Here is a 57,671-nt window from a genome sequence, read left to right as displayed (position 1 = left end):
TGCAACCCCATCCTTCGTGCGTGGCTGGCTGTGTGGCCGGGACCCTGCCTCCTGCCCGACCGGCTGGCAAGCGCCTCCCTGGCCCGGGGCGCGCCGCTCCGGCGGCCCGATCGTGGGGCGCCGCCGCCGGCAGGTGCCCCGGGCCGGATGGGTCCCTGCGGCGGAACCGGTCCGACGCTGCCGCCCGGCGGCGAGGCCCGCCGGTCTGGCGGCGGCGCCGGGGGCGCCGCGCCCGCCGGCCCCTCGCTGGCGGGATCGCGGCCGGCGCGGTATCTGCCGGAAGAACACGCCGCCGCGCCGTGCGGCCCGGCCACGGAGCGAAACGCCATGGGCAAGCCGACCCTGCTCGTCACCCGCCACCTGCCGGCCGCTGTCGAGGCGCGCGCGGCGCGCGACTACGAGGCGCGTCTCAACCCGGACGACATGATCTGGTCCGGCGAGGAGATCGTGCGCCACGCCGCGGGCTGCGACGGGCTGCTGGTCGCCGCCGGCTGCCGGATGGACGCGGCGACGCTCGGCGCGCTGCCGGCGAGCGTGCGCTGCATCGCCACCTTCAGCGTCGGCACCGACCACATCGACCTCGCGGCGGCGAAGGCGCGCGGCATCGTCGTCGCCAACACGCCGGACGTGCTGAGCGTCGCGACCGCCGAGATCGGCATGCTGCTGATCCTGATGGCGGCGCGCCGCGGCGGCGAGGCGGAACGGCTGGTGCGCGCCGGGCAGTGGCACGGCTGGACGCCGACCCAGCTCATGGGCGTGACGCTGGAGGGCAAGCGACTCGGCATCCTCGGCATGGGGCGGATCGGCCGGGCGCTGGCACGGATGGCGCGCGGCTTCGGCATGGAGATCCACTACCGCAACCGCTCCCGCCTCGACCCGGCGCTGGAGGAGGGCGCGATCTATCACGACAGCGACGAGAGCCTGCTGCGCGCCGCCCAGGTGCTCTCGCTGCACATCCCCGGTGGTGCTGCGACGCGGCACTGGCTGAACGCGGAACGCATCGCGCTGCTGCCGAAGGGGGCGATCGTGGTGAACACCGGGCGCGGCACCACGGTGGACGACGCGGCGCTGATCGCGGCGCTGCGCTCGGGGCACCTCTTCGCCGCCGGGCTCGACGTGTACGATGGCGAGCCCAAAGTGAACCCGGGCTACCTCGCGCTGGAGAACGTGGCGCTGCTGCCGCATCTCGGCAGCGCGACGGTGGAGACGCGGGACGCGATGGGCTTCCGGGCGCTCGACAACCTCGACGCGGTGCTGCTGCGCGGCGCGGCGGCGCCGGACCGGGTGGCGTAGCGGCGCCGGCGCCCGCCCCTCGCGCGGTCCCGCGCGGGGCCACCCCCGGGGCGCGTCGGCCCAGGCCCCCGCTCCCCGGCGCTGCCCCGCCCGCCTACGCCGCCACCACCGCCGGCGGCGCGTGCACCCGCACCGGCGGCAGCGCCCCCCGCCACCGCTCGATCTCCACGAGGCAGGACTGCGCCGAGCATCCCTGCCCCAGCCGCGACGTGCCCACATCCTGGGTCAGCACGTTCGGGTTGCCGTGCACGCAGGCGCTGTCCGTGCTCCCCGGCACCTCGGGGTCGAACCACGCCCCCGTCGCCATCGCCACCACGCCTGGCCGGATCGCCTCGCTCACCCGCAGCCCCCCGAGGCAGGCGCCGCGGTCGTTGAAGATGCGTACCACCTCGCCCTCGGCCAGCCCGCGCGCCGCCGCGTCGTCCGGGTGCATCAGGATCGGCTCCCGCCCCGCGATCTTGCTCGCCGCCGCCACGGGCCCGGGGTCGAGCTGCCCGTGCAGGCGTGTCGCCGGCTGGTAGGAGAGCAGGTGCAGCGGGAATTTCGCCGCCAGCGGGCTGCCGAGATACTCGCGCGGCTCGTGCCACACCGGATGGCCGGGCGTCTCGGCATAGCCGAAGCCCGCCACCGTTTCGCTGAAGATCTCCACCTTGCCGGAGGGCGTGTTCAGCGGGTTCGCCTCGGGGTCGCGCGCGAAATCCTCGAACAGCACGAAGTCCTTCCCCTCCGGCGCCGGGAACTCGATGTGGCCGCGCGCCCAGAATTCGTCGAAGTCCGGCACCTCGACGCCCAGCCCGGCGCAGGCATGCCGCCACTTCCCGTACAGGTGCCGCAGCCACGCCCCCTCGTCGCGCTGCTCGGTGAAGCGGTCGCGGAAGCCCAGCGCGTCGGCGATGTCGGCCAGCATGGCATGGTCGTCGCGCGCCTGCCCCTGCGCCGGGATCGCCTTGTGCATGGCCCGCACGAAGCGGTCGCGCGAGGAGGAGGCGATGTCGTTGCGCTCCAGCGTCGTCGTCGCCGGCAGCACGATGTCGGCGTGCCGCGCCACGGCGGTCCACCAAGGCTCCTGCACCACCACCGTGTCGGCCCGGTTCCAGCCGCGCAGCAGCCGGTTCAGGTCCTGGTGGTGGTGGAACGGGTTGCCGCCCGCCCACCAGATCATGCGGATGTCGGGCAGCACGATGTCGCGGCCGTTGTACTGCAGCACCTCGCCCGGCCGCTCCAGCAGCTCCGTCACCCGCGCCACGGGGATGAACAGGTTGGCCGGGTTGCGCGTGCCGGGCAGCGAGACCGAGGGCAGCTCCTGCCGCGGCGTGCCCATGCCGTTGATGCTGCCGTAGCCGAAGCCGAAGCCCTGCCCCGGCCTGCCGATGCCGCCCAGCATGGCCGCCAGCGCCACCAGCATCCACCAGGGCTGCTCGCCATGCTCGGCCCGCTGCACGGACCAGGTGGCGGTCAGCATGGTCGGCACGCTCGCCGCCTCCAGCGCCAGGCGCCTTATCGTCTCGGCCGGCACCCCGGTGATCGCCGCCGCCCATTCCGGCGTCTTGGCGATCCCGTCGCCCTCGCCCAGCAGGTAGGCGCGCAGCCGCTCCCAGCCCACGGCGCGGGTGGCGAGGAAGCTCCTGTCCTCCCACCCCGCCTGCACGATGGCGTGCGCCATGCCCAGCAGCAGCGCGCAGTCCGTGTTGGGGCGGATCGGGATCCACTCCGCCTCCAGCATCGCGTCGCAGTCGCCGCGGAAGGGCGAGACGTTGACGAACCGCACCCCCGCCGCCACGGCGCGCCGCATCAGCGGGACGTACTCGTGCGCGCCGGAGCCGCCCGCCGTCACCAGCCCGTTCTTCAGCGGCAGCCCGCCGAGGCAGAGCATCAGCCGCGTATGCTTCGCGATGCTGGTCCAGTCCGTCACCGGCCCCTGCACCGGGTCGTTGGTGCCGACGAGGTGCGGCAGCAGCGTCATGCCGGCGCCGTAGGAGTAGTTCGTCACCTGTCCGGTGAACCCGCCGCCCAGCCCCAGGAAGCGGTGCAGCTGCGAGCGCGCATGATGGAACCGCCCCGCCGAGGACCAGCCGTAGGAGCCGCCGAGGATCGCCCGGTCGCCGTGCTCGGCCCGTACCCGCGCCGTCTCCTCGGCCACCAGCCGCACGGCGCTATCCCAGGAGACCGGCACGAACGCGTCGCCGCCCCGCGCGCTGCCGCGCCGCCCGCCCTCCAGCCAGCCCTTGCGCACGTATGGTCGGTCGATGCGCGAGGGGGCGTGCACCACCGCCGGCATGGCGCCGATCAGGTCGCCCGGCACCGGGTCGCGCGAGAACGGTCGCACCCCGATCAGGCGGCCATCCTCCACCACCGCGTCGAAGGCACCCCAATGGGCCGAATGCGGCCTGGTCTCGATCATCGGTGGCGTTCCTCCTGTCGTGCCAATCCCGTCATCCCCGCCCATGGCGGCCACGATCCGGTCGGGCCTGCGGCTCGCCATGATCGGCTTCCGGAACGGATTCACATCTCCGGGCGTGCCACCCCCGAGTTCCGCCCTGGCCGCCTCATTGCCCGGCGAGAGCTTGCCGGCAGGCGCCCGACTCCACAACCGCCGCGTCGGCGGGACATGGCGGCGACGGATCGTCTCCAGCCCGGGCGCGGCCACGCGGATGAACGTCCCGAAGGCCGGCCGGGACCATCCCGATCGCCGCCATCGGCCCGGAGCGGCGGGCGGCCGCAAGGCGGATGCCGTTCCCGCCACCCCTCCGTGCCGGGTCTCCGGGGCGCGGCGCCGCCCCGTTCCACGGGCAGTCCACAGCCGCGACGCCCGACGGCGCGGGAGAAGTGTTCGGATCCCCGACCGGACGCCATCGCCGCGGCGGCAGCAGAACGTGCCGACCACGGACCCGGACAACACGCTGTTCCAGGTGCAGACCGGCGAGGTGCGGGTGCGCGGCGTCGAGGTGAGGCCGTGGCCGCGCTGACCGACGGGCCGAACCTGATCGCCTCCTACGCCTACACCGATTCCGAGACAGTGCTACGACAGCGCCCGGCGCCTCGTGCCTGGCACGCTGGGCCACCGGTGGTAGGACCCGGCTGACGCTCCTCCGCCATCCGGGGTGCCGCAAGGCCGGGTCCGGGGCACGGGGGGGGCATCGCACCTCGGCCCCCGCCCGCCGGCGGCCCCCGCCGGGCCGGACGCGGCGGCGCCCGGTGCGGCATGGCGACCGCGGCGCCCGGCGCGATGCCGGGCGGGCCGCTCAGCGCCCATGCCCGAGCAGGCCGGGCTTCAGCTCCGGCGAGGTCGGATAGGGCCCGAGGAAGGTCGAGAGGATCACCCGTGCGAAGTCGGCGTCGTCGGTGTGGCCCAGGCTGCGCCCGTTCAGCCCGAAGGTCACGCCCTGCCCGGTGAACAGCAGGTCCCCGACATCGCCGTTCTGCACGGTGGGGACCGCGGCGAGGAAGCGCGCCACCAGCTCCGGCGGCAGCCGGCAGGGCGCGGGGCAGTTCCGGTCGATTCCCTGCCGCCAGGACTGCCGCGCCCGGTCGGCCTCCACCTCGTGCGCGAAGAAGAAGCGGAACAGCTTGACCTGGTTCGATCCCATGATCGCGTCCGCGTCGCCGGAGCGGCGCTCCAGGTAGAGGCCGACCGTGTAGATACGTATGCGCAGGATCGAGTAGGTCCGCGTCGCCATGCCGTTCAGCAGCAGCCGGCGACCGGCGACCGGCAGCTCGTCGGGCAGGGTCATGCCGTCGAACATGGTTGCCCGGGCAACCAGCGGCACCGTGCCGAGGAAGGCGGAGGCGAGGCCGAGTAGAAGGGGACGCCGCAAGGAATTGCTCCGGTCCGAGTTGCCGGCGCGCATGATCCATGCGGAGCGCCCCGCGGTCCATGCCGCCGGTGACCCGCCGGCCGGTCCGGCACACCGGAGTCGCCATGCGGCCACGCGCCCGAGACAGCACACAACCCATTGTTTTTCCGATACATTCGAAATGGCGGCCGTTCCGCCGATCACTTTTCTGCTCTAGGATCGCCGGCCTCGGGCTTCCAGGAGACCCTCATGAACCCGCCGCGCAACTCGACCGCCGCCCGCGACGTCGCCAGCGTGCTGCATCCCTACACCGAGCTGAAGTCGCACCTGACCAAGGGCCCGGTGGTGATCGCGCGCGGCGAGGGCGTCCGCGTCTGGGACGACCAGGGAAAGGACTACATCGAGAGCGTCGCCGGCCTCTGGTGCGCGGCCCTCGGCTTCAGCAACGAGCGGCTGGTCGAGGCGGCGACGGCGCAGATGCGCAGGCTGCCCTTCTACCACGCCTTCACCGCCAAGTCGTACGAGCCGCTGATCGACCTGTCCGAGATGCTGCTCGAACGCGCGCCCCCCTCCGTGGACGGCGCGCCGATGAGCAAGGTGTTCTTCGCCAATTCCGGCTCGGAGGCGAACGACAGCGCGGTCAAGATGGTCTGGTACTACAACAACGCCGTCGGCCGGCCGCGCAAGAAGAAGATCATCGCGCGGCTGAAGGGCTATCACGGCGTCACCGTCGCCGCCGCCTCGCTCACCGGCCTGCCCAACAACCACCGCCTGTTCGACCTGCCCATCGCCGGCGTGCTGCACACCATGACGCCGCACCACTACCACGGCGCCGAGCCCGGCGAGTCCGAGGAGGATTTCGCCACACGCTGCGCCGAGGAGCTGGAGGCGCTGATCCTGCGCGAGGACCCGGAGACGGTCGCCGCCATGTTCGCGGAACCCATCATGGGCGCCGGCGGCGTCATCCTGCCGCCCGCCACCTACTTCGAGAAGATCCAGGCGGTGCTGCGGAAGTACGACGTGCTGCTGGTCGCCGACGAGGTGATCTGCGGCTTCGGCCGCACCGGCAACTACTGGGGCAGCCAGACCTACGGCATCCAGCCCGACATCCTCACCTGCGCCAAGGCCCTCTCCGCCTCCTTCCTGCCGATCTCGGCGGTGATGGTGAACGACCGGGTGTTCCAGGGCCTCGCCGAGGGCAGCAGCCAGGTCGGCACCTTCGGCCACGGCTTCACCTATTCCGGCCACCCTGTCTCCGCCGCCGTCGCCATCGAGACGCTGCGGATCTACGACGAGATGAACCTCGTCGAGCACGCGGCCACGGTCGGCGCCCACATGCAGGCCGGCCTGCGCGAGCGCTTCGCCGAACACCCGCTGGTCGGCGAGGTGCGCGGCACCGGCCTGATCGCCGGCGTCGAGCTGGTCGAGGACAAGGCGGCAAGGCGCAATTTCGATCCCGCCCGCAAGCTCGGCGCCCGCCTGATGGCGCTCGGCGAGCAGAACGGCGTGATCCTGCGCGCCATGCCGGGCGACTCCATCGGCTTCTCGCCGCCGCTGGTCATCACCGAGGCCGAGGTGGACGAGATGCTGGACCGCTTCGGCCGCGCGCTCGACGCCCTCGCCGTCGAGATCCGGCGCGAGGGCATCGCGGCGGTCTGACACCCGGGGCTGCGCCCGCCGACCCGTCCGGGGCTGCGCCCCGGATCCCCCGCCGGGGGAAGGCGAAGTCCCCCGGAAACCCCGTTTCAGGCGCGCCCCGCCGCCGGCGCCTGGCGGAAACACGGCCCGCCAGCCCCGAAACACGCGCTGGCGCCGGTCCTGCTACGCTGCCTCATCCTTCCGAGCGGCGAGGCGGCCCCCATGAGCCCGATGGTCAGCGTGCCCATGAAGAACATGAAGCCGCTGCCGCAGGACACGGCCACCACCTGCTGGCTCACCTGCTTCCGCATGATGTTCGCCTGGAAGGACCGCGACCCCGCCGGCATCCGGCCCGCGCTGGAGGGGGCCGGCATCCTCTGGGACGATGCCTGCAAGACGGGCCTCAAGACCCGCGACTACATGAAGGCCGCCAGGGCGCTCGGCATGAAGGCCTGGGGCTCCGGCGGCTCCTGGAGCGCCGCGAGCTTCGCCTCCTTCTGCACCGCCAGCCCGGTCTGGGTGGCCGGCAAGTGGGAGGACTACCCGCACAACATCGTGGTGACCGGCGCCAGCCGCGAGCAGGTCCGCTACATCGATCCCTGGTGGGAAGGGGTGAAGGAGGCGACCGTCGCCACCCGCTTCGCCGACGACTTCATCCACGGCAACCGCAAGGACAGGCCCGGCACCGACTACTACATCGGCAAGATCGGCGCCGTGATGGTCTGGGACAACGCCCGGCCCGACGGGATCGTGCCGGAATAGGCCCGGCGCTCAGCGCGCGCGGGCGATGCAGAACTCCACGATGTCGGCCATGGCCCGGCGCATCGGCGCGTCCGGGAAGGCGCGCAGCGCCTCCAGCGCCTCGTCGCCGTAGTGGCGCGCGCGCCGCACCGTGTCGGCCAGCGCGCCGTGGCGCTGCATCAGCGCGATCGCCTGCCCCAGGTCGCCCTCGCGCTGCTCCTGCGCCTCCAGCGTGCGCCGCCAGAAGCCGCGCTCCGACTCGTCGCCGCGCTCGAAGGCGAGCAGCACCGGCAGGGTGATCTTGCCCTCGCGGAAGTCGTCGCCCACCGTCTTGCCCAATTCGGCCTCGACCGCCGAGTAGTCCAGCGCGTCGTCCACGAGCTGGAACGCCACGCCCAGGCTGCGCCCGTAGCGGTCCAGCGCCTCCGCCTCCGCCGCCGGCCGCTCCGCCAGCACCGCGCCGACCCGCGTCGCGGCGGCGAACAGCGCCGCCGTCTTGCCGTCGATCACCTCCAGGTACTGCGCCTCGGTGGTGGCGGTGTCGTTGGCGGTGACGAGCTGCAGCACCTCGCCCTCGGCGATGGTGGCCGAGGCGCGCGCCAGGATCGACAGCACTTCCAGCGAGCCGTCGTCGGTCATCAGCTGGAAGGCGCGGGCGAACAGGAAGTCGCCCACCAGGACGCTCGGCTTGTTGCCGAACAGCGCGTTGGCGCTGGCCCGGCCGCGCCGCAGCGCGCTCTCGTCCACCACGTCGTCGTGCAGCAGCGTCGCGGTGTGGATGAACTCGACGCAGGCGGCCAGCGCCACGTGCCGCGTGCCGCCCGCCTCCGTGCCCGGATAGCCGCACAGGCGCGAGGCGGCGAGCGTCAGCAGCGGCCGCAGCCGCTTGCCGCCGGCCGCGACGATGTGCGCCGCCACCTGCGGGATCAGCGCGACGGGACTCTGCATCCGCTCCACGATCAGGCGGTTGCAGGCTTCGAGATCGGGGCGCAGCAGGGCCGTCAGCGCGGCGAGGGCATCCTCGCCGCCGGACGGGGCGCCGGCCACGCGTGGCGCTGGGGCGGTGACGCTCACTCGGCTTGACCTAGGGGCATGGACAGGCACCATACTGAGCCGGCCATGTGCCGGCAAGCAGAGGCAAATCAAGGCTTTGCGGGCATGTCCGACGGGATCGAGGTCGTCGCCGCCACGCCGGACCCGATCCGGCTGAGCTTCCTGCGCGCCCTGCTGCGCGATGCCGGCATCGACTGCGTCGTCCTCGACCACCATATCAGCGCCGTGGAGGGCGGCATCGGCGCCTTCCCGCGTCGCCTCGCCGTGACAGGCGCCGACGCCCCCCGCGCGCGCGCCGTGCTGCGCGAGGCCGGCCTGTCCGCATGACCGGCGCGCCGGCCGATCCCGGCGAATCCGGCCCCGTCTCCGGGCACATGCTCGCCGGACACACGCTCACCGGACATACGCTCGCCGGGCACATGCTCACCGAGGACACGCTGCTCGGCGGCCGCGTCCGGCTGCGCCAGCCGCGCGACGGGCTGCGCGCCGGGCTCGACGCGGTGATGCTCGCCGCCGCCGTGCCGGCGCGGCCGGGCGAGCGGGTGCTGGAAGCCGGCTGCGGCAGCGGTGCCGCCTTCCTCTGCCTCGCCGCCCGCGTGCCCGGCCTGCGCGTCACCGCCGTGGAGCGCGACCCGGTCCTCGCCGCCCTCGCCCGCGCCAACGCCGAGGCCAATGGCCTCGCCGACCGTGTCGAGGTGCTGGCGGGCGACATCGGCGACCCCGCCCTCGCCCACGCCCTGGCCGCCTCGGCGCGCTTCGATCACGCTTTCGCCAACCCGCCCTACTGGCCCGGCGGCACCCCGCCCCCGGCCGACCGCCGGCGCGCGGCGGTGCAGGAGGGCGAGGCCCGCCTCGCCGACTGGGCGCGCTTCCTCGCCGCCCCCCTCGCCTGGCGCGGCACGCTCGCCCTGGTGTTGCCGGCGGCACGCCTCGATGCCGGGCTGCGGGCGCTGGGCGATTCGGGCTGCGGCGGGCCACTCGTGGTGCCGCTCTGGCCGCGCGACGCGCTGCCGGCGAAGCGGGTCCTGCTCCGCGCCGTGCGCGGTGGCCGCGGCCCGTCGCGCCTCGCCCCGGGAATCGCCCTGCACCGGCCCGGAGGCGGCTGGACCAAGGCCGCCGCCGCGATCCTCGACGCCGGTGCCGCCATCCCGGAACCCGCCTGAGCGCCGGGCGCCGCCGGAGCCTCGTCGAACCGGCCGCCTCCGCCGGCGGCCTCGAACCCGGGCGGGCACGATCGCCCGGCCGGTCCCGCGGAAAGGGGTATCGGAAGGGGCACCACCCGCGACGACCCTTCGGTACGGTTCCCATCGTGTCGGCGAACGTCGCCATCGGGCGGCACGGTCGGGCAGCAGACGCTCCGGAGCGGTTCCGGGCGGCCGCCGGGCGCCCTGCCCAGGCCGGAGGCAGCCGAGCCGCCCCGCCGGGACCGGCCGCCGTCCGAGACGTCGCCGGCATGCCGATTGCATTCAGGCTGCATTCAGGACACCAATCCTGAATGCAATCCTCGCCGGACGCCCCGTCGCGTCGGGCGGCGGATTGCGGGACCATGCGCCGGCCGGCAGCCGCGCCGGCGCGAACCATCGGGACCCGACGCGCATGTACCAGCCCCTGCCCGACTTCTGGAACGAGGCCGACCAGGCCACGCGCGACGACGCCTACAACAACAACAAGGCGGTCCCCGACTGCCAGGCACTGATGGCGAAGCGCAACGAGGCGTCCGCCGCCCTGCGCGCGGCCCGCCCCGACCACCTCGACCTTCCCTACGGCGAGGGCGAGAGCAACCGCTGGGACCTGTTCCCCGCTTCCGAGCCCGGTGCTCCCTGCCTCGTCTTCATCCATGGCGGCTACTGGCAGCGCAACCGCCGGCACGACTTCGGCGCGCTGACCGAGGGCGCGCTCGCCATGGGCTGGTCCACCGCCCTGCCCGGCTACACGCTGGCGCCCGAGGCGACGCTCACCGGGATCGTGAACGAGATCCACCGCGCCCTGGACTGGCTGGCGGCGGAAGGCCCGCGGCACGGCATCGCCGGCAAGGTGGTGCTCTCCGGCTGGTCGGCGGGCGGCCACCTCACCGCGATGGGGATGAGCCACCCGCTGGTCACGGCCGGCCTCGCCATCTCCGGCATCTACGAGCTGGCGCCGATCCGCGACACCTACCTCGACGAGAAGCTGCGGCTCTCCGAGGACGAGCTGGCCGCGCTCTCGCCGCTGCGCCTCGCCCCCGTCACCAAGCCCGTCGCCGTCGCCTACGGCAGCGCCGAGCTGCCCGAGCTGCGCCGCCAGTCCCGCCACTGGCACGGCCAGCGCGCCGAGGCGCACCTGCGCGGCCCGCTGATTCCCGTCGCCGGCGCCAACCACTTCACCGTGGTCGACGCGCTCAGCCAGCCGGGCGGCGAACTGGCCCGCGCCGCCGCCGACCTGCTCCTCTGACCCCCCGCACGCGCCCGACCGCCCGGACATGACGAATCCGCCGGCCCCGCCCGCCATCCCCACCCTGCCCGCGATCGCCGCCTACCTCGCCGCCGGCGGCAGCCCCGTCGCGCTGGCCGAGGCGGCGCTCGACCGCATCGCCGCCTGGGACGACCCGGCGCTGTTCATCGCCCCCCTGCCGCGCGAGGCCGTGCTGGCGCGCGCGCGGCAACTCGCGGCGGAAGGCCCGCGCGGCCGCCCCCTCTACGGCGTGCCCTTCGTGGTGAAGGACAACATCGACCTCGCCGGCCTGCCCACCACCGCCGCCTGCCCGGAATACGCCTACACCCCGGCCGAGGACGCCCCCGCCGTCGCCCGGTTGCTCGCCGCCGGCGCCATCCCGCTCGGCAAGGCGAATCTCGACCAGTTCGCCACCGGCCTGAACGGCACCCGCTCCCCCTACGGCACGCCGCGCAACGCGCTCGACCCGGCGCTGATCCCCGGCGGCTCCTCCTCGGGCAGCGCCACCGCCGTCGGCGCCGGCATCGCCGCCTTCTCCCTCGGCACGGACACGGCCGGCTCCGGCCGGGTGCCGGCCATGCTGAACAACATCGTCGGCCTCAAGCCCAGCCTCGGCTTGGTGCCGACGCGCGGCGTCGTCCCCGCCTGCCGCTCGCTCGACTGCGTCTCCGTCTTCGCCCTCACCGTGGCCGACGCCGCCGCCGTGCTCGCCGTGATCGCCGGCCCGGACCCGGCCGACCGCTACGCCCGCCCCGCCCCCGCCGGCTGGAGCCCGCTCCCCGGCGCGCGGCCCCCCGTCACCCGCCTCGCCATCCCCGAGACCGACCAGCTCGCCTTCGACACGCCGGCCGACGCCGCCCTCTTCGCCGCAGCCCTCGCCCGGGCCGAGGCGCTCGGCGCCCGCATCGCCCGCGTGGACCTCGCCCCCTTCCTCGCCCTCGCCCGCCGGCTCTACGAGGGCGCCTGGGTCGCCGAGCGCACGGCGGCGCTGCGCGGCTTCCTCGAGACGCGTCCCGACGCCGTCCACCCCGTCACGCGCGGCATCCTGGAGGCCGGCTTCCGCGGCCGCACCGTCGACGCCTTCGACGACTTCCATGCCGCCGCCGAGGCCCGCCGCCTGGCCCGCGACCTGTTCGCGGCCCACGACCTGCTGCTCGTCCCCACCGCCCCCGGCGCGCCCACCCTGGCCGACCTCGCCGCCGAGCCGATCGCCGCCAACAGCCGCCTCGGCACCTACACCAACTTCGTCAACATCGCCGATCTCTCGGGCCTCGCCATCCCGGCCGGCTTCCGGCCGGATGGCCGCCCCTTCGGCGTCACCCTGCTCGCCCCCGCCTTCGCCGAGGCCCGCCTCGGCGCCCTCGGCGCCGCGCTGCATGCGGCGCTGGACGCGGCCGCGCCCGCCGGCACCCCGCCCCCCGGCCTCGGCGCCATGGCCGGCGCGGTACCGGCCCCGCCCGCCCCGCCGCCGCTCCGCGCCGACGAGACGGCGCTGTTCTGCATCGGCGCCCACATGGCCGGCCTGCCGCTGAACCCGCAGGTCACCGCGCTCGGCGGCCGCTTCCTCGCCGAGGCCCGCACCGCCCCCTGCTACCGCCTGTACGACCTCGGCGCCCGCCCCGGCCTGCTGCGGGTCGCGCCCCGGGATCGGCCGGGCGACGACGCCGTCGCCGGCCGCCGGCAGGCCGGTGCCGCCATCGCCGGCGAGCTCTGGGCCCTCCCCACCGCCGCGATCGGCGCCCTGCTCGCCCAGGTGCCGGCCCCGCTCGGCTTCGGCCGCGTCGCCCTGGCCGAGGGCGAGGCGCTCGGCTTCCTCTGCGAGGCCGCCGGCATCGAGGGCGCACCCGACATCACCGCCACCGGCGGCTGGCGCGCCTACCTCACCGAGAAGGAACCCGCCTGATGGAGATCGACCGCCCCGAGGTGGTGCAGGAGGTGCGCGACGCCTTCGCCGGCTACGAGCGCGCGCTGATGGCCAACGACGTCGAGACGCTCGGCCTGCTGTTCCGCCGCGACCCGCGCACGCTGCGCTACGGCGCCGGCGAGAACCTCTACGGCTGGGACGCCATCGCCGGCTTCCGCGCCGGGCGCGCCACCACCGACCTCCAGCGCCGCCTGGAGAACACCGTCATCACCACCTACGGCACCGATTTCGCCACCGCCAACACCGAGTTCGTGCGCGTCGAGAGCGGGAAGCGCGGCCGGCAGAGCCAGAGCTGGGTCCGCTTCCCGGACGAGGGCTGGCGCATCGTCGCCGCGCATGTGAGCTTCCTCGGCCAGTAGCGCATTCTCAGGCCGGGCGCGCGCGCCCGGCGGCTCGGAAGATGCGCCGGGTCGAAAGGTTGGAACGGCCCGGCCGCCCGCGTGACCGGCCCGGCGTCGCGACCCGGCGCGCGCCGCCTCGCACCCGCGGCGCCACCCGTCGACGGCGCCCGCCATCGGCGCCGCCCGGACCGGGACGCGCCGGCAGGACCCTCGGCCGCGCGGCCGGTGCCGCCACCAGCGGCGATGGTGCGGCGCGCAAATTTCTTGAGACGGCCCCGCCGCCGCGCTATGCCATCCCGGCAACGTATCGTCGCCCCGTCGGAGCGGCCTACCCCTGCCACGGCGTGTTCCATGGGACGTCCCACCGGGCTGGGCAGGCTTGCGCAGCCTGCCTAGGCCGGGCTGGAGACGACCACACCTTCGGCATGCGCCCGCCGACGCACGGGCCACGCCACGCAGCGCGATCCGGCCGCCTCCCCGCCCCGAGCGGGAAGCACCGCCGGGCCGACCGGGAAGGACCGACTGCCGCATGCGAGACATCGACGAGATCGATTTCGAGGCCATTCTCGATCCGCCGCCCAGGACCGGTTCCCCGGCTGCTCCTGCCGTCCCGAAGCCCACCGCCCCGGCCCGCGCCGCCACCGCCGAGGCCCCTGCGGCCACGGAGGCATTGCCGACCGGATCCCCGACCGCCGAGGCCCACTCTCCCGAGGCGCCCGCCCCGCTCGACCCCGAGGACGATCCGGAGCAGATCACCTACGAGGGCGCCCCGCGCGCCATGCGGGTGCTCAGCGTCTCCAAGAGCGGCGGCTTCCACCACATCGCCTACACCGAATGGGGCGACCCGGACTCCCCCAAGGTGGCACTCTGCGTGCACGGCCTTTCGCGCCAGGGCCGCGACTTCGACCGCGTCGCGGCGGCGCTGGCCAGGAAGGGCTACCGCGTCCTCTGCCCCGACCTCGTCGGGCGCGGCCGCAGCGACCGGCTGTCCGATCCCACCGAGTACGCGCTGCCGCAGTACGTCATGGACATGACGGCGGTGATCGCCCGCACCGGCGCCACCCAGATCGACTACGTCGGCACCTCGCTCGGCGGGCTGACCGGCATCCTGCTGGCGGGGCAGGAGAAGTCGCCGATCCGCCAGCTCGTCGTCAACGACATCGGCCCCTTCCTGCCCTGGTCGGCGCTGCACCGCCTCGGCTCCTACATCCGCGTCATGCCGCATGGCTTCCCGGACTACGCCACCGCCGAGGCCTATTTCCGCACCACCCTCTCGCCCTTCGGCGACCTTTCCGACGAGGAGTGGCGCCACCTGACCCGCTGGAGCGTCGAGCGCACCGAGGACGGCAGCTACCGCATGCTGTGCGACCCGCGCATCGCCACCGCCTTCGCGCCGAACCTGCTCTACAACCTCAGCCTCTGGCACTACTGGGACGCGATACGCTGCCCCACCCTGGTGCTGCGCGGCGAGTACTCCGACCTGCTGCTCTCCGAGACCGCCGAGGACATGACGCGGCGCGGCCCGCGCGCCACCCTCGCCGACATCCCCGGCTGCGGCCACGCGCCGGCGCTGCTCGACGACGACCAGGTGAACCTGATCGTGGAGTGGATGACCCGGCCGGGCTGAACCCGGCCCGGGCAGAACCGGGCCCAGGGCCGGCCCCGCCCGTGCCTTCCGCCGGCGGGCGCGGCGGATCGCCGCCGCACCCGCGATCCGGCCCGACGCCCCGCGCTACGCCTCCTCGCGCGCGCCCGTGAAGGCGTGCGCCTCGGGTGCGGTCTCGAAGATGTGCGGCGCCAGCGTCCGCTCCGCCAGCCCGGCGCCGAGCTTGAGGCGCATGAAGGCGCTGGTCGTGTAGCGCGAGGCCTTGGTGTAGTAGCGGTTCTCCAGGTAGGTGATCAGCGAGAACCAGGCGTCGCTCACCATCGGGTCGATGTAGAAGGAATCGTAATTGGCGATGAAGGCCACGCGCCGGCCGATCATGCGGCAGCGCCCCTCGACCTCGCGCCGCACCAGCTCGACATCCTCGGCCGTGCGTACCTTGAAGCCTTCCCAGTTGATGAACATGATGTTGCGCAGCGGGTCGTAGCTGATGCGGTCCTGCAGGCTGAGCCCGAGCAGGATCTGCTCCAGCGCCATCGGCTCCTCGCGGAAGATGCGCGCATCCATGGGCTTAGGCGACTTCACGATGGGCTTGAATTCCATCTGCGCCAGGATGTCGCGGTCGACGTCGATGCCCGGCGCCACCTCGGTCAGTTCCAGCCCCTCGGCGGTGCGCTTGAGCACGCACCGCTCGGTGACGAAGAAGACGGGCTGGCCGATCTCGGCGGCGTAGTCGCCGCTGAACGTCACCTGCTCGACCTTCCTGTTGAACTTCTTCGCCCGCCCCTCCTTCTCGATCCGCACCTTGCCGTCGGCGATCGCGATCTTGAGTCCGCCCGCGGTAAAGGTGCCGGCGAAGATCAACTTGCGCGCGTTCTGGCTGATGTTGATGAAGCCGCCGGCCCCGGCGAGGCGCGGGCCGAACTTCGAGACGTTGACGTTGCCCGCCTCGTCCGCCTGCGCGAGCCCGAGGCAGGCGAGGTCGAGCCCGCCGCCGTCGTAGAAGTCGAATTGCTGGTTCTGCTGGATGATCGCCTGCGGGTTGAGCGCCGCGCCGAAGTCGAGCCCGCTCTGCGGCACGCCGCCGACGATGCCGGGCTCGGCGGTCAGCGTCAGGTAGCGCAGCACCCGCTCCTCGGAGGCGACGGCGGCCACGCCCTCGGGCATACCGATGCCGAGGTTGACCACGCCGCCCAATGGCAGCTCCAGCGCCGCGCGCCGCGCGATCACCTTGCGCTCGTCGAGCGGCAGCGGCTCGATGCGGTCCAGCGGCACGCGCATCTTGCCGGCCAGCGCCGCGCTGTAGGGCGTGGCGTAGGTCTGCATGTGGTTCTCGGGCTTCGCCACCACCACGCAGTCCACCAGCACGCCGGGGATGTGCACCTGGCGCGGGTCGAGCGATTCCTCGGCCGCGAGGCGCTCGACCTGCGCGATGACGAAGCCGCGCGAGTTCTTCGCCGCCATCGCCGCCGGCAGCGTGTCGAGCGTCAGCGCCTCGCGCTCCATGGTGATGTTGCCGGCGGGATCGGCGGTGGTGCCGCGGATCAGCGTCACGTTGATCGGGAAGGCCTTGTAGAACAGCCACTCCTTGCCCTCGACCTCGATCACCTTCACGAGGTCCTCGGTGGTGCGGTCGTTGAGCTTGCCGCCCTCCAGGCGCGGGTCGACGAAGGTGCGCAGCCCGACGCGCGAGAGCGCCCCGGCACGTCGCGCCGCGATGTCGCGGTAGAGCTGCGAGATCACGCCGAGCGGCAGGTTGTAGGCCTCGATCTTGCCTTGCAGCGCCAGCGCGCCGAGCTTGGGCAGCAGCGACCAGTGCCCGCCCACCGCGCGCTTGACGAGCTTCGGGTCGGCCAGCCGGTTCAGCCCCTTCTCCCCGCCGTCGCCCGGCGCCGCGGCGAAGACCAGGGTCAGCCCCCTCGGCGTGCCCGACTGCTCGAAGCGCTTCTGGATGGCGATGATCAGCTCGTCCGGCGTGCCCGAGCCGACGAAGCCCGAGACGCAGACGGTGTCGCCGTCGCGGATGATCGCGGCGGCCTCCTCGGGCGATACGATCTTGTCCTTCATGGCCGTCCCCTCGCTTCGGCTCACGCGTCGCGCTTCCCCAGCCACTCGGCGATGCCGGAGCCGAGCAGCCCCTGGCTGCGCCCGCCCACGAACACGCCGACATGCCCCCCCGGCAACGCCAGTTCCGAGTAGTCCTGCGTGCCCACCCTGGCGCCCAGCGCGCGGGAGGTGGAGGGCGGAATGATGTGGTCGTCCTTGGCGTAGACGTTGAGCACCGGCATGGTCACGTTGCCGAGGTCCACCCGGCGCCCGCCCAGCTCCAGCTCGTTCTTCACCAGCTTGTTCTGCTGGTAGAGGTCGATCAGCCACTGCTTCGCCGCCTCGCCCGGATGGTCCGGCCGGTCCGCGATCCACTTCTCCATGCGCAGGAAGTTCAGCAGCTTCTTCTCGTCGTCCATGACGTCCAGCATGTCGACGTTGTACTTCAGCATGGAGCGCATCGGAGTCATCATGTTGAACACCGAGCCCATGAAGGCGCCGGGAAGGCTGCCATGGGTGTCGATCATCCGGTCGATGTCGGCCGGGTCGAGCGAGCGGGTCCAGAGGTTGATGAAGCCGAAGCCCAGCCGCTCCTCCGCCTGGTCGGCGTGGAAGTCGATCGGGGTGATGGTGAGGACGAGGTTCTTCACCTTCCCCGGCTCCAGCGCCGCGTAGGCGGTGGTGAACACGCCGCCCTCGCAGATGCCGAGCAGGTTGACCTGCGCCGAGCCGGTGATCCGCCGGATCTCGTCCACGCAGTCGCCGAGATAGCCCTCCACGTAGTCGTCGAGCGTCAGGAACCGGTCCGCCCGCGTCGGGTTGCCCCAGTCCACCACGAACAGGTCGATGCCGAGCTTGAGCAGGTTGCGGACCAGCGAGCGGTCCTCCTGCAGGTCGGCCATGGTGTAGCGGCCGATCAGCCCGTAGGCGATCAGCAGCGGCGTCCGCACGCGCCGCTCGGTCAGCGGCCGGTAGCGGTACAGCGTCACCTTGTCGGAGCGCCACACCTCGTCCTTGGGCGTCGTGGCGATCTGCACGTCCTCGTCGCGCAGGTCGCTCATCATGCGGGTGCCGCGCATGAAGCGCGCCGCCATCCGCGCCGCGCCGGACATGGCGGCCGCGCTCCCGCCTCCCTTGTCCCCGCCCTGCTTGCCCCCGCCTTCCTTGCCGGCGCCTTCCTTGCCGGCACGCTTCGCGCCGGTCGTCGCGGCCTCGGCCGGCTTCGCCGCCGCGGACCCGCCCTCGCCGCTCTCGGCCGGCTGCGCGCCGGTTCCCTGCTGCGCCACGGTTCAGCCCTCCTTCCTGGCCCGCCTGCCGACGCCGGCGCGCCCGCCGCGCCGCGCCGTCCCTCCCGCCGCCGTGTCGGCCGCCGCCGGCGCCGGCTCGGCCGGCTCCGACAGCGCCGGCACGGACACCGCCGCCGGCGCCTCGATCGCCTTCGGCCCGCGCGACGGTGCCGCCCTGCGCGAGGCCGAGGGCGGGGCCGGGCGTTCGGCCGGGGATTCGGCCGGCGCCGCGGCCACCGCCGACCCGCCATCCCGCAATTGCCGCCGGAGCTGCCGCACCTCGCGACGCAGCTCCGTGACGGTGCGGTGCACGTCGTCGATCTCGGTACGCGTCGGGAAGCCGTAGAGGTCGCCGTAGTATTCCGCGAGCTCGCGCTGCACCACGCGCAGCTCGGTGCTCGACTTGAGGAGCTGCGCCTGGGACTTCAGGTAGGCTTCCGAATGCTGCATCTGCAGCAGCGACCGGTTCGCCACCTCCACCCAGAGGTCGAGCATGGCGCGCTGGCCATCGGGCGCCTCGCCCTTGGCCGAAAGCGCGGCCAGCCGCTCGTTGAAGGCGCGGCCCGCGCGCATCCAGCCTTCCAGCACCAGGATGTTGTGCTCCATCCCGTGCCGGCGCAGCGTCAGCCAGCTCTTGAACAGCCGGAGGAATTTCCGCTCCACGTCCCACAGGTCGGCGAGGCGCGGCCCCTCGGCCAGCCGGCGCAGCGCCTGGTCCATCTCGTCGCCGCCGCCGAGCCAGATTCGCGGGTCGATCATGCGCCGGAAGGCGCCGGAGGCGACGCTGCTGCCGGCCTCGCCCTCCGGCAGGCGCTGCGCCAGCATGGCGGAGAGGCTGGTGGCCGAGGCCATCAGCTCCGCCAGCGCCCGGCTGGTCCGTGCCAGCTCGCCGCTCTCGGCGGCGAGGTCCGGCAGAGCGGCGGCGCCCTCCGCCATCGCACCGGCACTCGAGAAGGCCGCCATGCTCTCGCGCATCGCGCGCATGGCGGTCTCCTGCGCGGTCATGAAGGCCTTGCCGCCCAACGCCCACATGTCGGTGAACGCCTTTCCGTAATCGAAATTTTCCATGGTCAGGCCCGGCTCGTGCACGGCGCCGGCATCGGCCGGCCGCGACGGATGCGCTGCATGCTTTCTTCCTCCCGGTCGGCCGCGCCGCCCGCCCGGTGGGGGCGGCGGCGCGCCACGCGTCGTCCCGGCGCCACGGCCTCCCCCGGCGGAGGCGCCCCCGCGCCGGTCCGGACCGTCGTCACGCCGGGGCCGGCGGCCGGCGGCGCCCCGGCCCCGCCTCCCTCCCCGACCGCGCCGGCGCGATCCCGGGCGGACCCTGCGCTCAGACCGGCTCGACCTCGGCGGCGGCGGGCACCTTGGCGCGCAGCTCGTCCACCAGCACGCGGACGTTCTCGGAGTAGTCCACCGGCACGGCCACGATGTGCACGCCGCCCGCCTTGAACGCCGCCTCCAGCACCGGCACGAAGTCCTCGGTGCGGGTGACGCGCGTGCCCTTGGCGCCATAGGCCTCGGCGTACTTCACGAAGTCCGGGTTGCCGAAGGTCAGGCCGAAATCGGGGAACTCGTCCACCGCCTGCTTCCAGCGGATCATGCCGTAGGCGCTGTCGTCGAGGATCAGCACCACCAGGTTGAGCCGGAGGCGGACCGCGGTCTCCATCTCCTGGCTGTTCATCATGAAGCCGCCGTCGCCGCACACCGCCATCACGCGCCGCTCGGGATAGAGCATCGAGGCCATCATCGCGGAGGGCAGCCCCGCGCCCATGGTGGCCAGCGCGTTGTCGAGCAGCAGCGTGTTGGCGACGTAGGTGCGGTAGTTGCGCGCGAACCAGATCTTGTACATGCCGTTGTCGAGCGCGACGATCCCGTCCGACGGCATCACCTGCCGCACGTCGTGCACGATGCGCTGCGGCGTCGGCGGGAAGCGGTCCTCGGTGGCGCGGTCGGCGATGCGCCCCAGGATGTTCTCGCGCAGCGGCAGCAGCGCCCCCGCGTTGGGCAGCCGCCCCTCCAGCCGGTTGGCCAGGGCCACCAGGCTCGGGCCCACGTCGCCGATCACCTCGGCATGCGGGAAGTACACCGTCTCCACGTTGGCCGGCGTGTAGGAGACGTGGATCACCTGCGGCCCCTTCGGGCCCATGATGAAGGGCGGCTTCTCGATCGTGTCGTGCCCGATCGCGATGATGAGGTCCGCCCGGTCGATCGCCTCGTGCACGTAGTCGCGCTCGGAGAGCGCCGCCGTGCCCATGTAGAGGCTCGACCCGCCCGGCACCGTGCCCTTGCCCATCTGGGTGGTGAAGTAGGGGATGCGCGTGCGCAGCACGAACTCGGCGAGGCCCGAGGTCGAGCGCGGCCGGCTCGCCGCGGCGCCGAGCATGATCAGCGGCCGCCTGGCCTCCAGGATCATCGCGGCGGCGCGGTCGAGCGAGGCCGGGTGCGCCACCGGGATCTCCACCGGGTGCGGCGGCACCATCGGCTTCGCCTCCGCCTCCTCGCCGGCGATGTCCTCGGGCAGCTCCAGCAGCACCGGGCCGGGCCGCTCCTCCATGGCGATGCGGAAGGCGTCGCGCACCAGCGTCGGGATCATCGCGCCGGAGACGATCTGCCGGCTCATCTTGGTCAGCGGCTTGAAGGCCGAGATGACGTCGACGATCTGGAACCGCGCCTGCCGGCTGCTCAGGATGCCCTTCTGCCCGGTCAGCATCACCATCGGCATGGCGCCGAGGTTGGCGTAGGCCGCGCCGGTGGTCAGGTTCAGAGCCCCCGGGCCGAGCGTGGTGATGCACACGCCCGGCCGGCCCGTCAGCCGTCCGTGCGTCGCCGCCATGAACGCCGCCGACTGCTCGTGCCGCGTCAGCACCAGCTCGATGCTGGAACGCCGGATCGACTCGACGACGTCCAGGTTCTCCTCGCCGGGAACCCCGAAGATGCGGTCGACGCCCTCGTTCTCGAGCGCCGCCACCAGCAGGTCAGAACCTTTGGTCATGCCGTTAGCCTCTCCTATCGTGCATCAATCTACAGAACGCGCCGCCGGATCGGCCATCGCGGATGTTGCATCCGCCCACGGAAATCCCGGCGTGGTCGGCCGAGGGGGATGCGGAAGTGGTTGCCATGCCAACACGCGCCGCCCGGTCGGGCGGGCCCGGCCGACGCACCATCCGGCCGTCCAGGCCAGCGGATAAGGTCTCGCGGGACCATAACGGGAAGGGTTCGTGGCTCCGACATGGGTAAGGCCGCGCGGGCAGGGTCGGGCGCCGCTTTCCGGAGCGGGCCGGTCACACCATGGTGATCGTGGCGGCGGGGCGGTGATAGCATCGGGGAACCGGGAGGGAAACGATCCCCCGGGACCGTCGCGAGGCCAGGGTGTCATGCGTGCCGCGCGGGACCGGCCGCCGCAGCCTGCGCCGACGTCGCGCCTCGCCGGGGCGCGCCGCTTCCCCTCACCGTCCCGGCGCGCGCCGTGCCGCAGCGGGCAGCCGCCCGATCCTCGTTCCCGCGACCATGGACACCATCCTTTCGTGGCAACCGGCAAGTCCTGACCGGATCACGAGCAATGTTCCATATGTCCAACGGGCCGGAAACAGAAATATAGTTGCGAACGTGGCCGATCGGCCTCCGCGTCGCGCCGGCCCCCAGGCACGACGCCGGTTCCGCTAAGGACGCATCCTCAATTCGGGGTATGAAAAGGCGGCCCGAATGGATGGATCCTCGATCCCCGTCCGCCTATCGGGCCGCGTCCGGCAGGCGACCCTTCTCCGCTGTTCCGTTCCGGTTGCGCGGCGGGATGCGGTCGGCCCCCGGCGGTGGAAAAGCCCATGCCCTTTCCGATGAAGAGCGATACCCCTCTGCCCGTCGACACCCGGCCCGCCGCTAACGACGAGCCGGGCCGGGCGGGCGGCGCCCAGCGCGTCGCCGTCGACCTGACCCGCATCCCCATGCTCGCGGATCTCGGCACGGCGGCACTGGAGGCGCTCGCGCAGCACGGCCACTCGCGCCCCTACGAGGCCGGCGCGGTGCTGGTGGACTTCGGCGACCCCACCGACGACGTCTTCTTCATCATCGAGGGCAGCGTCCGCGTCATCGTCCGCACCGCCTCGGGGCAGGAGGTGATCCTCAACGACCTCGGTGCCGGCGACTTCTTCGGCGAGCTGGCGGCGATCGACGGCGCGCCGCGATCGGCCAACGTCACCGCCCTGCACCGCTCCCGCGTCTGCCTGGTGCGCGGCGCGGCCTTCCTCGACTTCACGCTGCGCACCCCGGCCTTCGCCCACCGGCTGCTGCGCTTCTTCTCCGAACGGCTGCGCGGCAAGGACGAGCGCCTGCTGGAGCTCGCGGTCCTGCCCGTCCGCTACCGCCTCTATGCGGAGCTGCTGCGCCTGTCGCGCGAGCGGGAGGGCGGCGGCCGCATCATCTCCCCGCCGCCCGCGCACCACATCCTGGCCGCGCGGATCGGCACCCGCCGCGAGGCCGTGTCGCGCGAGCTGTCGCAGATGTCCCGCGCCGGCCTGATCGTCGCCAGCCGGCGCTCGATCGTGCTGCTGCAGCCGTCGGTGCTGCGCGCCGCCGTGGATGCGCACCTGCGGGGCGACACCGGCAACTGAACGGCCGGAGATCCCCGGGAAGCCGCCCGTCCGGGCCAGCGGGCCGGCCACCGGCCGGCCGCCAGGCCGAACACCGGCCGCCGACCGTCCCCAGGGAACCGGCCGGCCCGGTCACCGCCCCGAGGGCGTCCCCCCGCGCCGTTCCTCAGCGCCCGACGCCGCGGATCAGCCCGAGCGTGACGGCGATCAGCCGCGCCGCCGTCAGTCCCGCGAGCCCGCCCGGGTCCTTCTCCGGCACGAATTCCACGAAGCAGGCGCCGACGATGCGCGACCGCGCGGCCACGGCGTGGAACAGGTCGAGCATGTCGTCGTAGCCCGGCCCGCCCGGCGTCGGCATCGCCACCGCGGGCATCACCACCGGGTCCATCCCGTCGAAGTCCACGGCGATCAGGCAGTCGCCGCCTTCCGGCAGCAGCGCCGCGACCGCCTCCATCCCCATCCGCCGCGCCTCGCGCGCCGTGACGATGCGCGAGCCCCAGCCCCGGGCATCCTCGGTCTGGTCGGCGGTGCCGCTGCCGAGGCCGCGTATGCCCACCTGCACCATCCCGGTCACCCAGGGATTCTCCGCCGCGCGGCGCATGGTGCTGCCGTAGCCGTAGGGGTTGCCCTTGATGGCGTCGCCCCAGTCCACATGCGCGTCCACCTGGAGGATGGTGAGCGGCCCGCGCCCCTCGTAGGCGCGGAACACCGGGATCGGCACGGAGTCGTCGCCGCCGATCACCACCGGCACCGCGCCCGCCGCCAGCACCTGCCGCACCGCCGCCTCGATGCGCGCCCGGTTCCCCTCGGCGTCCGACGGGTCGGTCTCCACGTCGCCGCAGTCGACGATGCCGCGCGTGCCGGCCTCCTTCCCCACCAGCGTCGCGCCGAGGTCGAAGTCGAGTTGCTGGAGCTGGTAGGCCCAGCTCTCCGTGGCCCGGCGCAGCGCGCCCGGCGCCCCGGCGGAATGGCTGGACTGCCCGGCCGCGTAGGGAGAGGCGTGCGACGCGCCGAGCACGGCGACCGCGACGCCGTCGAGCTCGTCGAGGCGCCGCGTCGGCATGCGCGCGAAGGAGGGTCGAGGCGTCGGCTCGGTCATGTCCGCAAGGCTCCTGCTGGTTCGCTCCGCCGGCCGGGGCACCCGGCCCCTTCGACCCGCCCACCGCGGACGGCGCCGGTCGGGAACGGCCCGCCCCGGTCGGTCCCCCCCCCCGCGGGAGGGGGCCGGAACCCGGACGGTCCATCCCGGCCGGCAACGATGGCTGCTTCGACGTGCCGGCCCGTTCCGGGTTCCCTGCCCCACCCGCGCCGTCACCGCATGGGCCCTCCGCGCCCGGAATCGCTTGGAGCGGGCCGGCGATGGCCCTAGAAGTGAATGGCCGGGCGGCGTCCACGTCCCGCCCACCGGGCGGCCATGCCGCCTCTCTCCGACCCAGGAACAACACGTTGGAACTCAGCCCCGAGCAGCGCGGTGCCGCAGAGGCGTGCGGCTGCGTCATGCTTCCCGCGACCGACGACCAGATCGCGCGCCTGACCATGCAGCGCCGCATCTTCTCCGTCGACGGCCGCCCCTGCCTCATCACCCGCCACGGCAGCGGCTTCTACGAGACCCACGGCACGCTGTCGGCGATCCTCGCCGCCGCGCCGCACCGGACCACCGCCCGCAACGCGGCCGAGGCCCCGCCGGCCTTCGCGCCGGAACCCTCGCCGCGCGCCGAGGCGGCCGAGGCCGAGGCCGAGGCCGCCGCCGACCTGCTCGCCGAGGTCGAGGCGAGCGGCGGCAACGAAGGCAGCAAGGTGCGCATGATCAAGCGCCGCACCAGCCAGCCCCGCACGCCGCGCTGGAGCAATGCCGGGGCGGAGCGGCGCGGCCGCATGAAGTGATGCGCCGGGCCGTAACCGCCGCCACCCCGGGCCGCCCGGGCGTGGCAGCGGCATGCCCCGCCCGGCGGCGCCATCGCGCCCGCCCGTCGGGCCGCCTCCCCGGCACGGCCGGCCGCGCCGCGCCGCGCCTGCCGGCGCCGCGCCGCACCCAGCCCTCCCGCTTCGCCGCCCGCCCCGGCCCAGGCGCCGCCCGCCCCGCCTGAACCCACGCCCCGCCGGTGCCGCCCCCACCCGCCCATCCTCCATTGGCCCAGGCCCCATCGGCCCAGGCCCCACCCGCCGAGGCCCTCGCCGGCCTCGTCGAGCGCGTCACCTTCCACAGCCCGGAAACCGGCTTCTGCGTGCTGCGGCTCAAGGCGCGCGGCCACCGGGACGTCGTCACCCTGGTCGGCCACGCCGCCGCCATCGCCGCCGGCGAGTTCGTGCAGGCCAGCGGCGCCTGGGTGAACGACCGCAGCCACGGCCTGCAATTCCGCGCCGCCTTCCTCAAGGCGATGCCCCCCACCACGATCGAGGGCATCGAGCGCTACCTCGGCTCCGGCATGATCCGTGGCATCGGCCCGGTCTACGCCAGGCGCCTCGTCGCCGGCTTCGGCGAGAACGTGTTCGACCTGATCGAGCAGCAGCCCGAGCGCCTGCGCGAGGTCGCCGGCATCGGCCCCAAGCGCGCGGCGCGCATCATCGCCGGCTGGGCCGAGCAGAAGGCGGTGCGCGAGATCATGCTGTTCCTGCACGCGCACGGCGTCGGCACCTCGCGCGCCGTGCGCATCCACCGCACCTACGGCGCCGCCGCCATCGCGACGATCACCGAGAACCCCTACCGCCTCGCGCGAGACATACGCGGCATCGGCTTCCGCACCGCCGACCAGATCGCCCGCCGCCTCGGCATCCCGCCCGACGCGGAGATCCGCCTGCGCGCCGGCCTCTCCTTCGCGCTGGCCGAGGCCATGGACCAGGGCCATTGCGGCCTGCCCCGCGACGAGCTGCTCGAACAGACCGCCACCCTCATCGAGATCCCGCCCCCCGCCATCGAGCCCGCGCTGCGCCTCGAACTCGATTCCGGCGAGCTGATCGCCGACACGCTCGCCGACCGCCCCTGCGTCTTCCTCGCCGGCCTCTACCGCGCCGAGCAGGAGATCGCCGAGCGCCTGCGCCGCCTCGCCGTCACCGCGCCGCCCTGGCCCATGATCGATGCCGACAAGGCCCTCCCCTGGGTCGAATCCCGCACCGGCCTCGCCCTCGCCGGGAGCCAGCGCGAGGCCGTCCGCCTCGCGCTGCGCACGCGCTGCCTCGTCGTCACCGGCGGCCCCGGTGTCGGCAAGACCGCGCTGGTGAATTCGATCCTGCGCATCCTCGCCGCCAAGAAGGTCGAGGTCGCGCTCTGCGCCCCCACCGGCCGCGCCGCCAAGCGCCTCTCGGAAAGCACCGGCCTCGAGGCCCGCACCATCCACCGCCTGCTGGAAACGGATGCGAAGACCGGCGGCTTCCGCCGCAACGAGCAGAGCCCGCTCGCCTGCGACCTGCTCGTGGTGGACGAGACCAGCATGGTCGACGTCCCGCTGATGCGCGCGCTGCTGCGCGCCCTGCCCGACCACGCCGCGCTGCTCCTGGTCGGCGACATGGACCAGCTTCCCAGCGTCGGCCCCGGCCAGGTGCTGGCCGACATCATCAACGCGGGCACCATCCCCACCGTCCGGCTCACCGAGGTCTTCCGCCAGGCCGCCACCAGCCGCGTCGTCACCAACGCCCACCGCATCAACCAGGGCCGCATGCCCGAGCTCGCCGCCACCCCGGATTCCGACTTCTTCTTCGTCGAGGCCGCCGAGCCCGAGGACGCCCTCACCCTGCTCCTCACCATGGTCCGCGAGCGCATCCCCGCCCGCTTCGGCCTCGACCCGGTGCGCGACATCCAGGTGCTCTGCCCGATGAACCGCGGCGGCCTCGGCGCCCGCTCCCTCAACGCGGAATTGCAGCGCGCGCTCAACCCGTCCGGCGAGCCCCGCATCGAACGCTTCGGCTGGACCTACGCCCCCGGCGACAAGGTGATGCAGACCGAGAACGACTACGACCGCGAGGTCTACAACGGCGATCTCGGCGTCATCACCCGGATCGACCCGGACGAGGGCGAGCTCGCCGTCAGCTTCGACGGCCGCGAGGTGGTCTACGCCTTCGGCGAGCTGGACGAGCTCTCCCTCGCCTACGCCACCACCATCCACAAGTCGCAGGGCTCGGAATACCCGGCCGTGGTGATCCCGCTCGTCACCCAGCACTACGCGATGCTCCAGCGCAACCTGCTCTACACGGGCGTCACGCGCGGGAAGAGGCTGGTGGTGCTGGTCGGGCAGAAGCGGGCGCTGGGGCTGGCGGTCAGGAACGGGGATGCGCGGTTCAGGTGGTCGAAGCTGCGGGAGTGGCTGGCGAATCCGGGCCGCTGAAGGGAGTTCGGCGGGCGGGCCGTCCCGCCGGCCGAAGCGGCGGCGGGATGGGCCTTCTCCGCCCCGGTCAAACGGGCTCTTATCGCCGCCACGACGCCAGGCATGAAGAAGGGGGGGAAAGGTCGGGCGGCATCAACCGCCACCTGCCGGCATCGGCACCGCCGGGGTGGGGTTCAGGAGGGCTGAATGCGACGTCGCAGCGTGCTCGGCGGGCTTGCCGCCACCCCCCTCGCGGCAATGCCCGGCACTCCCGCCCTGGCGCAGGGGGCCGCCGCCCGCACCCTGCGCGTGGTGCCGCAGGCCAACCTCACCAGCCTCGACCCGGTCTGGACCACGGCGGTCGTCACGCGCGTGCATGCCTACATGGTCTACGACCAGCTCGTCGCGATGGACGAGGGCTTCACGCCGCGGCCGCAGATGGTGGAAGGCTGGACCACGGAGGATGACGGGAAACGCTGGGTCTTCACCCTGCGCGAAGGCCTGCGCTTCCATGACGGCGAGAAGGTGCTGGCCCGCGACTGCGTCGCCTCGATCCGCCGCTGGTGGGTGCGCGACACGGTGGCGCAGCTCCTCGCCGCCCGCACCGACTCGCTGACGGCGCTGGACGACCGGCGCTTCGAGCTGCGCCTGAAGCTGCCCTTTCCGACGCTGCTCGCCGCCCTCGGCAAGGCGAGCCCCTCGCCGCTCTTCATCATGCCGGCGCGGCTGGCCGCCACAGACCCGTTCCAGCAGGTGGCCGATCCCACCGGCTCCGGCCCCTTCCGCTTCCTGCGGGATGAATGGAACCCCGGCTCCCGTGCCGTCTGGGCCAGGTTCGACGGCTACGTGCCGCGTCAGGAGCCGGTCTCCGGCACGGCCGGCGGCAAGCAGGCGCGGGTGAGCCGCGTGGAATGGTCGATCCAGACCGATCCCGCCACGGCGGCCAACGCGCTGATCGCGGGCGAGCAGGACTACTGGGAATATCCGCTGCACGACCTGCTGCCGCTGCTGCGGGGCAGCCGGGGCGTGGTGGTGGCGCAGCGGCTCAGCCAGGGCACCTATGGCTGCCTGCGCATGAACCACATCCAGCCGCCCTTCGACGACCCGGCCGTGCGCCGGGCCCTCGCCATGGCGGTGGACCAGCGGGACTACCTGCGTGCCGTGGCCGGCGACGAGCCGGGCGGCTGGGAGGTCTGCGAGGGCTTCTACACCTGCCACTCGCCGCTCGCGACCGAGGCCGGCAACGCCATCCTGCGCACCCGCAGCGTCGAGCGCGGCAGGGCGGCGCTGGCCCGCACCGGCTACAGGGGCGAGAAGGTCGTGCTGATGGCGCCGGCCGACTATCCGCAGATCAACGCCTTGTCCCTGGTGACGGCCGACCTGCTGCAGCGCCTGGGCTTCAACCTGGAGCTGGTCTCGACCGACTGGGGCACGGTGATCCAGCGCCGGGTCAGCCGCGAGCCGGTGGAACGCGGCGGCTGGAGCGTGATCCACACCACCTGGGCCGGCAGCGACGTGCTGAATCCGGCCATTCACCAGTATGTCCGCGCCAACGGCCGCAACGCCTGGTTCGGCTGGCCCGACGACCCGACGATCGAGCGCCTGCGCAGCGAGTGGTTCGACGCGCCGGACGCGGCCGCGCAGAAGCAACTCGCCGAGGCGATCCAGCTCCGTGCCTTCGAGGTCCTGCCCTACGTCCCGCTCGGCTTCTACTGGCAGCCCTCCGCCTGGCGGCAGAACGTGACGGGCACGTTCCGGGCACCGATCACGGCCTACTGGAACGTCGGGAAGGGGTAGGAGGCGCCGGGTGGCCGCCTGCGCGGGCCCCGGCGCTCCCGCGCCGCCGGACGGGGTGGCCGTCGCGGTGGCGCGGCGGGCGCAGGGGCCGGCCGGACCGCCCCGCGAAGGGACGACCCGGCCGGAAGCTCACTCCTCCAGCGGCCTGCCGGCCGTCTCGTGCGCCGCGATCAGCGCCGCGCCCGTGATGGCCAGGGCGGCGGGCCCGACCTTCAGGCGAAGGCCGGCTGCGGCGATGCCGTGAAGAAGCGATCCCGGGTGACGAGACGGTCCATGCCCATCTCCGCGACGGAATTGATGCCGAGCATCGCCATGTCGCGGCTGACCTCGGTCGTCAGCAGGTCGATGCCGTGGCGCACCCCGGCCAGGCCGCCGATGGCGGCGGCGTAGGCGAAAGGCCGCCCGACGAAGACGAAGCACGCCCCGAGCGCCAGGGCCTTGAGGATGTCGGTGCCGCGTCGGATGCCGCTGTCCAGCATCACGGGCACCGCGCCGCCGACCGCCGCCACGACCTCCGGTAGGACGCGCAACGGCGCCACCGTGCCGTCGAGCTGCCGGCCGCCATGGTTGGAGACGATGATCCCGTCCGCGCCGCCGTCGCGGGCCCGGCGCGCATCGTCGCCGCGCAGGATCCCCTTGACGACCAGCCGCCCCTGCCAGCGGCGACGGACCTGCTCGACATGCGCCCAGCTCAGATGGTCGCGGGCGCCGAATTCGCGCACGATGTTGCGGGCCACGATGGGTGCGCCGCGCTCGGCGTAGGAATTCTCGAAGTGCGGCATGCCGTGCCGCGCCAGCGTGCGCAGGAAGGTGCCGAGCGTCCAGCGCGGCCGCACCAGCCCGTCCCACGCCAGCCGCGCGCCCGGCCGCAGCGGCGTCGAGAAGCCGGCCCGGATGTTGTTCTCGCGGTTCGCCATGACGGGCGTGTCCACGGTCAGGACGAGGGTCCCGTAGCCGGCGGCCGCGACGCGGTCGACCAGCCGCGCGATGCGCCCGGGCTCGGGCGGCAGGTAGGCCTGGAACCAGGCCCGTGGATTGACCTCGACGATCTCCTCCAGCCGGATCAGCGAGGAGCCGCTCATGATCATGGGGATGTTCATGGCGGCCGCGGCCTGCGCCAGCACGAGGTCGCCCCGATAGGCGACCAGCGCGCTCAGCCCCATCGGCGCGATGCCGAACGGGGCCGCGTACTCCTGGCCGAACAGGGGCGTGGCGGTGCTGCGCCCGGAGACGTCCGTCAGCACGCCGGGCCGGAAGGACAGCGCCGCGAAGGCGTCGCGGTTGGCGCGGAGCGAGCTGTCCGTCTCCACGCCGCCCGAGACATAGGCGAAGACCGGCCGCGGCAGGTGCCGCCGCGCGGCGGCGGCAAAGTCGTCCAGCGACAGGATGCGCCCGAGGCGGCGCGACGGCTTGGGCGGACTCACGTTGATGGACATGGTGGTTCGGGTCTTCCGCCGGCTGGCGCCGGTGAGGTTGCGGGATCGACCGGGCGCCGTCCGGCAGCCGCCGGGAGCCGGGCCGCGCGGCTCATTCGCGCCAGGGATGCTCCGCCCACAGCTTCTGGTACTGCTCGCGCAATGCGACCAGCTCGGCCTTGAAGGCGTCGGGGGCCAGGAAGCGCAGCGGCAGTGCCTGCTGCGCCGCGAGCTGGCGGAATTCCGGGTTCGCGACCGCGTCCCGCACCGCGTTGGACAGCCGGTCGAGCACCGGCCCGGGCAGGCCGGCGGGCGCGCCGACGCCGCGCATCGAGCCCTCCAGGATGTCGAAGCCCTGCTCGCGGAAGGTCGGCACGTCCGGCGCCTGCTCCCAGCGGCGTTCGCTCATCTGGCCCAGGGCGCGCGCCGCGCCGCTCTGCAGGTCGGCGAAGCCCTCGGAGACGTTGAGCGAGGCGACGGTGATCTGCCCGCCGAGCAGCGCGTTGCGTACCGTGGCGGCGCCGGAGAAGGGCACATGGGTGAGCTTGACGCCGGCCTGCCGCTCGAAGGCCAGCGCGGCGAGATGGTCGTCCGAGCCGATTCCGGAGGTGCCGTAGGTGACCGCCTCCGGGTTGGCGCGGGCATGCGCGACGAGGTCGGCGAGGCTGCGGAACGGGCTGTTCGCCAGCACGAAGAACCCGCCGGGATCGTCGATCACGTTGGCGATCAGCGAGAAGTCCTCCAGCCGGTAGCGCGCGCGGCGCTCGATCGGGATGGTGACGAGGTTGGGCGTGTTGATGAAGCCGATCGTGTAGCCGTCCGGCCGTGCCCGGGCGAGTTCGGTGAAGCCGATCTCGCCGCCCGCGCCGGCCCGGTTGTTCACCACCACCGGCTGCCCGAGCGAAGCCGCCATGTATCGCGCCAGCATCCGCGCGACCACGTCGGTGCCGCCGCCGGGCGGGTATGCGACGATCATGGCGATCGCCCGATCGGGGTAGTCGGCGGCGCCGGCGCGGCGCGCATAGGCAGCGAGGGAAAGGGAGGCGCAGGTCGAAAGCAGGTGACGGCGGTGCATGGGCGATCCTCATCCGTCGCCGACGATGCGGCGACGGCCCTGACGGTTCCTGGCGAAAAGGCCGACCGGCAGGTCGGCAACGTATCGGTCGGCCGGAGCCGTTCCGACCTGAACGGTCGGACCGGAACGGCTCCGGCCTTCGACTCGGCGCATCTTCCGGGATGCCGGGCGAGTACGCCCGGCCTGGAAATGCCCTAGCTCCCCTCGGCCATCTTCTGCTCGATCGCGTCGAGGGCCGCCTGGAAGTCCCTGGGGACGACGCCGTTGAAATGGTCCTTGAGGCCGAGCGACGCCTTCCAGTGCAGGCGCTTGGCGATCGCCTGCGCCATGAGCGGCTCGATGCCGGCATCCGCGACCGCCTCGGCCGACATGTCCAGCTCCTCGGCGCGCCGCTTGGCATGAATGGCGCCGGACGGCAGGAGGCTGTGGACGGTGTCCATCCACGGCCGCGCCAGGGTCTTCGACGCGGAGGCCAGCACGGTGTCGGCGATTCCGTAACGGCGGGCGGCGAGCAGCATCTCGTCGTGCAGCGCCTCGATCCCCTTGATGAGCACGGAGCGCAGGATCTTGATGCCGGAAGCGGTGCCGAGCGTCGGACCGACGAAGGCGATCTGCATTCCCCAGGGAACCAGCAGGTCCCGGACGCGCTCGCCGGCGGGGCCGCTCGACAGCATGCCCATGGAGTAGCCGAGCAGCGGCGTGCCCTCGATCGAGCCGTCGCCGAGCAGGGCGCCGGTCGCGGCCAGCCGCTCCGCGACGCCCGTCTTGATCTTCGGGGTCGCGGAGGCGAAATCGGCGAAGACGTGGCGCCCGCTCAGGCAGGGAGCGAACGCGGCGGCGCTCTCCAGGGAGGCGGAGCCCGGCGTCACGCTGATGATGACGTCCGCGGCATCCGCGAGCTCCTGGTTCGAGCGGACCAGCCGGACACCGGCCTGCCTGGCCCGCTCCTGGATGAGCTCGGCATAGGGTCCGTCGAAGGCGTACTTGTCGTAGGCGGCGACGGACCGCAGCCCGGCGCCGCGCAGGCCCGCACCCACCGTGCTGCCGATCTCGCCATAGCCGACGAGACCGAACCTGAACTGCTGCCCCTCACTCATCGACATCTCCTCCTCTCGAGAGCTTCGCCATACGACCGCCGGTCCATCCCGCCGCGGGCCGGCCTCGACCGGGGCGGCCGGCAGGAACGGCGCGCGGCCGGCCGCGGCAGGCCGAACCGGCTGCGCGCACCGTTCGCCCGATCGCCACGCCCCCGATCGCCATGCCCCGCCTCCCCCTCATTCCTTGAGGACCAGCAGCAGATCCTTCGCCTCGACGGCGCGGCCGACGCGGGTGGTGATCTCGCCCACCACCCCATCCCGCGTCGCCTGGATCCGCATCTCCATCTTCATCGCCTCGATCGTGAGCAGCGTGTCGCCGGGTCGCACCGGGTCGCCCTCGCGCACCGCGATGGTGGAGATGGTGCCGGGCATCGGCGCGCCGACATGGGCGGGGTTGCCGTCATCGGCCTTGCGCGCCGCCTCGGTCGTGACGGCGGCGGAGCGGTCGCGGATCCGGATCAGGCGTGGCTGGCCGTTCAGCTCGAAGAAGACCGGCACCAGCCCGTCCTCGTCCGCCTCGCCGATGGCCTGGAGCTGGACGACCAGCGTCTTGCCCGGCTCGATCTCCACCGGGATCTCCTCGCCCACCGCCATGCCGTAGAAGAAGACCGGCGTCGGCAGCGCCGAGACCGGACCGTACTTGCGCGCCGCCGCGTCGAAATCCGCGAACACCTTCGGGTACATCAGGTAGGAGGCGAATTCCCGATCGCCCAGCGCGTGGCCGCAGCGCGCCTCGGCCGCCGCGCGCTCCGCGGCGAGGTCGGCCGGCGGCATCAGCGCGCCGGGCCGCTCGGTGATCGGCGCCTCGCCCTTCAGCACCTTGGCCTGCAGGGCGGGCGGCCAGCCGCCGAGCGGTTGGCCCATGTCGCCGCGCAGCATCTCCACGACGGAGGCGGGGAAGGTGATGTCGCGCGCCGGGTCGAGCACGTCCGCGGGCGTCAGCTCCTGCGAGACCATCATCAGCGCGAGGTCGCCCACCACCTTGGAGGAAGGCGTGACCTTGACGATGTCGCCGAGCAGGTCGTTGGCGGCGCGGTAGGTGCGCGCCACCTCGTGCCAGCGCGTCTCCAGCCCGAGCGAGCGCGCCTGCTCCTTGAGGTTGGTGAACTGCCCGCCCGGCATCTCGTGCAGGTAGACCTCGGAGGCGCCGGACTTCAGGTCGCTCTCGAAGGCCGCGTACTGGGTCCGCGCCGCCTCCCAGTAGAAGCTGATCCGCCGGATCGCGTCCGGGTCGAGGCCCGTCGCCCGCCCGTCGTGGCGCAGCGCCTCGACCAGCGAGCCGAGGCAGGGCTGCGAGGTCTGGCCGGACATCGCGTCGATCGCCGCGTCGGCCGCGTCCACCCCGGCCTCCACCGCGGCCAGCACGGTCGCGGCGGAGATGCCGGAGGTGTCGTGGGTGTGCAGATGGACCGGCAGCCCCACCGCCTCGCGCAGCGCCTTCACCAGCACCCGCGCCGCCGAGGGGCGCAGCAGCCCGCCCATGTCCTTGATCGCCAGGATGTGGCAGCCCGCCTTCTCCAGCGCCTTCGCCATGTCGACGTAGTAGGAAAGCGAGTACTTCGCCCGGTCCGGGTCCTGGATGTCGCCGGCGTAGCAGATGGCGCCCTCGGCCAGCTTGCCCTGCTCGCACACCGCGTCGATGGCGACGCGCATGTTCTCCACCCAGTTCAGGCAGTCGAACACGCGGAACAGGTCGATGCCGCCCTTCGCGGCCTCGGCGATGAAGTGGCGGACCACGTTGTCCGGATAGTTGGTGTAGCCGACGCCGTTGGCGCCGCGCAGCAGCATCTGCAGCAGCAGGTTCGGCATGCGGGCGCGCAGCAGCGCCAGCCGCTCCCACGGGTCCTCGTTGAGGAAGCGCATCGCGACGTCGAAGGTGGCGCCGCCCCAGCATTCCACCGAGAGGAGCTGCGGCAGCCCCTCCGCATAGGCCTCGGCGACGCCGGCGATGTCGTGGGTGCGGAAGCGCGTGGCCAGCAGCGACTGGTGCGCGTCGCGCATGGTGGTGTCGGTCAGCAGCAGCCGCTTCTGGTCGCGCATCCAGGCGCCGAAGGCGACGGGGCCGATCGCGTCGAGCAGCGGCCTGGTGCCGGGGAAGCGGCTTCCGTCCGGTGCCTCCAGCGCCAGGGAGGCGGGCGCGAATTGCGGCGCGACCGGCACGCGCGCATGCGCGGGCGGCTTCGGCCGGCCCTTCACCTCGGGGTGGCCGTTCACCGTGACGTCGGCGACGTAGGTCAGCAGCCGCGTGGCGCGGTCCTGCCGCCGGCCGGTCTGGAACAGCTCCGGCGTCTCGTCGATGAAGCGCGTGGTGTAGTCGTCGGCCCGGAATTTCGGGTGGGTCATGATCGCTTCGAGGAAGGGCAGGTTGGTCGCCACCCCCCGGATCCGGTACTCGCGCAGCGCCCGGTCCATGCGCGCGATCGCCTCCTGCGGCGTGGGCGCCCAGGCCGTGACCTTCTCCAGCATCGGGTCGTAGAAGCGCGTCACCACCGCGCCGGAATAGGCGGTGCCGCCGTCGACGCGGATGCCGAAGCCGAAGGCGCCGCGATAGGCGGTGATGCGGCCGTAGTCGGGGACGAAGCCGTTCTCGGGGTTCTCCGTCGTGATGCGGCACTGCAGGGCGTGGCCGTCCAGCGTGATGCGGTCCTGCGGCGGGATGCCGGTCTCCTCCAGCACGCCGAGACGGCCGCCCTCGGCGATGCGGATCTGCGCCTTGACGATGTCGAGCCCGGTGACGACCTCGGTGACGGTGTGCTCGACCTGGATGCGCGGGTTGACCTCGATGAAGTAGAAGGCGCCGGTGTCGGCGTCCATCAGGAACTCGACCGTGCCGGCGCCCTGGTAGCGGGTCGCGCGGCCGATCCTGAGCGCCGCCTCGCACAGCGCCGCGCGCGTCGCCTCGTCGAGATAGGGGGCCGGCGCCCGCTCCACCACCTTCTGGTGCCGGCGCTGGATCGAGCAGTCGCGCTCGAACAGGTGGACGAGGTTGCCGTGCGAGTCGCCGAGCAGCTGCACCTCGACGTGCCGGGCGCGCCGCACCAGCTTCTCCAGGTACACCTCGTCCTTGCCGAAGGCGGACTTCGCCTCGCGCCGGGCGGATTCCACCGCGCCGAGCAGCTCCTCCTCGCGCTCGATCGGCCGCATGCCGCGGCCGCCGCCGCCCCAGGAGGCCTTTAGCATCACCGGATAGCCGATCGCGGCGGCGAGGCGCTTCACCTCCTCCGGGTCGTCGGGCAGCGGGTCGGTCGCGGGCATCACCGGCACGCCGACCGAGATGGCGAGGTTGCGCGCCGCCACCTTGTTGCCCAGCGTGCGCATCGTGTCCGGGCGCGGGCCGATGAAGATGATGCCGGCCTCGGCGCAGGCCTCGGCGAATTCCGGGCTCTCGGAGAGGAAGCCGTAGCCGGGATGGATCGCGTCCACCCCGGCCTGCCGCGCCGCGCGAACCACCTCCTCGATCGAGAGGTAGGCGGCGAGCGGCCCCCTGCCCTGGCCGATCAGGTAGGCCTCGTCCGCCTTGAAGCGATGCAGCGAGAGCTTGTCCTCCGCCGCGTAGATCGCGACCGTCCGGATGCCCATCTCGGCCGCCGCCCGGAAGACGCGGATCGCGATCTCCGAGCGGTTGGCGACCATGATCCGACTGATCCTGCCTTGCACACCTTCCTCCTCGCGGGTCGTAATCCCGCCGCGTCCCTTGCTCGCACGCCGGGCCGCGGCCGCCTCCGATCGATCCTGATTCAATACGAATGACCGCGCCCGCAGCACCCCGCCGTCAAGGGCGTCGGCGCCACGGGGACACGGAGCGTCCCTCAGTCGGTCAGCCAGTGGCGCAGCAGCGCGCTGGTCTCGTCGGGGCTCTCGAGCGGCGGCAGGTGGCCGCAGCCCGGGAACAGGTGGAAGGCGGCGCCGCCGATGCCGTCGCGGATCTCCGCCGCCTCCGCGGGCGGGGTCAGCACGTCCGCGTCGCCCACCGCCACCAGCGTCGGCACGGCGATGCCGGGCAGCAGGGGCCGCGAGTCCGGCCGGCCCAGGATGGCCCGCTGCTGCCGCAGGAACGCTTCCGACCCGACGCGCGCCGCCATGGCGCGCACCTCGGTGCCGACCGGCCCCTCGACGTGCCGTTCATGGACGAGCTGCGGCAGCATCCGGCTGGTGACGCCGGCGAAGCGGCCGATCTTCAGGGACTCCATCGCCGCGTGGCGCTGCGACGCCCGTTCCTGGCTGTCCGGGGCGGCGCTGGTGTCGAGCAGGGCCAGCCGCGTCACGCGCTCCGGCGCCTGCCGCATGATCTCGAAGGCGACGTAGCCGCCCATCGACAGCGCGGCCAGGGCGAAGCGCGGCGGCGCCGCGGCGAGGGCGCGCGCGGCCATCGCGGCGACGCTGTCGTCGCGCGTCAGGTCGGCGACCGTGGGATAGACGAGATCCGCGAGCGCCGAAAGCTGGTGCCGCCAGAGCGCCGCGTCGCAGAGCAGCCCGGGCAGCAGCAGCAGGAAGTGGTCATCGTCCATCGTCATCCTCACCGTCGTCGCCACCGTCGCCGGGTCGGACGAGCCGCCCCGGTGCCGGTCCGCATGATTTCCCCTTTCACGCATGACCGCCACACCGGCCATGCGCGGGCGGGCCGACCGGCAGGCAGCCGGCCCGGGCCGCCAGCCGGGTCACCGGCCCGGCATCACGGCCCTTCCGTCACTGGGGCTGCAGGCCGGCGGCGCGGATCACCTCGGCCCACTTCGCCGTCTCGGCCCGCAGCCAGGCGGCGGCGGTGGCGGGCGTGCCGGCGGGGCGCAGCTCCATCGCCTGCTCCTCCAGGCGCTGCTTCGCCTGGCCGCCGGCGATGGTGCGGTTCACGCCCGCGCTCACCGCCTGCACCACCTCGGGCGGCGTGCCGGCGGGGGCGAGGATCATGTGCCAGGTGTAGGCCTCGTAGTCCGGCAGGCCGCCCTCGGCGAAGGTCGGGACATCCGGGAGCTGCGGGATGCGGTGCGTGCCGCTGATGGCCAGTCCCCTGGTGTTGCCGCGCTGGACGCTGACGATGCCGTCCGAGGCGACGTTGAGGAACATGGCCAGCGAGCCGTTCAGCAGGTCCGGCATGGCCGGCGCCGCGCCCCGGTAGGGAATGTGGTTGACCCGCAGCCCGCCGGCTTGGCGCAAGAACAGCTCGGTCGCGAGATGCACGGCGCCGCCCGCGCCGGAGCTGCCGTAGTTGAACTCGCCGGGATGCGTCCGGAACAGCGCGATCAGCTCCGGCAGGCTGCGCGCCGGCAGGTCGTCGTTCACCTGGAGCAGCATGGGGATCACGCCGATCAGGGCGACGGGGACGAAATCGGCGTCGGGATCGAAGCTGAGGTTGCGGAACAGCGGCCGCAGCACCGCGTGCGCGATGGTGGTGTAGAGGAAGGTGTGGCCGTCGCGCGCCTTCGCCACCGCCTCGGTGCCCACCACCACGCCGGCGCCGGTGCGGTTCTCGACGATCACGCGCTGCGACAGCGCCGGCGTCAGGCCCTCGGCCACGATCCGCGCCGCCACGTCGGTCGGCCCGCCGGCCGCGAAGGGGCAGACGAGCCGCACCGGCTGGCTCGGCCAGCCCGCCGCCAAAGCAGGCGTGACGAGAGCAGGCGTGACGAGAGCGGGCGCGAGGCCGGCCGAGGCGGCGGCCTTGAGCAGGGTACGGCGTCCGATCCTGGACATGGTTCCTCCGGTGTTCGTTGCTTCGGGGCCGATCTCTCGGCGTCGCCCTGCCCCGGGCGGCCGTCGCGCGCTACCGCAGCACGAACGGGTTGGGCACGCCTTCCGCAAGGTTCATCCAGACCGTCTTGGTCTGGAGGTATTCGCGGATCGCCTCCTGCCCGCTCTCGCGCCCGATGCCGCTGCGCTTGTAGCCGCCGAAGGGCGCCATGAAGCTGACGGCGCGGTAGGTGTTCACCCACACCGTGCCGGCCTGCAGCCGGTCCGCCATCAGGAAGGCACGCCGGGAGCTGCCGGTCCACACGCCCGCCGCGAGGCCGTAGATGGTGTCGTTGGCGATCTCGACCGCGTGCGCCTCGTCCTCGAAGGGGATGATGGACAGCACGGGGCCGAACACCTCCTCGCGCGCGATGCGCATCCCGTTGGTCACGTCGGCGAAGATGGTCGGCTCCACGAACCAGCCGCGCGCCAGCTCCGGCGCCCCGGGCCGCCCGCCGCCGAGCAGGCAGCGCGCCCCCTCGTTGCGCGCCACGTCGATGTAGGAGAGCACCTTGTCGCGCTGCGGCAGGGTGGTGATCGGCCCGACCTGGGTCTCCGACCGCATCGGATCACCGAGCTTCGCGGTGCCGGCGAAGGCCGCGACGCGGCCCGCCACCTCCTCGTAGACCGAGCGCTGCACCAGCAGGCGGGAACCGGCGATGCAGGTCTGCCCGGAGGCGGCGAAGATGCCGGAGATGGCGCCCTTCACCGCATCGTCGAGATTGGCGTCGTCGAAGACGATGTTGGGCGACTTGCCGCCCAGCTCCAGCGTGACGTGCTTGAGGCCCTTCGCGGCGGCGCCGTACACCGCGGCGCCCGTCGCGTCGCCGCCGGTGAAGGCGACCTTGGCGACCAGCGGGTGCTCGGTCAGCGCCGCACCCAGCTCGCTGCCGTAGCCGGTGACGGTGTTGACCACGCCCGGCGGGAAGCCCGCCTCCTCGATCAGCTCGACGAAGGCGAGGGTGGAGCAGGAGGTGAACTCGGAGGGCTTGATGACCACGGTGCAGCCCGCCGCCAGCGCCGGCGCCAGCTTCCAGGCGAGCAGCAGCAGCGGCGAGTTCCAGGGCGTGATCGCCACCACCACGCCGAGCGGCTCGTGCTTGGTGAAGGCGAACATCTCGGGCTTGTCCATCGGCAGGACGCCGCCCTCGATCTTGTCCGCGAGGCCGCCGTAATAGTGGAACCACTCGGGGATGTAGCGGAGCTGCCCGCCCATCTCGGCCAGCAGCTTGCCGTTGTCGCGCACCTCGATGGCGGCGAGCTTGTCGGCGTCGCGCGCGATCAGGTCGCCGAGGCGACGCAGCAGCTTGCCGCGCGCCGTGGCGCTCAGCGCCGGCCAGGCGCCGCCGGTGAAGGCGCGGTGCGCGGCGGCCACCGCCTCGTCCGCATCGGCCTTCGTGCCGCGCGGCACCTCGGCCCAGGCCTCGCCGGTGAAGGGGTTCTGGGAGACGATCCACTGGCCGTCCGCGGCCGCGCGGCGGCGGCCATCGACCGTGTTCAGGTAGCGTACCAGTTCCGTCATGACGTTGCTCCCTCGATTGGCCCGGCTGGCGCGGCCGCGCGCATCGCCCGGCCGTTCCGGCCCGCGGCCGGACACACGAATAGGCCGGGTTCGTGACGCCGGCCGCATCCGGCACGCCCCTCGGGTACGCCCCCTGGATGCGCCCACCTGGATGCGCTCTGCGGCACGCCCCGGCCGCCGGCACGCCGAAAGGGGCGCCGCGCCCGAAGGCACCGCGCCCCGGTCTCCGTCAGGCCGGGCGGAAGCCCAGCGCCGCGCGGAAGCGGTTCTTGACGTAGACGCCGTCGCGCGGCGGCAGGGCGCGGGGCAGGTTCACCGCCTCGATCTTCACCACGGCGAGGTTCAGGCTCTCCTTCGCGTGGATGCGCCGGCGCAGCGGCTCGACGCCCTGCCGCTCGGTGACGAGGTCCACCACGGGGAAGCCGCAGGCCTCGGCGACGCGGGTCAGCTCGATGCCCTGCCCGGCATGGCTCGGCTGCATCCCGGTCTCGCCGAAATGGCCGTTGTCGAGGATGACGATGCTGAGGTTGCGCGGCCGGCGCAGCGCGATCGTCGCCAGCGCCCCGAAGCCCATCAGCGACTCGCCGTCGCCCGTCACCACCAGCACCGGCCGGTCCGGCTGCGCCATGGCGAGGCCGAGGCCCACCGTCATGGAACTGCCCATGGCGGCCCAGAGGTAGTAGTTGAGGTCGTGGTCGCCCGCCGCCATCACGTCGTAGGAGGGCGAGCCGAGGCCGGTGACGACCATCAGGTCGCCGCGCTCGCGCAGCAGGTCGGCGACGACGCCGCGTCGCTCCAGGGTGCCGCCCGGGACGTTGATGGCGCTCACTTCACCCACTCCTTCTCGCCGATCAGCCGCTGGCCGAGCAGCACCGCGCAGGCGCCGTCGCCCTCGAAGGCCATGGTGGCCGCGCCCCGCAGCAGCGGCGCCACGTCCTTCGGGTCGTCCGCCCGCCAGGTCATCACCCCCATCAGGCGAAGCGCCGCCTCGGTCGCCTGGCCCATCGGGTTCTGCCACTGGTTGAACTCGGCCCAGTCGCCGCGCATCGTCACCACGGTCAGGAACGGGAACCGGGCGCAGGCCACGAGGCCGAGCGTGTTGATGCAGTTGCCGACGCCGGAGGACTGCATCAGCAGCGCGCCGCGCTCGCCGCCGAGCCAGGCGCCGGCGAGGTAGCCGATGCCCTCCTCCTCGGTGGTCAGCACCACCGCATTGATCTCGGGATCCGCCTCGGCCAGCCGCAGCGCCGTCGAGTGTCCCGCATCGGGCACGTAGACGATGTGCTTCACGCCGGCCGCCTTGAGGACGTCGAAGACGTCCCGCCGCCAGGACTGGCCCGGCCCCTCCGCCGTGTCGGAAACCATGCTGCTCCTCCCTTCGCCCCACCGGCCTCTGCCCCCGCGGGGCATCCGGGCGACCTTGTAATGGTTGCCGGAAGATCGCGATATTAGAATGTTTCTCGATCAGCTATAGCTGAATTATATAGGTCATATTATATGGGTCATGGACCTGCGGCAGCTCACCACCTTCGTGCAGACGGCGGATCTCGGCAGCCTCAGCCGGGCGGCCGAACGGCTGCGCATCGCCCAGCCCGCCCTCAGCCGGCAGATCCGGCTGCTGGAGGAGGAGCTGAAGGTCGCGCTCTTCACCCGGCACGGCCGCGGCATGGTGCTGACCCCGGCGGGGGAGCTGCTGCGAGCGCGTGCCGGCAGCATCCTGCGGCAGGTGGAGGAGACCCGCGCCGACCTGACGCAGCAGGGCGGCACGGTGCGCGGGCACGTGGCCTTCGGCATGCCGCCGACCGTGGGCGACGTGCTCGCCGCGCGGCTGATCGAGCGCTTCCTCGCGCTGCACCCGGACGTCACGCTGCGCGTGGTCACGGCCTACAGCGGCTACCTGCTGGACTGGCTGCACGGCGGCGAGATCGACATCGCCGTCATGTACAGCCCGGAGCAGGCCGGCAACATCCGACTCTCGCCGCTGCTGGAGGAGAACCTGCATTTCGTGTGCACCGATCCGGTGGAGGCGGGCCGGCCGGTGCGCTTCGCCGAGGTGGCCGCGCACCGGCTGGTGCTGCCGGGGCCGCAGCACGGGCTGCGCGTCCTCGTGGAGAAGGAGGCGCTGCGGCACGGTCTCGCCCTGCAGGTGGCGATCGAGGCGGACGGGCTGCAGATCCAGAAGAGCCTGGTGATGCGGGGCCTGGGCGGCACGATCCTGCCGCTGCCCTCGGTCCATGCCGAGGTCGCGGCCGGCCTGCTGCGGGCGGCCCCGATCGCCGAGCCGCGCCTCTCGCGGCGGCTGGTCGTCGCCCTGCCGCTCGGACGGCAGGGCTCGACCGCCGTCCGGCTGTTCGGCCAGGTGCTGCGGGACGAGGTGAGCGCGATGGTGGCGAGCCGCATGTGGGACGGGCGCGTGCTGGCGGAATCCCCTGATGCCGAGGCGGCCGCGCCGGCGGTGCCGGATGCGCCATCCGGCCGCTCAGGCGGGGGGCGGGCAGTCCTGCATCGCCGCCGCCCCGAACGCTCCGGCTCCGCGTCGATCTCCGGGGCGGATCCGGGCAGGAAGCCGGCGAGGCCGTAGTCGGCGACCTGCGGCACCGATGCCTGCCCGTCCCGGCCGACGGCCGCGGCTCCCCGACGCCGCGGAGCGGTCCGCGGCGCGGATTCCCCGGGCGCGCGGGCCCGTCAGGCGCCCTGGGCCGCCTCCGCGACGTGCCGGCCGCGCAGCCGGAAGCCGAGCACCAGCAGCGAGATGCCGAAGGCGATGGCGTAGGCGCCGAGCCACCAGGTCAGCACCACCGCGCCGATCACCGGCGCGATCACCAGCAGCACGCCCCAGACGATCGAGAGCAGGCCGCCCAGCGCCAGCCACCAGCGCCCGTGGTCGAGGTGCAGCCGGAAGGCGGCGGCGAGCATCAGCCCGCCCGAGATGATCGCCCAGGCGGCGGTCAGCAGCACGAAGCTCAGCACCGCCCCGCCCGGGATCAGCGCGATGAGGATGCCGGCCGCGAGGGTGAACAGGCCCTCCAGCAGCAGCATGCCCCAGCGGCGCCCGTCATGCGCCGAGCGCGCGGCCATGATGATGCCCAGCACGCCCTCGATGACCAGATAGGCGGCGAAGAGCAGGGCGAGCGAGAGCAGCGTCGCCACCGGCATCAGCAGCGCGACGATGCCGAACAGCACCGCGACCGCGCCGCGCAGCGCCACGGCCCACCAGTTGCGGACCAGCAGCGCGCTCAGCGCCTCCGGGATGCCGGGGGCGATGCCGGGAAAGCCGGGCTCGCCGGGGCGGGCCGGCGGCCCCGGCGGCATCGGCATGGGGGGGGCGGGCGTCCTGACCAGATGCGCTCATCCGAACTCCTCCTGTGGCGCCCGATCGCCGGGGCGCGCAACGCGCCCCCCGGGGCCGGTCGGCCGCCCACGACCGGCGGCGGCCCCCGCCGACCGAAGGCGGTCGCCGGGCTCAGCGGCGCGCCGAGACGGATGAGACGTAGTTGTCGAAGGATTGTTCCGCAACGCGGAACCAAAGCCGCATGTCGTCGCGCGCCTTTGACCAGGGCTCGTAGATGCGCCTGAAGTCGGCGTTGCGGGCGGCGATGCCGTCGATGATCTCCTGCGAGGCGCGGTAGCAGGCGTCCATCACCTCGCGCGAGAAGGGCCGGAGCTGCGCGCCCTGCGAGACGAGGCGGCGCAGCGCGTCCGGGTTGCGCGCGTCGTAGCGGGCCACCATCCACTGCGTCGAGGCCTCGGAGGCGACGCGGATCGCGGCGCGGTAGCTGGCGGGCAGCGAATTCCACTGGTCGAGGTTGACGAAGAGGTGCGTCATCGCCGCCCCTTCCCACCAGGCCGGGTAGTAGTAGAAGCGCGCCACGCGCTGGAAGCCCAGCTTCTCGTCGTCGTAGGGGCCGAGCCATTCCACGGCGTCGATCGTGCCGCGCTCCAGCGCCGGGTAGATGTCGCCGCCCGCGAGCTGCTGCGGCACGCCGCCGAGCTTCTGCACCACCTGCCCGCCGATGCCGCCGATGCGCATCTTGAGGCCCTGGAAGTCCTCCGGCCTGTTCACCTCGCGCCGGAACCAGCCGCCCATCTGCGCGCCGGTGCTGCCGAGCGGCAGGGCGTACACGTTGTACTGCCGGTGGAACTCGTTGAGCAGGTCGATGCCGCCGCCCTCGTACATCCACGCCGCCTGCTGGCGCGTGTTCATGCCGAAGGGCAGGCCGGTGGCGAAGGCGAAGGCCTCGTTCTTGCCGGTGTAGAAGAAGCTGGTGGAGTAGGCCATCTCCACCGTGCCGGCCTGCACCGCGTCGAGGCCCTGCAGCGGCGGGGCGATCTCGCCGGCGGCGAAGACGCGGATCTGGAAGCGGCCGTCGGTGATCTCGGCGACGTGGCGCGCGAACACCTCGCCCGCGCCGTGGATGGCGTCGAGGCTCTTGGGGTAGCTCGAGGTCAGGCGCCAGCGCAGCTCCGGCTGGCCGCTGCCGGCAACGCCCTGCGCGACGGCGGGTGCCGCGAGCCCGGCGGTGCCGCCCATCGCTCCACCCCCGGCGGCCAGCGCCGCACGGTTGAGGAAAAGTCGTCGGTCCATCTTCTGGTGTCCTCCCGGCCGCCGCGCGGGCCCGGGCTGGGCCTGGGGTCCCCGAATCGGCCCTCGCGCGGCAAGTGATGCGACAAGTGATCCGGAGCGTCGCCACGGCCCGCTCGCGCGTGCCGGAACGGCCCCGGCGGCGCGGAGAGGAACCACAGCCGGCGACGCGAGGCCAGGGGCGCCGGCGGGAGAAAGCCCGGAAGCCACCGCAGGGAAGGGTTGCGCAGGCCCCGGCAGGAGGAGGCCAGAAGGTGGGTTGCCCCCGGGCGCGGCCCCGCATAAGTTCCGCGCCCTGCGCCGCCGGGCCATGCTCCGGTCGGTTCGGATGGGTGGCCGAGTGGTCGAAGGCGCGCGCCTGGAAAGTGCGTATACGTCAAAAGCGTATCGTGGGTTCGAATCCCACCCCATCCGCCAGCCCGACGCCATAGCGCGTTGTTTGTGCTTCGTTTTCTAATCCCGCTCCGCACCTGTTCCCAAATCCGTTCCCAAGACGCACGCTTGAAGGTGTTCGGACGCCCTAGCACGGGGCGCGCCGCAGCCAACCTCACCTTCACCACGGCCCGCCTCGCCGCCGGATACGGGGTGACGAGCAATGGCGTGATGGAGCTGGACCATACCCTGCCCGGGACATGCTCCGCCGGGCGGCCGATCTGGGTATCCATCGGCACCGCTGGCACGCGGAGCAGGACACGCCGCGACCGGCGGCCTCCAATGGGTTCGACCTACCATCCGCGCTGTGGGAACGCGGCCCGCGAAGATCCTTCGTTCTGACCGTCGCGCTATGGGCGGCCCTGATGCTGCTGAAGGTGGCGCTGGAACAGTCGGGCCGCTCTCCACTCCACTCCAGCTACGACGCATTCAGCGCATGGGCCACGCCAACCGCGCAGGGCGGCGGCGTAATCTTCCTCAGCTACCACGCTGTCCGCGTGGCGCGAGGGGCCTGGCGTCGAATGCGCGGCCGGGACGCGGCCGTGAGCCCAGCACGGTAGGCACCGAGCCGGACGCCACCATCATGAGCGCGGACCTTCTCACCCCGGATGCTCGACCTTGACCCCCCGGGGGGCTCCCCCTTGCTCGCGCGCATTGGGTGACCGTCCCCCCGACCAAAATTGCGGCCGTCCGAAAGTTTCGGGCCGCGCGACGCGGCACCGGCCAACCGCCGCCAAGCCGCCCGCACCGCGCCAACTTTCCGCGCTGCCACCACGAGAAATCCCCCCACCGACCGCATCCCATCCGGTAGAATGTCCATATTGGACAGGCCGTAATGCGCTGATGTGACTGGTCTTTGCTCCGGCACTTCGAGCCGGAGGACGCATTGCGGTGCCTCGCCTCCGCGCATGTCCTCCCTCGCCCTGCCCGAGCATCGCCAGTCGCGTCGGCGCCCGCCCATCCGGGCGGCGGCAGCGTGACACGGAGGCGGGGCGTGGCCGGCAGGCAGGACGAGATCAACGACTGGACGCCCGCGGCGCCCGCGCCCGGTGGCGGCCTGGTGCCGCGCGTACCCGCCGGCCCGCGCCCGCGGCTTGTTCCGATGCCGCAGGAGTTGAGCGACGCCGCCGTGTTCGGCCCGGCGCCGGCCGCCGGTCCCGCCGCGCCCGCCGCTCCGCGCGAGCTGTCCGACGACGACGTGTTCGGCGCGCCGCCCGCGCCGGCGGCGCAGCGCACCGCCCTTCAGGAAGTCGGCCGCCAGATCGGGCTCGCCGGCCGCTACATGGCGCAGGGCGTGCCCTCCGCCCTCGACATCATCAACGACGCCGGCGGCGCCGTGCTGAACGCGCCGGTGGTGGCGTGGAACACGCTGACGGGCGCCAACGTGCCAGCCCCCTTCCAGCCCGGCGCCGGGCGCCGCGTGGGTGCCGCGGTGGCCGATGCCGCCGGCCTGCCGCAGCCGGAGACGGCCACGGAACGCGTGATCGGCGCCGCCTCCGAGGGCGTGGCCGGTTCGGTGCTGCCCTTCGTCGGCGCGGCCCGTGCGCTGCCGCAGGCGGCCACGGCGGCCGTCGAGGGCTTCGCCCCGGCGGTGGTCCGCCCCGTAGTACCCGCCGCCCCGACCGCCGGGCGGGCCGTGCTGGGGGCGCTGGCGGACGCGCCTGGCGTGGATGCCGCGGCGGGCGCTGCCGGCGGCGCGGCGCAGGAGATGGTGCAGCAGGCCGGCGGCGGCGAGTTGGCCGGCTTCGGTGCGAACCTCGGCGGCAACGCGGTGGGTGCGGTGGTCGCGAGCGCGATCCTGGCGGCGGTGGCGCGCCGGCGCGCGGCAGCGACCGGCCGCCCGACCGACCCGCGCATGCTGGGCGAGGTGCAGCCGGAGGAGCTGGCGGCCGCCTGGGCAGACCCCGACGTGCAGCGTGCCGCCGCCGCCAACGGCATCACCGACCCCGCCAACCCGGGCGCCACGCGCGGCGGACAGGACCGGCTGGAGGCGCTGACGCAACGCCTCGCCGCCCGCCGCGCGGCCGAGGCGGACCCGCTGGTGGCCGCGCGCCAGCGCGCCGAGACGGCGACCGTCACCACGGCCACCGGCCGCCCACTCCCCGCCGGCCGGCTGGAGACGCCCGGGCAGCGGGTGGCGGCCGTGGAGCCCGCCATCGTGGAGCGGGTGGATGCGGAGATCGCCGGCGCCCGCGAGCGCGGCGCGGCCGGGCTGGACGACGCCGCCCGCCAGGCGGAGATCGACCGGCGCGTGCGGTCCGTGGCGCTGGTGCCGGAGGCGGCCCGCCCGCCGGAGAGCATCGCGCTGCCGGACGCGGCCGCGCCGCGCACCTACACCCGGTCCGAGATCGTGGAGCCGGGCGTCGGCGCGCGGGAGACGCTGGTGCCGAACCGCGGCACCGGCGCGGACCCGGGCGTGGAGGCGGGCGCCGCGCTGCGCAGCGGCCGCGAGGGCACGGCGCTGGTGCCGACCGAGGCGCAGCCGTCCCGCATGACGCCGGGCGACATCGCCAGGGCGCAGGCGGAGATGCGCGGCGGCAACCGCAACGCCGCCGAGCCGCCGCCGCGCTTCGTGGCGCCGGAGGGTCGCGCGCCGCAGACGCCCGACCAGGTGCAGGGCCAGCGCCAGGCCGGCCAGGCGTTCGACCTGGCGGCCCGCCAGCGCGAGCGCGTGGCGCCGGAGGTGCGCGACACGCAGGCCGCCGGCCTGCCGCGCGGGCCGGAGCGGGCCGAGGTGCTGCTGGACGAGGGCAACCCCGTCCGCGTGCTGCACCGGGACGACCGCGGCTTCGTGACGGTGGAGCGGTACGACCCGCGCACCGGCGAGGCGGCGCCGGACGCGGTGCCCTACGTGGTGCGCGACCAGCAGCTTCAGCGCAGCAGCTACACCCAGGACCCGCGCCGCACGCAGGACTTCAGCGCCCGGGCGGACGGCCCGCGCCCGCCGGAGCTGCCGCGCGAGGCCGGCCCCGGACGCCCGGTGCGCGAGCCGGAGCAGACCTACCGGGCGACGGCGCCCGACCCCAACGAGCGGTTCCCTGGCGCGACGCGCCCCGGCCCGGAGGACGGCGCCCCGCCGCCCGGCCGCAGCCCGTTCCCGGAGCAGCCGGAGGCGCCGGCCGGCGGACGGCGCTGGTCCTCCGCCGAGGAAGCGACGCGCGCCTTCGAGGCACGCCGCGCGCAGGCGGAAGCCGAGGCGGAGGCGGCGCGGGCGCGCGGCGAGTGGCAGGAGGGCCAGGGCACCAGCAACACGCCGCGCGGACAGGACGCGGACGGCCGCTGGCACACGAGCCCGGGCGGCTACGTCGTCTCCGACAAGGGCGGCCCGGTGCGCTTCGCGGACCAGAAGCAGGCGGCGCGGTGGATCATCAACCGCGGCCAGAAGGACAGCCCGGACCAGGTGTTCGAGATCGCCGTGCATCCGTCCGGCCGCGGCTTCACCGCGCGCGAGACGGGGCGGAACCCGGGCCCAGGCGGCGCGGGGACGCGACCGAAGCCGGGCCGGGCCGGCGCGGAGGCTCCGCGGGAGCCGGCGGCGCGCGGCGAGCCGGAGCGGCTGGAGGCGCCGCGGGCGGCGGGAGAGGCTGGCCGGGCCCGCCAAGAGGCGGCGAGCGAAGCCCCGCCCGCCCGGGAGACGCCGGCGGCCGGCGGCAGCCCGCAGGAGCCTCCGCGCGCGCCCGAGCGGGCGGCCGAGCGGGCGGCCGAGCCGCGCTACGTGCCCGCCGCGGAGCGCGACAAGGTGGTGAAGGCCGAGTACCAGGCGCGGCAACAGGTGGAGAAGCTGACGAGGCGCGGGGAGCCGGAGGACGGCACCCCGCAGGCGCGGCAGCTCGCGCGCGCCCGCGCCAAGCGGGAGGCGATGGCGCGCGAGCTGCGGGAGACGACCTCCATCCGCCCCTCCGGTGTGGCGTACAACCGGATGAACGAGGCCGGGCGGGCAGCGGCGGCGCGGGCGGAGGGCAAGACCGCGACCGGGACAGCGCCGTCCGCGGACGCGTCCGCGACCCTCTACAGCTCGCCCCTCGACCCGACCGCGGCCCGCCGCTTCCTCCTCGACCCGGCCATGGCCGCCGCCCGCGCGCTGCGGACGCAGCTCATGAACAGCGCCGCGGTGGAGGCGGTTCAGAGCGCCGGCCGCAGCCTGGAGCGCGTCGGGCGCTACTTCCTGCACTCGACCCGCGCCGGCATGCGCGCCATCGAGCGTCGCTATCCCCAGGTGCCGGAGATCGCCCGCCTCGCGGACACGCTGGCGACCGACCCCGGCACCGCGCGTGGTGAAGGAGACGTTCCAGACCGCCTACGAGGCACGCGCGAAGTCGATGCTGAACCGCGCCCGCAACCTCATGGGCGAGCCCGGCGACGCCGCCGCGGACCAACGGCTGCGCGACCTGCTGACCGGCCAGGCGCGGCCGCGCGACGCGGCGGAGGCAGCGAAGGCGGCCAACGTCCGGCGCCTGCTGGACGACCAGCGCGCCTATCTGGCGAAGGCCGGCGTCGAGCTGGGCGAGCGCCGCGGCTACTTCCCGCGCATCTTCGACGCCGAGCGGATCATGGCGGACAGCGAGGCGTTCGCGCAGGACGCCGCCGCCCTCTACCGCAAGATGGGGCTGAACGCCGCGGACGCCCGCCGCGCCGCGGAGGACTGGCTGGATCGGCTGGCCGGCGTCGGCCGCGGGGCCGGCGAGTACGGTCACACCCCGACCGGCAACTTCACCAAGGGCCGGCAGCTCCCGCCCGAGGCGGACGCCATGCTGCGCCGGTGGATGGTGACGGACCCGCGGGAGGCGCTGCGGACCTACTTCGACCGCAGCTCCCGCATGGCCGAGTACACGCGCCGGTTCGGCCGCAGCGGCGAGAAGGTGGAGGAGCTGTTCTCCGCCATGCGCCGGCAGGGCGTCGAGCCGGCGGACATCGCGCTGCTGCGCTCCTACTTCGAGGCGGCCACGGGCACGATGCGCTCGACCCTGCCAGGCCCGGCGCAGGTGGTCACGGGGTGGGTTCAGACCATCGGCACGCTGTCGCTGCTGCCGCGGGCGGTGCTGTCCTCCATGCTGGAGGGCATGACGGTGGGCAGCCGCACCGGCAACCCGCTGCGCGGCCTGGAGGCGCTGGTGGACACGGTGAACGCGCTGCGCGGCGGCGCGCGGACCGCGGAGGCACGGCGCGTCGCGGAGCTGCTGGGCGTCACCACCGACGCGGTGAACGACACCATGGCGGCCAACGTCGCCGGCCTGGCCGACAGCCGCCTGCAACAGCGGCTCGTGGCCGGCATGTTCCAGCGGACGGGCTTGCACGCCATTACGGAGGCGCAGCGCATCGCCGCCGCCCGCATCGGCCAGGTGTGGGTGCGCCAACTCGCGGACGAGGTGGCGACCGGCGCCGGCACCACGGCCAGCGCCACGCGGCTGCTGGCGGAGCTGGGCATGACGCCCGAGGACGCCACGCGCCTCGCGGCCTGGCTGAAACGGCACGACGGCACGCCGCCGACCACCGCCCTGCTGGGCGATGAGCCCGAGGCGGTGGCCTGGCGGACCGCCACGCGGCGCTTCGTGAACGAGGCGGTGCAGAACCCCGAGGCGGTGGACAAGCCGGCCCTGGCCGGCCACGCCGCCGGGCGGCTGGCCTACGGGATCACGTCCTTCATGTTCGCCTTCACCCGCAACGTGCTGCTGCGCTCGCTGAAGCAGGCGGGCGAGGGGTTGACCGGCGGCGGCTACACCCTGGCGGACCGCGCCCGGCTGCTGGGGCCGCTGGTGGGCGGCATCACGCTGGCGGCGGCGCAGTACGGGTTCGCGGCGGTGCGCGACGGCCTGTTCAGCCCGGAGCGGCGCGAGCGCGAGACGTGGGTGAACACGCTCTCCAACCTCGACCGCACCGGCCTGTTCGGCACCCTCTCGCCGGTGCTGAACGCGGCCACCGGCGCCCGCTACGACCGCTCGCTACTGGGCTTCGTGGCCGGCCCCTACGTCGGGCACCTCGCGGAGAACCTGGCCGCTGTCAGCACCGGCCTGCTGCCGGCGCCGCTGGGTCGCAACAGCGACGGCACCAACAGCGCCGAGCATCGCGCCGTGCGCGGCTTCCACGCCGCCGTGCTGGCGCCGGCCGTCTCGGCGGCGGCGTCGCTGCTGCCCGCCGGGCGGGCGCTGGGGGCGGTCTATGGCGTGGGGATGATGGCCGGCACGTCGCGCGGCGCCGGGCGCGCCCTGGCCGACAGCGTGGCCGGGCCACTGCGGCCGCCGAGCCGGGTGCGCTACGACGAGGAGGACGACGAGTGACCGCCGTGACCCACACCATGGGAGCGGCGCCCGGCGCCCTCCCCGCGCCGCCCGTGTCCGCCGAGCCGCCGGAGGGGGACGACAGCTCCGCAGACCGCGCCCTGGCGCTGGCGGTGCTGCGGCAGGCGCTTGTGGATGCGTTCGAGCTGAAGCGGCGCGACGCCAGGAAAGGAGAGACCACGCCGGCGGCAGCCGAGGCGAAGGCGGAGGCGATGCGCTTCCTGACGGACGCGGACGGGGAGTGGGCCGCGTCGCGGCACGCGTGGTGTGCGGCGGCGGGCGTGGAACCGGAGTGGCTGGAGACGCGGGTGCGGGAGATGCGGAGGGGTCAGTGACCGGTTGAGGATGCGCCGCGGCTGCGGCAGGGGTCGGCTGCTTTCGGGGACGGAGCTACATGTTCCGCCCAGAACCGGCGCCGAAATGCGCTGCCTCATGGCGACTTTGCAGAGGTAATCACGTTGCGCGGGCGCTTCATAAGGCGCATCGCCGCATGCGAAAGGCACGCGAGCAGAACGCCGCCCATCAGCCTGGGCGGCAGCAGAAAAAGGTGGAGCGATCCACTATGCTCGGAGAGGAGCGCGGCATTGAGAATGTGAATGCCTAATCCGGCGAATAGCCCCGCCGTCACGGCCCAAGGATAGCTGCGAGCTTTCCACCCCGTAGCCGCCGCGACAATGATCAGGAACGGGTCGGCTGAAACGCCAATCAGCAAACCCAGAAAATCCACCACGGCTTCAATGAGCATACGCTGGATCGTACAGACAAATGCTTAACGAATGCTGAAAGGTTGCCGCTGCCCTGGGGGCACTGGTCGCGGTGGGCCGCTGCCGAAAACGATAACGAGGCGTTAACGCCCCCTGTCCCACAATCGACCGCGAAACGACGGTGACGCGGAGGATAACGCTTCATGGGTTCGAACAAGTGGGCGTTCGCCCTCGGGGTCTATGTCGGCTTCGCCTGCTTCCCCATCGTGTTGGGGATCGCGGCCGGAAACGGCGTGATGGCCGGCTCCGGCGCCGTCGCGTTGATCCCGGTCGCAGTCGGGGTTGCAGCCGTGGCGACCCCTGAGAGGCTGACGGACCGGCTCTTTCGCTGGGCGACCTGGCACCAGCGTTGCCGGTGGCTCCCGCGCTGGATGCGGTAGCGCCCGCGACAGCCGCAGAAGCCGGCGCGACGCACAGCGCCGGCCGCCCACCATCCCGCCGAAGCGGCGCCCGTGTGGTGCCGGGCGCCGCGGTGGCCGCAGCGTCAGGCGGGCTCCATCTCCCTGCCCTCGGGCCGCGCCAGCGTCAGCCCGATACCCGGGCACACCTCGCGCAGCACCGTCTCCGCAAGATCGCCGTCCGGCCCGTCGTTGATCCACAGCAGCACCAAGCGGTGGATGCCGGAGGCCGCCTCCTCCGGGCAGTCGCTTCCCGCAAGGCGCTTCGCGGCCAGCACCGCGTCAATGGCGGCGCGGGCCTCGCTGGTGACGGGCGGCTTGCGCGCGGTGCGGCGCGGAGCGCCGGCGGCGGCGGCGGCGGCGGCGGCGGCGCCGGCGGCGGCGGCGGCGGCGGCGGCGGCGGCGGCGGCGGCGGAAGCGGTTTGCGCACGACGCGCGCGACGGATAGGCTTCTTCGCAGCCTGGGCCATGAGACTTCACCTCTGGTCTTGGGTCAGGAGCCGCGCCGGCGTTGGCGCGCCGGGCGGCTCCGCCTCGCAGTTCGCGGGGCACGCACACCATGACGCGCCGGGAATTTGCACGTCAAGCGAGTGCCCCGGTGCTCCAGCACGCGTAAATCGGCCGATAGCTTGTCGGCAAAGTAGATAGTGACGATCTACAGCTTCTCGAAGAAGCGCGGCGACGGCGCGGCGATTTGAGCGCCATCAAGGGCACGGCTGGCGCCTGGCGCGCGGAGAGCGGAAGATCGTCGGCATCTACTCGCCGGCGGCTGGCGGCTCCGGGCGCAGGGTGGAATTTTTTCCGAGACACGCGGGACGGTGGCGCGAGCGGCGGCGGTGCCGATGCTTGGCGCGCCGCGTCGGCTTCACGCGGGAGGCGCCGTAGTCACCCCGCAGGCGGAGGACACCACGCCTCCGTCTGCGGCTTCTACCAACACCCACCACAAGGCACCACCACCATGACTGCACTCACCATCCTCAACACCACGATCCGCCGCGACGCGGAGGGCCGCTACAACCTGAACGACTGCCACAAGGCGTCGGGCCTGGGCGTCGAGAAGCGCCCCGGAAGCTGGCTGCGGACGGAGCAGACGCAGGCCCTCGTCGCGGAAATGGAAACTGCACAGATGTGTGCAGTTTCTCCGGTGTCCTCGGTGGAGGGTCGGAGTGGCGGCACCTACGTCGCGAAGGAGCTGGTCTACGCCTACGCAATGTGGATCAGTCCGGCCTTCCACCTCACGGTGATCCGCGCGTTCGATGCCCTCGTTGCCGGGGCGGCGGGTTCCGTGTCCGCGCCGTCCGCGGACATCGTGCGCGGCATCGTCCAGGCGGTGCGCGCGGAGGTGCTGGCGGAGCTGCGGGTGCACGCCCGCTGTCCGTCCGCCGTGTCCATCACACCACGATGCCCAAACGCAGCCGGATCGGCGCTGTCCGTCGCGCCCGCCTGAGCGGAAGCCGCATCTTTCGCTGCTGGGCAACACGGGTTGTGCCGTACAATGCCCGAATGCGCCCCGACGTTCCGCCACCCCTGCTTGCCACCGGCTCGCCGCCGAAGCGGCAGGCACCATCCGCCGCGTTCCCCGACGCTGCGCCGGCTTGCCCGGCCGATGATAGGCAGCGGCGCCGCGGCCGCCCCCCTGGAGCCGTGGCGGCGCTGCGGCAGACGGCGCCGTGGCTGCTGTGGCGTGAGGAACCCGGCGCAGCTCCCGTGAAGCAGATCGGGGAGCGCGCGGACCGTCCGCCGATGCCGTGGCTCGACAAGGACAAGGACCATCTCGCCCACCGCCTCACAGACCGCCTCGGCCGCCGCGTGCGGCGCTTGGCCCTGCGCGAGAGCGTGCCTCTGCGCGCCGCCGCGCATCGGGTGGCGGAGGCGGAGCTGGTCGCGGCCGAAGGCTTTGGCCCGGCGGTGCTGGAGGTGCTGGGCTACTGCCCTGCGGCGCTGCGCGGGGCCGTGCTGGAGGGGGCGCGGAGGAAGCGCGCCAAGCCGCTTGCGGCGGCGCTGGAGGCGTCGGCGAAGCTGCCGTCGGTGGTGGAGGCGGTGCCGTTCCCGCCGGGCTGGAAGCCGGTCCTGGCGAAGCTGGGGCAGGCTGCTGCGGCCCGGCAGGACCGGCAGTGGGATGCCGCCTTGCAGGCGACGCGCGATGCTCTGGCCGCGCCAGGGACGGCGCTGCCTACGCGCAAGGCTCCGTAGCCGCATACCAAGCGGGTTCAATGGGTTGCGCGATTTCGGGCAGGAAAGTCCGAGGTTGCGCGAGCGGCGTGAGTGGTACGGCAGGAAAATAGTGGGCGAAGCAGGGCGCCAATGGCGCGCCCCTCTACCCCCACCCTGGCCGGAGGCTCCGCCGATGCCGCGTTACACTCGAACCGCCCTGACCGATACCACCCCCACCCCCGTCCCGCCCCCGCCGCCCGCTCCGCTGCCGGCCGCCATGGGCATGACCGCCGCCGCCCGGTTCCTCGGCTGCGGCCGGACCACCATCTACCGCCTGGCGAAGCGCGGCGAGCTGACGCCGAGGAAGCTGGGCAAGCGCACGGTGTTCACCACGGACGACCTGCGCGCCCTGCTGGAGCGCGCCGCCGTGCCCGGCGCCGTCGTGGCGCGGGAGCGTGTGGCGTGAGCGGCGCGATGAGACTGCCCATGCCCACCACGGCCGAGGGATGGAACGCCGCGGAGCGCCGCGCGAGCGGCCAGGCGGAGCCGACGATGCCGCCGCCTTCCGTCCCCCACGCCGGGCGAGTGGCGCCCGAAGCGGCGCCGGCGGTGCCGGTCGCGGACAACGACACGGGTGCGAGTGGCAGGGAGATGCGGCCGCCGGGGACAGAGAGCGCGGCGGGCATCACGAAACCGCCCCGCCTCATCATGGGCGCGGTGCGCGGGCACGACAGATGGACGCTCGGAGAGTGTATCCGGAACGCGGGCGACGACCTGAAGGAGATGCACCAGAGAGACTGCATCAGCGACAGCGAATACCGCGTGGCGAAGAAGGCGCTCCTCAGACTGCTGGAGGGCGATTACGCGGACGAGATGACCAAGAAGGCGCTTGCAGACGCGGCGAGGCGGCTCCGCGCACTCGGGTTCACGGTCATCATGACTAGCGGCACATGGAAAATCTGCACCGGGCCGCTTCTCCTGTACTTCGGCGCATTCCGAAAGGACGATCCGGGTGCCCCAGAAGCAGGACAGAGAGGGCACGCCCTCTCCGATGTTCTGTGCGCAGCCCTGCATGTTCCTGTGGCATTCGGACCGCCCGAAGCACGTGCCACCATAGACTTGGTGGATGATGCGACCGACGTTACGTTCCAATCCGACCCCGGCCTGACGGGCGAGGCGGCGGCCACAAGCGTGTTCCGCCGAGCATGGCACGCGCTCGAAAGCGCAGAAGATTACGGCGAATGGTTTTACCGCAGCGTAAACAGCGAATGGCCCGGAGGCGCCATCCCTGCCGACTATTGCTCCGCTGACCCGGAAGGCGCGCCCGTCCCGGCCGCGCTGCGTGGGTTGCGGGGGGCTACTCCTGACGAGTTCTGTGACCGCGTACAGCTCCCCTGGACGGTGGCGGAGTTGGTTGCCATCGCGGACGACCTTGGTGTCCGCGAGGCAGTCGGTACCGATTGGGAATGGGCCAGCACTCCCGAGGGCTTTGCTACGCTTTTCGCCGTGCTGGAGCAGGAGCGCATCGCCGCCGGCGAGATCGAGGCCCCGCGCGCCAGATGGGCGATAGATGGGCTGCTGCGGCGAGGCGCCGTGTCGATGCTGGTTGCTGGCAACGGGAACGGGAAGTCGGTCCTCGCTTTGCAGATGGCGATGGCCGTCTCCGCCGGCGCTTCGGAGTTCCTGGGGCATGCCATCCCGCCAGACGCCCGGGGGCTGGCCGCCTACCTTTCCGGCGAAGACGACCGCGCCGCCTTGCAGGAGCGCATCAGGAGGCAGCGTGTCGGCCTTGGCGGCGCCCGGCCGCTGGTGGTTTCCTTCTTCGAGAAGGAAGGCACGGACCTTGGGGCGGCGCTCGCGCAGGTTCGTGCTGCCGGGAATGTCTCCATCGTCGTGATCGACCCGGCCCGCAGTTGGTTCAAGGGCGGGGAGACGAACGACGACGAGGTGAACGCATTCATGAACCAGCTCCGCGCGCTGGCCGAGGAGAAGGAATGCGCGGTGCTGCTGGTGCACCACACCCGACGCGAGAACGACCCTCGACGAAAGCCGAAGACGATTTCGGATGTCTGGGACAGGGCGCGCGGCAGCGGCGTGTTCATGGATCGCGTTCGCCTGGGCATGGCGATGCTGCGCGATGAGGCGGCCGGCATGACGCGGTTCGGCGTCACCAAGAGCAACAACCAGGAGGAAGCACCCAAGTCAGATCTGCGGCTGGTCTTCGACCCAGAGACGGGCACGCACCGCCTGGCACCCGCTGGGGCCGCCGCGATGCCGGCGCCCAGGGGCCGCGCGAAGCCGGAGAGCGACGTGGAGCGCGTGGTCGCGGAGGTGGTGGCGGCGTGCAGCGAGGGCCGCCAAGTCACGCGCAACGGCAGGGAGACGGCCTTGCACAAGATGGGCCGCCCCGCCCTTGTCGGCCTGTCACGCGCCCGGGTTCTGGCGGCAATCGAGGCCGCCGTCGCTGGCGGCATGCTCGCGGATGTGGATGGGGTGCTCCAGCCGGCCACGCACGGGGCAGCAGCCAAGGGCATGTCGTAACGAGATCGCAACCGCTCCCGCCGCTCCCAAACACCTCTCGGGAGCGGCGGGAGCAGGGAGCAGGCGGGAGCGAAACGGGATCAGTTTCGATAACGGAATTATAAACCGTTGAAAACGCTGGATTTTCCTGCTCCCGCAATGCTCCGGTACGGTATCGCTCATATAGCCCACAAGTGATTGATTTTCTTTCTTCTTTTCTCTCGCTCCCGCTTCCGCTCCCGCGCCCCTATAGGGGGATATATCCCTCCCCTGGGAGGGGGTGATATCCCCCCTAGGGGGGGGCGTAGCAGCCGGCGATGGTGGCAGTGGTGGGAGAGTGTTCCAGCCGCCGCCAACCGTTCACGGCGGCGTGATACGGACGGAACCGATCACAGCGCGCGAGGCGCAGCGGCCGATGCTTGGGAGTGGGCGGTGGCTCGAAGGTGAAGGACACGCGCGGCCCGCCCCAAGCGGCCGGTAGCAGTACTCGCTCGCGACAAGACAGAGCGGCCATCAAGCTTTTCTCTTTGTTATAAAGCTTTGTTATGTCTATAATTCCCTGGCTTTCACCGGGCGCCACCCTCTCCACCACAGAGGCCGGCGCTAGGCGGCCCACCACCGACGCGGAGAGCCCCACCATGCCCGACCTGTACTCGCACCGTCTGCCGCATGCCGAGATCGAGCCCGGCTTCATGGCCGTGTTCCAACAGCCCGGAGAAGGCGCGGCGGACGCGGCCAACCGCGCCATGCGCGACTTCCCAGACTGCGGTTTCATCGTCTTCGCGCTTCCGTCCCATCGGGCGCGCCGCGGCAGTGCCGGCCGCAGGAGCCGCTAGGAGCGCGCTGGAGGCGGTTGCGGTAGCAGCCGCCTCCCCCCCCCCCC

At 73.2% G+C, this 57,671-nt stretch carries 45 protein-coding genes and 1 tRNA gene; 23 read left to right on the top strand and 23 right to left on the bottom strand.

Going from position 1 to position 57,671, the window contains the following annotated elements; translation table 11 throughout:
- Window positions 1–327 precede the first annotated feature (327 nt).
- Entirely contained in the window at window positions 328–1,293 is a 966-nt protein-coding gene (locus M0638_RS19880) for a 2-hydroxyacid dehydrogenase (RefSeq protein ID WP_248668753.1), read from the top strand.
- A gap of 94 nt (window positions 1,294–1,387) precedes the next feature.
- Here the strand turns inward: M0638_RS19880 and M0638_RS19875 are convergent, their stop codons facing one another.
- Complete coding sequence (locus M0638_RS19875) at window positions 1,388–3,694, bottom strand: molybdopterin-dependent oxidoreductase (protein ID WP_248668752.1); 2,307 nt, start codon at window positions 3,692–3,694, stop codon at window positions 1,388–1,390.
- Window positions 3,695–4,535: 841 nt separating this feature from the next.
- Window positions 4,536–5,108, bottom strand: coding sequence for a chalcone isomerase family protein (locus M0638_RS19870; RefSeq protein WP_248668751.1), 573 nt, complete (start codon window positions 5,106–5,108; stop codon window positions 4,536–4,538).
- A gap of 228 nt (window positions 5,109–5,336) precedes the next feature.
- Between M0638_RS19870 and M0638_RS19865 the strand changes: the two genes are divergently transcribed.
- Entirely contained in the window at window positions 5,337–6,746 is a 1,410-nt protein-coding gene (locus tag M0638_RS19865; RefSeq protein ID WP_248668750.1) for an aspartate aminotransferase family protein, read from the top strand.
- A gap of 201 nt (window positions 6,747–6,947) precedes the next feature.
- A complete protein-coding gene (locus M0638_RS19860) occupies window positions 6,948–7,487 on the top strand; it encodes a papain-like cysteine protease family protein (protein ID WP_248668749.1) in 540 nt (179 codons plus the stop codon).
- A gap of 9 nt (window positions 7,488–7,496) precedes the next feature.
- Here the strand turns inward: M0638_RS19860 and M0638_RS19855 are convergent, their stop codons facing one another.
- Complete coding sequence (locus M0638_RS19855; protein WP_408903649.1) at window positions 7,497–8,573, bottom strand: polyprenyl synthetase family protein; 1,077 nt, start codon at window positions 8,571–8,573, stop codon at window positions 7,497–7,499.
- Window positions 8,574–8,624: 51 nt separating this feature from the next.
- Between M0638_RS19855 and M0638_RS19850 the strand changes: the two genes are divergently transcribed.
- From M0638_RS19850 to M0638_RS19825, 6 genes are all read left to right on the top strand, one after another.
- Window positions 8,625–8,846, top strand: a complete 222-nt coding sequence (locus tag M0638_RS19850) for a putative signal transducing protein (RefSeq protein ID WP_248668747.1) — start codon at window positions 8,625–8,627, stop codon at window positions 8,844–8,846.
- Window positions 8,843–9,682 (top strand): tRNA1(Val) (adenine(37)-N6)-methyltransferase, encoded by an 840-nt coding sequence (locus M0638_RS19845; protein WP_345893054.1) that lies wholly within the window; start codon window positions 8,843–8,845, stop codon window positions 9,680–9,682. The genes M0638_RS19850 and M0638_RS19845 overlap by 4 nt, the downstream gene beginning before the upstream one ends.
- A gap of 433 nt (window positions 9,683–10,115) precedes the next feature.
- Complete coding sequence (locus M0638_RS19840; RefSeq protein ID WP_248668746.1) at window positions 10,116–10,949, top strand: alpha/beta hydrolase; 834 nt, start codon at window positions 10,116–10,118, stop codon at window positions 10,947–10,949.
- A gap of 28 nt (window positions 10,950–10,977) precedes the next feature.
- On the top strand, window positions 10,978–12,852 hold the full coding sequence (gene atzF / locus M0638_RS19835) for an allophanate hydrolase (RefSeq protein ID WP_248668745.1): 1,875 nt from the start codon (window positions 10,978–10,980) through the stop codon (window positions 12,850–12,852).
- On the top strand, window positions 12,852–13,232 hold the full coding sequence (gene hpxZ / locus M0638_RS19830) for an oxalurate catabolism protein HpxZ (protein WP_248668744.1): 381 nt from the start codon (window positions 12,852–12,854) through the stop codon (window positions 13,230–13,232). Before atzF ends, hpxZ begins: the two co-directional genes overlap by 1 nt.
- Window positions 13,233–13,743: 511 nt before the next feature.
- On the top strand, window positions 13,744–14,841 hold the full coding sequence (locus M0638_RS19825; RefSeq protein WP_248668743.1) for an alpha/beta fold hydrolase: 1,098 nt from the start codon (window positions 13,744–13,746) through the stop codon (window positions 14,839–14,841).
- Window positions 14,842–14,946: 105 nt separating this feature from the next.
- On the opposite strand, the gene M0638_RS19820 is transcribed toward M0638_RS19825, so the two are convergent.
- From M0638_RS19820 to M0638_RS19805, 4 genes are all read right to left on the bottom strand, one after another.
- Entirely contained in the window at window positions 14,947–16,908 is a 1,962-nt protein-coding gene (locus tag M0638_RS19820) for an acyl CoA:acetate/3-ketoacid CoA transferase (RefSeq protein ID WP_248668742.1), read from the bottom strand.
- Entirely contained in the window at window positions 16,905–18,149 is a 1,245-nt protein-coding gene (phaC, locus tag M0638_RS19815) for a class III poly(R)-hydroxyalkanoic acid synthase subunit PhaC (protein ID WP_248668741.1), read from the bottom strand. Before phaC ends, M0638_RS19820 begins: the two co-directional genes overlap by 4 nt.
- 3 nt (window positions 18,150–18,152) lie before the next feature.
- Window positions 18,153–19,217 carry a poly(R)-hydroxyalkanoic acid synthase subunit PhaE gene (locus tag M0638_RS19810; RefSeq protein ID WP_248668740.1) on the bottom strand — a complete coding sequence of 355 codons (1,065 nt, stop codon included), beginning with the start codon at window positions 19,215–19,217 and terminating at the stop codon, window positions 18,153–18,155.
- A gap of 262 nt (window positions 19,218–19,479) precedes the next feature.
- Window positions 19,480–21,141, bottom strand: a complete 1,662-nt coding sequence (locus M0638_RS19805) for an acetolactate synthase large subunit (protein ID WP_248668739.1) — start codon at window positions 21,139–21,141, stop codon at window positions 19,480–19,482.
- Between the two features lie 829 nt (window positions 21,142–21,970).
- Here M0638_RS19805 and M0638_RS19800 point away from each other — a divergent pair.
- Window positions 21,971–22,756 (top strand): Crp/Fnr family transcriptional regulator, encoded by a 786-nt coding sequence (locus M0638_RS19800; protein ID WP_248668738.1) that lies wholly within the window; start codon window positions 21,971–21,973, stop codon window positions 22,754–22,756.
- A 145-nt stretch (window positions 22,757–22,901) separates the two neighbouring features.
- Here M0638_RS19800 and M0638_RS19795 read toward each other — a convergent pair whose 3' ends face one another.
- The gene (locus M0638_RS19795; RefSeq protein WP_248668737.1) at window positions 22,902–23,834 is read right to left on the bottom strand and encodes an arginase family protein; all 933 of its coding nucleotides are present in this window, start codon (window positions 23,832–23,834) and stop codon (window positions 22,902–22,904) included.
- A 347-nt stretch (window positions 23,835–24,181) separates the two neighbouring features.
- Between M0638_RS19795 and M0638_RS19790 the strand changes: the two genes are divergently transcribed.
- The 3 genes from M0638_RS19790 to M0638_RS19780 all read left to right on the top strand — a co-directional run bounded on the left by M0638_RS19790 (window position 24,182) and on the right by M0638_RS19780 (window position 28,830).
- Window positions 24,182–24,619 carry a hypothetical protein gene (locus M0638_RS19790; RefSeq protein ID WP_248668736.1) on the top strand — a complete coding sequence of 146 codons (438 nt, stop codon included), beginning with the start codon at window positions 24,182–24,184 and terminating at the stop codon, window positions 24,617–24,619.
- 245 nt (window positions 24,620–24,864) lie between these two features.
- A complete protein-coding gene (gene recD2, locus M0638_RS19785) occupies window positions 24,865–27,054 on the top strand; it encodes an SF1B family DNA helicase RecD2 (protein WP_248668735.1) in 2,190 nt (729 codons plus the stop codon).
- Window positions 27,055–27,240: 186 nt separating this feature from the next.
- Window positions 27,241–28,830, top strand: a complete 1,590-nt coding sequence (locus M0638_RS19780; RefSeq protein ID WP_248668734.1) for an ABC transporter substrate-binding protein — start codon at window positions 27,241–27,243, stop codon at window positions 28,828–28,830.
- A gap of 212 nt (window positions 28,831–29,042) precedes the next feature.
- Here M0638_RS19780 and M0638_RS19775 read toward each other — a convergent pair whose 3' ends face one another.
- From M0638_RS19775 to M0638_RS19735, 9 genes are all read right to left on the bottom strand, one after another.
- On the bottom strand, window positions 29,043–30,266 hold the full coding sequence (locus M0638_RS19775) for an alpha-hydroxy acid oxidase (RefSeq protein WP_248668733.1): 1,224 nt from the start codon (window positions 30,264–30,266) through the stop codon (window positions 29,043–29,045).
- A gap of 91 nt (window positions 30,267–30,357) precedes the next feature.
- Window positions 30,358–31,320: a tripartite tricarboxylate transporter substrate binding protein gene (locus M0638_RS19770; protein ID WP_248668732.1), complete on the bottom strand. Its 963-nt coding sequence runs from the start codon at window positions 31,318–31,320 to the stop codon at window positions 30,358–30,360.
- 194 nt (window positions 31,321–31,514) lie between these two features.
- On the bottom strand, window positions 31,515–32,417 hold the full coding sequence (locus tag M0638_RS19765; protein WP_248668731.1) for a DUF1932 domain-containing protein: 903 nt from the start codon (window positions 32,415–32,417) through the stop codon (window positions 31,515–31,517).
- 177 nt (window positions 32,418–32,594) lie between these two features.
- A complete protein-coding gene (gene pyc, locus M0638_RS19760; RefSeq protein WP_345893053.1) occupies window positions 32,595–36,074 on the bottom strand; it encodes a pyruvate carboxylase in 3,480 nt (1,159 codons plus the stop codon).
- A gap of 152 nt (window positions 36,075–36,226) precedes the next feature.
- Entirely contained in the window at window positions 36,227–36,925 is a 699-nt protein-coding gene (locus tag M0638_RS19755) for an alpha/beta fold hydrolase (RefSeq protein WP_248668729.1), read from the bottom strand.
- Window positions 36,926–37,103: 178 nt separating this feature from the next.
- On the bottom strand, window positions 37,104–38,105 hold the full coding sequence (locus tag M0638_RS19750) for a Bug family tripartite tricarboxylate transporter substrate binding protein (protein ID WP_248668728.1): 1,002 nt from the start codon (window positions 38,103–38,105) through the stop codon (window positions 37,104–37,106).
- Between the two features lie 70 nt (window positions 38,106–38,175).
- On the bottom strand, window positions 38,176–39,663 hold the full coding sequence (locus tag M0638_RS19745) for an aldehyde dehydrogenase (RefSeq protein ID WP_248668727.1): 1,488 nt from the start codon (window positions 39,661–39,663) through the stop codon (window positions 38,176–38,178).
- A gap of 229 nt (window positions 39,664–39,892) precedes the next feature.
- Complete coding sequence (locus M0638_RS19740) at window positions 39,893–40,492, bottom strand: thiamine pyrophosphate-dependent enzyme (RefSeq protein ID WP_248668726.1); 600 nt, start codon at window positions 40,490–40,492, stop codon at window positions 39,893–39,895.
- Window positions 40,489–41,028, bottom strand: coding sequence for a thiamine pyrophosphate-binding protein (locus M0638_RS19735; protein WP_248668725.1), 540 nt, complete (start codon window positions 41,026–41,028; stop codon window positions 40,489–40,491). The genes M0638_RS19740 and M0638_RS19735 overlap by 4 nt, the downstream gene beginning before the upstream one ends.
- Before the next feature lie 139 nt (window positions 41,029–41,167).
- On the opposite strand from M0638_RS19735, the gene M0638_RS19730 reads away from it, so the two are divergent.
- Complete coding sequence (locus M0638_RS19730) at window positions 41,168–42,244, top strand: LysR family transcriptional regulator (RefSeq protein WP_248668724.1); 1,077 nt, start codon at window positions 41,168–41,170, stop codon at window positions 42,242–42,244.
- A 104-nt stretch (window positions 42,245–42,348) separates the two neighbouring features.
- Here the strand turns inward: M0638_RS19730 and M0638_RS19725 are convergent, their stop codons facing one another.
- Complete coding sequence (locus M0638_RS19725; RefSeq protein ID WP_248668723.1) at window positions 42,349–42,981, bottom strand: HdeD family acid-resistance protein; 633 nt, start codon at window positions 42,979–42,981, stop codon at window positions 42,349–42,351.
- Between the two features lie 145 nt (window positions 42,982–43,126).
- Complete coding sequence (locus M0638_RS19720) at window positions 43,127–44,248, bottom strand: TRAP transporter substrate-binding protein (RefSeq protein WP_248668722.1); 1,122 nt, start codon at window positions 44,246–44,248, stop codon at window positions 43,127–43,129.
- A gap of 323 nt (window positions 44,249–44,571) precedes the next feature.
- Here M0638_RS19720 and M0638_RS19715 point away from each other — a divergent pair.
- Window positions 44,572–44,662 (top strand) — tRNA-Ser (locus tag M0638_RS19715).
- 2,346 nt (window positions 44,663–47,008) lie between these two features.
- Here M0638_RS19715 and M0638_RS19710 read toward each other — a convergent pair.
- Together M0638_RS19710 and M0638_RS19705 are read right to left on the bottom strand one after the other, a co-directional pair.
- Window positions 47,009–47,371: a hypothetical protein gene (locus M0638_RS19710; RefSeq protein WP_248668721.1), complete on the bottom strand. Its 363-nt coding sequence runs from the start codon at window positions 47,369–47,371 to the stop codon at window positions 47,009–47,011.
- Window positions 47,372–48,388: 1,017 nt separating this feature from the next.
- Window positions 48,389–48,568: a hypothetical protein gene (locus tag M0638_RS19705; protein WP_248668720.1), complete on the bottom strand. Its 180-nt coding sequence runs from the start codon at window positions 48,566–48,568 to the stop codon at window positions 48,389–48,391.
- A gap of 380 nt (window positions 48,569–48,948) precedes the next feature.
- Here M0638_RS19705 and M0638_RS19700 point away from each other — a divergent pair, with 380 nt between their 5' ends.
- The gene (locus tag M0638_RS19700) at window positions 48,949–50,952 is read left to right on the top strand and encodes a hypothetical protein (protein WP_248668719.1); all 2,004 of its coding nucleotides are present in this window, start codon (window positions 48,949–48,951) and stop codon (window positions 50,950–50,952) included.
- Entirely contained in the window at window positions 50,949–51,287 is a 339-nt protein-coding gene (locus tag M0638_RS19695; protein WP_248668718.1) for a hypothetical protein, read from the top strand. Before M0638_RS19700 ends, M0638_RS19695 begins: the two co-directional genes overlap by 4 nt.
- Window positions 51,288–51,382: 95 nt before the next feature.
- Here the strand turns inward: M0638_RS19695 and M0638_RS19690 are convergent, their stop codons facing one another.
- The gene (locus tag M0638_RS19690) at window positions 51,383–51,697 is read right to left on the bottom strand and encodes a hypothetical protein (protein WP_248668717.1); all 315 of its coding nucleotides are present in this window, start codon (window positions 51,695–51,697) and stop codon (window positions 51,383–51,385) included.
- Between the two features lie 162 nt (window positions 51,698–51,859).
- Between M0638_RS19690 and M0638_RS19685 the strand changes: the two genes are divergently transcribed.
- Window positions 51,860–52,096 (top strand): hypothetical protein, encoded by a 237-nt coding sequence (locus tag M0638_RS19685; RefSeq protein ID WP_248668716.1) that lies wholly within the window; start codon window positions 51,860–51,862, stop codon window positions 52,094–52,096.
- 104 nt (window positions 52,097–52,200) lie between these two features.
- Here M0638_RS19685 and M0638_RS19680 read toward each other — a convergent pair whose 3' ends face one another.
- Complete coding sequence (locus M0638_RS19680; RefSeq protein ID WP_248668715.1) at window positions 52,201–52,584, bottom strand: hypothetical protein; 384 nt, start codon at window positions 52,582–52,584, stop codon at window positions 52,201–52,203.
- Window positions 52,585–53,072: 488 nt separating this feature from the next.
- Here M0638_RS19680 and M0638_RS19675 point away from each other — a divergent pair, with 488 nt between their 5' ends.
- From M0638_RS19675 to M0638_RS19655, 5 genes are all read left to right on the top strand, one after another.
- Window positions 53,073–53,561 carry a KilA-N domain-containing protein gene (locus tag M0638_RS19675; RefSeq protein ID WP_248668714.1) on the top strand — a complete coding sequence of 163 codons (489 nt, stop codon included), beginning with the start codon at window positions 53,073–53,075 and terminating at the stop codon, window positions 53,559–53,561.
- A 260-nt stretch (window positions 53,562–53,821) separates the two neighbouring features.
- Entirely contained in the window at window positions 53,822–54,307 is a 486-nt protein-coding gene (locus M0638_RS19670) for a hypothetical protein (protein ID WP_248668713.1), read from the top strand.
- Between the two features lie 154 nt (window positions 54,308–54,461).
- Window positions 54,462–54,734 carry a helix-turn-helix domain-containing protein gene (locus tag M0638_RS19665; protein ID WP_248668712.1) on the top strand — a complete coding sequence of 91 codons (273 nt, stop codon included), beginning with the start codon at window positions 54,462–54,464 and terminating at the stop codon, window positions 54,732–54,734.
- A 20-nt stretch (window positions 54,735–54,754) separates the two neighbouring features.
- Window positions 54,755–56,809 carry an AAA family ATPase gene (locus M0638_RS19660; RefSeq protein ID WP_248668711.1) on the top strand — a complete coding sequence of 685 codons (2,055 nt, stop codon included), beginning with the start codon at window positions 54,755–54,757 and terminating at the stop codon, window positions 56,807–56,809.
- A gap of 617 nt (window positions 56,810–57,426) precedes the next feature.
- The gene (locus M0638_RS19655; RefSeq protein WP_248668710.1) at window positions 57,427–57,624 is read left to right on the top strand and encodes a hypothetical protein; all 198 of its coding nucleotides are present in this window, start codon (window positions 57,427–57,429) and stop codon (window positions 57,622–57,624) included.
- Window positions 57,625–57,671 lie beyond the last annotated feature (47 nt).

The sequence above is a fragment of the Roseomonas acroporae genome, from assembly GCF_023223525.1.
Taxonomy (GTDB): domain Bacteria; phylum Pseudomonadota; class Alphaproteobacteria; order Acetobacterales; family Acetobacteraceae; genus Roseomonas_E; species Roseomonas_E acroporae.
Note: the sequence above shows the minus strand (reverse complement) of the source record. Positions and strands in the feature narration are given on the sequence as shown.

Bases quoted from the DNA above. Each gene is read 5' to 3' on its own strand.
- M0638_RS19880 (WP_248668753.1), top strand. From the start codon at position 328: ATGGGCAAGCCGACCCTGCTCGTCACCCGCCACCTGCCGGCCGCTGTC.
- M0638_RS19875 (WP_248668752.1), bottom strand. From the start codon at position 3,694: ATGATCGAGACCAGGCCGCATTCGGCCCATTGGGGTGCCTTCGACGCG.
- M0638_RS19865 (WP_248668750.1), top strand. From the start codon at position 5,337: ATGAACCCGCCGCGCAACTCGACCGCCGCCCGCGACGTCGCCAGCGTG.
- M0638_RS19860 (WP_248668749.1), top strand. From the start codon at position 6,948: ATGAGCCCGATGGTCAGCGTGCCCATGAAGAACATGAAGCCGCTGCCG.
- M0638_RS19855 (WP_408903649.1), bottom strand. From the start codon at position 8,573: ATGGTGCCTGTCCATGCCCCTAGGTCAAGCCGAGTGAGCGTCACCGCC.
- M0638_RS19850 (WP_248668747.1), top strand. From the start codon at position 8,625: ATGTCCGACGGGATCGAGGTCGTCGCCGCCACGCCGGACCCGATCCGG.
- M0638_RS19845 (WP_345893054.1), top strand. From the start codon at position 8,843: ATGACCGGCGCGCCGGCCGATCCCGGCGAATCCGGCCCCGTCTCCGGG.
- M0638_RS19840 (WP_248668746.1), top strand. From the start codon at position 10,116: ATGTACCAGCCCCTGCCCGACTTCTGGAACGAGGCCGACCAGGCCACG.
- atzF (WP_248668745.1), top strand. From the start codon at position 10,978: ATGACGAATCCGCCGGCCCCGCCCGCCATCCCCACCCTGCCCGCGATC.
- hpxZ (WP_248668744.1), top strand. From the start codon at position 12,852: ATGGAGATCGACCGCCCCGAGGTGGTGCAGGAGGTGCGCGACGCCTTC.
- M0638_RS19825 (WP_248668743.1), top strand. From the start codon at position 13,744: ATGCGAGACATCGACGAGATCGATTTCGAGGCCATTCTCGATCCGCCG.
- M0638_RS19810 (WP_248668740.1), bottom strand. From the start codon at position 19,217: ATGGAAAATTTCGATTACGGAAAGGCGTTCACCGACATGTGGGCGTTG.
- M0638_RS19805 (WP_248668739.1), bottom strand. From the start codon at position 21,141: ATGACCAAAGGTTCTGACCTGCTGGTGGCGGCGCTCGAGAACGAGGGC.
- M0638_RS19800 (WP_248668738.1), top strand. From the start codon at position 21,971: ATGCCCTTTCCGATGAAGAGCGATACCCCTCTGCCCGTCGACACCCGG.
- M0638_RS19795 (WP_248668737.1), bottom strand. From the start codon at position 23,834: ATGACCGAGCCGACGCCTCGACCCTCCTTCGCGCGCATGCCGACGCGG.
- M0638_RS19780 (WP_248668734.1), top strand. From the start codon at position 27,241: ATGCGACGTCGCAGCGTGCTCGGCGGGCTTGCCGCCACCCCCCTCGCG.
- M0638_RS19775 (WP_248668733.1), bottom strand. From the start codon at position 30,266: ATGTCCATCAACGTGAGTCCGCCCAAGCCGTCGCGCCGCCTCGGGCGC.
- M0638_RS19770 (WP_248668732.1), bottom strand. From the start codon at position 31,320: ATGCACCGCCGTCACCTGCTTTCGACCTGCGCCTCCCTTTCCCTCGCT.
- M0638_RS19765 (WP_248668731.1), bottom strand. From the start codon at position 32,417: ATGAGTGAGGGGCAGCAGTTCAGGTTCGGTCTCGTCGGCTATGGCGAG.
- M0638_RS19755 (WP_248668729.1), bottom strand. From the start codon at position 36,925: ATGGACGATGACCACTTCCTGCTGCTGCTGCCCGGGCTGCTCTGCGAC.
- M0638_RS19750 (WP_248668728.1), bottom strand. From the start codon at position 38,105: ATGTCCAGGATCGGACGCCGTACCCTGCTCAAGGCCGCCGCCTCGGCC.
- M0638_RS19745 (WP_248668727.1), bottom strand. From the start codon at position 39,663: ATGACGGAACTGGTACGCTACCTGAACACGGTCGATGGCCGCCGCCGC.
- M0638_RS19735 (WP_248668725.1), bottom strand. From the start codon at position 41,028: ATGGTTTCCGACACGGCGGAGGGGCCGGGCCAGTCCTGGCGGCGGGAC.
- M0638_RS19730 (WP_248668724.1), top strand. From the start codon at position 41,168: ATGGACCTGCGGCAGCTCACCACCTTCGTGCAGACGGCGGATCTCGGC.
- M0638_RS19725 (WP_248668723.1), bottom strand. From the start codon at position 42,981: ATGCCGATGCCGCCGGGGCCGCCGGCCCGCCCCGGCGAGCCCGGCTTT.
- M0638_RS19720 (WP_248668722.1), bottom strand. From the start codon at position 44,248: ATGGACCGACGACTTTTCCTCAACCGTGCGGCGCTGGCCGCCGGGGGT.
- M0638_RS19705 (WP_248668720.1), bottom strand. From the start codon at position 48,568: ATGGAGGTCGTCTCCCGCAGCTCGCGCGCCATCGCCTCCCGCTTGGCG.
- M0638_RS19690 (WP_248668717.1), bottom strand. From the start codon at position 51,697: ATGCTCATTGAAGCCGTGGTGGATTTTCTGGGTTTGCTGATTGGCGTT.
- M0638_RS19685 (WP_248668716.1), top strand. From the start codon at position 51,860: ATGGGTTCGAACAAGTGGGCGTTCGCCCTCGGGGTCTATGTCGGCTTC.
- M0638_RS19680 (WP_248668715.1), bottom strand. From the start codon at position 52,584: ATGGCCCAGGCTGCGAAGAAGCCTATCCGTCGCGCGCGTCGTGCGCAA.
- M0638_RS19675 (WP_248668714.1), top strand. From the start codon at position 53,073: ATGACTGCACTCACCATCCTCAACACCACGATCCGCCGCGACGCGGAG.
- M0638_RS19665 (WP_248668712.1), top strand. From the start codon at position 54,462: ATGCCGCGTTACACTCGAACCGCCCTGACCGATACCACCCCCACCCCC.
- M0638_RS19660 (WP_248668711.1), top strand. From the start codon at position 54,755: ATGCCCACCACGGCCGAGGGATGGAACGCCGCGGAGCGCCGCGCGAGC.
- M0638_RS19655 (WP_248668710.1), top strand. From the start codon at position 57,427: ATGCCCGACCTGTACTCGCACCGTCTGCCGCATGCCGAGATCGAGCCC.